At 71.3% G+C, this 57,671-nt stretch carries 43 protein-coding genes (2 of these 43 only partly in view); 27 read left to right on the top strand and 16 right to left on the bottom strand.

The annotated features are described in order from the left end of the window. The 4 genes from NQO67_RS24680 to NQO67_RS24665 form a co-directional block, all read left to right on the top strand. Positions 1-574: the 3' portion of a TioE family transcriptional regulator gene (locus NQO67_RS24680; RefSeq protein WP_255952401.1), read on the top strand. It extends 227 nt beyond the left edge of the window; 574 of the gene's 801 nt are visible here — the last part of the coding sequence; its start codon lies off the left edge, out of view; it ends in the stop codon at positions 572-574. A 318-nt stretch (positions 575-892) separates the two neighbouring features. Further along, positions 893-1,789 (top strand): carbohydrate ABC transporter permease, encoded by an 897-nt coding sequence (locus NQO67_RS24675; protein ID WP_255952400.1) that lies wholly within the window; start codon positions 893-895, stop codon positions 1,787-1,789. Continuing rightward, positions 1,789-2,733, top strand: a complete 945-nt coding sequence (locus NQO67_RS24670; RefSeq protein ID WP_255952399.1) for a carbohydrate ABC transporter permease — start codon at positions 1,789-1,791, stop codon at positions 2,731-2,733. The genes NQO67_RS24675 and NQO67_RS24670 overlap by 1 nt, the downstream gene beginning before the upstream one ends. 385 nt (positions 2,734-3,118) lie before the next feature. Further along, complete coding sequence (locus NQO67_RS24665; RefSeq protein WP_255952398.1) at positions 3,119-4,615, top strand: DUF4246 domain-containing protein; 1,497 nt, start codon at positions 3,119-3,121, stop codon at positions 4,613-4,615. Positions 4,616-4,645: 30 nt separating this feature from the next. Here NQO67_RS24665 and NQO67_RS24660 read toward each other — a convergent pair whose 3' ends face one another. From NQO67_RS24660 to NQO67_RS24650, 3 genes are all read right to left on the bottom strand, one after another. After that, on the bottom strand, positions 4,646-5,290 hold the full coding sequence (locus NQO67_RS24660) for a DNA alkylation repair protein (RefSeq protein ID WP_255952448.1): 645 nt from the start codon (positions 5,288-5,290) through the stop codon (positions 4,646-4,648). A 366-nt stretch (positions 5,291-5,656) separates the two neighbouring features. After that, positions 5,657-7,003, bottom strand: a complete 1,347-nt coding sequence (locus NQO67_RS24655) for an ABC transporter substrate-binding protein (protein ID WP_255952397.1) — start codon at positions 7,001-7,003, stop codon at positions 5,657-5,659. 231 nt (positions 7,004-7,234) lie between these two features. Next, positions 7,235-10,462, bottom strand: coding sequence for an alpha-mannosidase (locus NQO67_RS24650; RefSeq protein WP_255952396.1), 3,228 nt, complete (start codon positions 10,460-10,462; stop codon positions 7,235-7,237). Between the two features lie 395 nt (positions 10,463-10,857). Between NQO67_RS24650 and NQO67_RS24645 the strand changes: the two genes are divergently transcribed. The 5 genes from NQO67_RS24645 to NQO67_RS24625 all read left to right on the top strand — a co-directional run bounded on the left by NQO67_RS24645 (position 10,858) and on the right by NQO67_RS24625 (position 17,242). Then, positions 10,858-13,767, top strand: coding sequence for a polysaccharide deacetylase family protein (locus tag NQO67_RS24645; RefSeq protein WP_255952395.1), 2,910 nt, complete (start codon positions 10,858-10,860; stop codon positions 13,765-13,767). 267 nt (positions 13,768-14,034) lie between these two features. Next, on the top strand, positions 14,035-14,427 hold the full coding sequence (locus NQO67_RS24640; protein ID WP_255952394.1) for a GntR family transcriptional regulator: 393 nt from the start codon (positions 14,035-14,037) through the stop codon (positions 14,425-14,427). Then, positions 14,424-15,323: an ABC transporter ATP-binding protein gene (locus NQO67_RS24635; RefSeq protein ID WP_255952393.1), complete on the top strand. Its 900-nt coding sequence runs from the start codon at positions 14,424-14,426 to the stop codon at positions 15,321-15,323. The genes NQO67_RS24640 and NQO67_RS24635 overlap by 4 nt, the downstream gene beginning before the upstream one ends. Beyond that, the gene (locus NQO67_RS24630; RefSeq protein ID WP_255952392.1) at positions 15,323-16,021 is read left to right on the top strand and encodes a hypothetical protein; all 699 of its coding nucleotides are present in this window, start codon (positions 15,323-15,325) and stop codon (positions 16,019-16,021) included. The genes NQO67_RS24635 and NQO67_RS24630 overlap by 1 nt, the downstream gene beginning before the upstream one ends. 180 nt (positions 16,022-16,201) lie before the next feature. Further along, entirely contained in the window at positions 16,202-17,242 is a 1,041-nt protein-coding gene (locus tag NQO67_RS24625) for a LacI family DNA-binding transcriptional regulator (RefSeq protein WP_255952391.1), read from the top strand. Between the two features lie 774 nt (positions 17,243-18,016). Here NQO67_RS24625 and NQO67_RS24620 read toward each other — a convergent pair. Together NQO67_RS24620 and NQO67_RS24615 are read right to left on the bottom strand one after the other, a co-directional pair. After that, positions 18,017-19,333: a serine/threonine protein kinase gene (locus NQO67_RS24620; protein ID WP_255952390.1), complete on the bottom strand. Its 1,317-nt coding sequence runs from the start codon at positions 19,331-19,333 to the stop codon at positions 18,017-18,019. A 26-nt stretch (positions 19,334-19,359) separates the two neighbouring features. Then, complete coding sequence (locus NQO67_RS24615) at positions 19,360-20,091, bottom strand: hypothetical protein (protein WP_255952389.1); 732 nt, start codon at positions 20,089-20,091, stop codon at positions 19,360-19,362. Between the two features lie 127 nt (positions 20,092-20,218). Here NQO67_RS24615 and NQO67_RS24610 point away from each other — a divergent pair, with 127 nt between their 5' ends. The 4 genes from NQO67_RS24610 (at position 20,219) to NQO67_RS24595 (ending at position 24,928) form a co-directional block, all read left to right on the top strand. Continuing rightward, entirely contained in the window at positions 20,219-20,476 is a 258-nt protein-coding gene (locus NQO67_RS24610; protein WP_255952388.1) for a hypothetical protein, read from the top strand. A gap of 147 nt (positions 20,477-20,623) precedes the next feature. Then, positions 20,624-21,244 carry a hypothetical protein gene (locus NQO67_RS24605; RefSeq protein ID WP_255952387.1) on the top strand — a complete coding sequence of 207 codons (621 nt, stop codon included), beginning with the start codon at positions 20,624-20,626 and terminating at the stop codon, positions 21,242-21,244. 266 nt (positions 21,245-21,510) lie between these two features. Further along, positions 21,511-22,569 (top strand): PP2C family protein-serine/threonine phosphatase, encoded by a 1,059-nt coding sequence (locus NQO67_RS24600; protein WP_255952447.1) that lies wholly within the window; start codon positions 21,511-21,513, stop codon positions 22,567-22,569. Between the two features lie 46 nt (positions 22,570-22,615). Next, complete coding sequence (locus tag NQO67_RS24595; protein ID WP_374119088.1) at positions 22,616-24,928, top strand: DEAD/DEAH box helicase; 2,313 nt, start codon at positions 22,616-22,618, stop codon at positions 24,926-24,928. A 24-nt stretch (positions 24,929-24,952) separates the two neighbouring features. Here the strand turns inward: NQO67_RS24595 and NQO67_RS24590 are convergent, their stop codons facing one another. Beyond that, on the bottom strand, positions 24,953-26,080 hold the full coding sequence (locus NQO67_RS24590) for a threonine synthase (protein WP_255952386.1): 1,128 nt from the start codon (positions 26,078-26,080) through the stop codon (positions 24,953-24,955). Between the two features lie 337 nt (positions 26,081-26,417). Here NQO67_RS24590 and NQO67_RS24585 point away from each other — a divergent pair, with 337 nt between their 5' ends. The 7 genes from NQO67_RS24585 to NQO67_RS24555 all read left to right on the top strand — a co-directional run bounded on the left by NQO67_RS24585 (position 26,418) and on the right by NQO67_RS24555 (position 34,494). Beyond that, positions 26,418-27,170 (top strand): GntR family transcriptional regulator, encoded by a 753-nt coding sequence (locus NQO67_RS24585; protein ID WP_255952385.1) that lies wholly within the window; start codon positions 26,418-26,420, stop codon positions 27,168-27,170. Positions 27,171-27,286: 116 nt separating this feature from the next. Beyond that, on the top strand, positions 27,287-28,261 hold the full coding sequence (locus NQO67_RS24580; RefSeq protein ID WP_255952384.1) for a SigB/SigF/SigG family RNA polymerase sigma factor: 975 nt from the start codon (positions 27,287-27,289) through the stop codon (positions 28,259-28,261). A gap of 550 nt (positions 28,262-28,811) precedes the next feature. Further along, positions 28,812-29,006 carry an SPOR domain-containing protein gene (locus NQO67_RS24575; protein WP_255952383.1) on the top strand — a complete coding sequence of 65 codons (195 nt, stop codon included), beginning with the start codon at positions 28,812-28,814 and terminating at the stop codon, positions 29,004-29,006. A 112-nt stretch (positions 29,007-29,118) separates the two neighbouring features. Continuing rightward, positions 29,119-29,520 (top strand): NUDIX hydrolase, encoded by a 402-nt coding sequence (locus tag NQO67_RS24570; protein WP_255952382.1) that lies wholly within the window; start codon positions 29,119-29,121, stop codon positions 29,518-29,520. Positions 29,521-29,831: 311 nt separating this feature from the next. Then, positions 29,832-30,230 carry an ATP-binding protein gene (locus NQO67_RS24565; protein ID WP_255952381.1) on the top strand — a complete coding sequence of 133 codons (399 nt, stop codon included), beginning with the start codon at positions 29,832-29,834 and terminating at the stop codon, positions 30,228-30,230. A 153-nt stretch (positions 30,231-30,383) separates the two neighbouring features. Then, the gene (locus NQO67_RS24560; protein WP_374119087.1) at positions 30,384-33,248 is read left to right on the top strand and encodes a SpoIIE family protein phosphatase; all 2,865 of its coding nucleotides are present in this window, start codon (positions 30,384-30,386) and stop codon (positions 33,246-33,248) included. 124 nt (positions 33,249-33,372) lie between these two features. Then, complete coding sequence (locus tag NQO67_RS24555) at positions 33,373-34,494, top strand: glycoside hydrolase family 18 protein (RefSeq protein WP_255952379.1); 1,122 nt, start codon at positions 33,373-33,375, stop codon at positions 34,492-34,494. Positions 34,495-34,566: 72 nt separating this feature from the next. On the opposite strand, the gene NQO67_RS24550 is transcribed toward NQO67_RS24555, so the two are convergent. The 6 genes from NQO67_RS24550 to NQO67_RS24525 form a co-directional block, all read right to left on the bottom strand. After that, complete coding sequence (locus tag NQO67_RS24550) at positions 34,567-35,874, bottom strand: glucoamylase family protein (protein ID WP_255952378.1); 1,308 nt, start codon at positions 35,872-35,874, stop codon at positions 34,567-34,569. Positions 35,875-35,949: 75 nt separating this feature from the next. Beyond that, complete coding sequence (locus NQO67_RS24545) at positions 35,950-37,002, bottom strand: hypothetical protein (RefSeq protein ID WP_255952377.1); 1,053 nt, start codon at positions 37,000-37,002, stop codon at positions 35,950-35,952. A 387-nt stretch (positions 37,003-37,389) separates the two neighbouring features. Beyond that, positions 37,390-38,169: a succinate dehydrogenase/fumarate reductase iron-sulfur subunit gene (locus NQO67_RS24540; RefSeq protein ID WP_255952445.1), complete on the bottom strand. Its 780-nt coding sequence runs from the start codon at positions 38,167-38,169 to the stop codon at positions 37,390-37,392. Positions 38,170-38,252: 83 nt separating this feature from the next. Continuing rightward, positions 38,253-40,238, bottom strand: coding sequence for a fumarate reductase/succinate dehydrogenase flavoprotein subunit (locus NQO67_RS24535; RefSeq protein WP_255952376.1), 1,986 nt, complete (start codon positions 40,236-40,238; stop codon positions 38,253-38,255). 108 nt (positions 40,239-40,346) lie between these two features. Further along, a complete protein-coding gene (gene sdhC, locus NQO67_RS24530) occupies positions 40,347-41,168 on the bottom strand; it encodes a succinate dehydrogenase subunit SdhC (protein ID WP_255952375.1) in 822 nt (273 codons plus the stop codon). A gap of 15 nt (positions 41,169-41,183) precedes the next feature. Then, positions 41,184-41,498, bottom strand: a complete 315-nt coding sequence (locus NQO67_RS24525) for an Rv0250c family protein (protein ID WP_255952374.1) — start codon at positions 41,496-41,498, stop codon at positions 41,184-41,186. 981 nt (positions 41,499-42,479) lie between these two features. On the opposite strand from NQO67_RS24525, the gene NQO67_RS24520 reads away from it, so the two are divergent. The 4 genes from NQO67_RS24520 (at position 42,480) to typA (ending at position 50,295) form a co-directional block, all read left to right on the top strand. Continuing rightward, a complete protein-coding gene (locus NQO67_RS24520; RefSeq protein ID WP_255952373.1) occupies positions 42,480-44,867 on the top strand; it encodes an ABC transporter family substrate-binding protein in 2,388 nt (795 codons plus the stop codon). A 154-nt stretch (positions 44,868-45,021) separates the two neighbouring features. Continuing rightward, complete coding sequence (locus NQO67_RS24515) at positions 45,022-45,924, top strand: hypothetical protein (protein WP_255952372.1); 903 nt, start codon at positions 45,022-45,024, stop codon at positions 45,922-45,924. After that, complete coding sequence (locus tag NQO67_RS24510) at positions 45,921-47,966, top strand: hypothetical protein (protein ID WP_255952371.1); 2,046 nt, start codon at positions 45,921-45,923, stop codon at positions 47,964-47,966. The genes NQO67_RS24515 and NQO67_RS24510 overlap by 4 nt, the downstream gene beginning before the upstream one ends. Before the next feature lie 412 nt (positions 47,967-48,378). Beyond that, positions 48,379-50,295: a translational GTPase TypA gene (gene typA / locus NQO67_RS24505; RefSeq protein WP_255952370.1), complete on the top strand. Its 1,917-nt coding sequence runs from the start codon at positions 48,379-48,381 to the stop codon at positions 50,293-50,295. 126 nt (positions 50,296-50,421) lie between these two features. Here typA and NQO67_RS24500 read toward each other — a convergent pair whose 3' ends face one another. After that, positions 50,422-51,486 (bottom strand): aldo/keto reductase, encoded by a 1,065-nt coding sequence (locus tag NQO67_RS24500; RefSeq protein WP_255952369.1) that lies wholly within the window; start codon positions 51,484-51,486, stop codon positions 50,422-50,424. Between the two features lie 116 nt (positions 51,487-51,602). On the opposite strand from NQO67_RS24500, the gene NQO67_RS24495 reads away from it, so the two are divergent. Then, entirely contained in the window at positions 51,603-52,436 is an 834-nt protein-coding gene (locus tag NQO67_RS24495) for a helix-turn-helix transcriptional regulator (protein WP_255952368.1), read from the top strand. 16 nt (positions 52,437-52,452) lie between these two features. Here NQO67_RS24495 and NQO67_RS24490 read toward each other — a convergent pair whose 3' ends face one another. Continuing rightward, on the bottom strand, positions 52,453-53,196 hold the full coding sequence (locus NQO67_RS24490; RefSeq protein WP_255952367.1) for a hypothetical protein: 744 nt from the start codon (positions 53,194-53,196) through the stop codon (positions 52,453-52,455). A 286-nt stretch (positions 53,197-53,482) separates the two neighbouring features. On the opposite strand from NQO67_RS24490, the gene NQO67_RS24485 reads away from it, so the two are divergent. Continuing rightward, positions 53,483-54,760: a cytochrome P450 family protein gene (locus NQO67_RS24485; protein ID WP_255952366.1), complete on the top strand. Its 1,278-nt coding sequence runs from the start codon at positions 53,483-53,485 to the stop codon at positions 54,758-54,760. Positions 54,761-54,859: 99 nt separating this feature from the next. On the opposite strand, the gene NQO67_RS24480 is transcribed toward NQO67_RS24485, so the two are convergent. Continuing rightward, positions 54,860-56,281, bottom strand: a complete 1,422-nt coding sequence (locus tag NQO67_RS24480) for an ATP-binding protein (protein ID WP_255952365.1) — start codon at positions 56,279-56,281, stop codon at positions 54,860-54,862. A gap of 167 nt (positions 56,282-56,448) precedes the next feature. Here NQO67_RS24480 and NQO67_RS24475 point away from each other — a divergent pair, with 167 nt between their 5' ends. Next, positions 56,449-57,192 carry a class I SAM-dependent methyltransferase gene (locus NQO67_RS24475; RefSeq protein WP_255952364.1) on the top strand — a complete coding sequence of 248 codons (744 nt, stop codon included), beginning with the start codon at positions 56,449-56,451 and terminating at the stop codon, positions 57,190-57,192. Between the two features lie 61 nt (positions 57,193-57,253). Here NQO67_RS24475 and NQO67_RS24470 read toward each other — a convergent pair whose 3' ends face one another. Next, on the bottom strand, positions 57,254-57,671 hold the 3' portion of the coding sequence (locus NQO67_RS24470; protein WP_255952363.1) for a GNAT family N-acetyltransferase. 122 nt of this gene lie beyond the right edge of the window; 418 of the gene's 540 nt are visible here — the last part of the coding sequence; the start codon falls outside the window, past its right edge; its stop codon occupies positions 57,254-57,256.

Genomic DNA, 57,671 nt, shown 5'->3' with positions numbered 1-57,671 from the left:
GCGGGCCGTGCACCGGGGCGCCGTCGACGAGGCGTTCCGGCTCATCGACGAGAGCCACGCCCAACTCCTCGACGACCGGCGGACCCTCCAGGCCGTGGAGCGGGCCCTGCGCGACCTGGAGCCCACGACGGCGCCCGAGACCGGGACGGAGACCGAGACCGGGACGGAGACCGAGACCGGGACGGGGGCCGAGCCGGGTGCGGGGTCCGGGCCGGCCGCGGTGTCCGCGCCCGGCGGCACGTTCATCGGGCCGTTGGCGGCACGGCTCGGCATCCGGCCCGCGACGCTGCGCACCTGGGAGCGCGCCGGCCTGGTGCGCCCGCGCCGCGACCCGCGGACCGGATACCGCGTCTACGACGAGTCCGACGTACGGGACGCCCGGCTGACCCACCAACTCAGGCGGGGCGGCTACCTGCTGGAGCACATCGCACCGGTCATCGCCCAGGTGCGGTCCGCCGGCGGTCTCGAACCACTGGAAGCCACCCTGCGGGACTGGCGCGACCGGCTGTCCGCACGCGGGCGGGCGATGCTGGGCGGGGCCGCCGAGCTGGCGGCGTACCTCGGCGAACGCTGATGAGACGTACCCGCCGGCTGCCGGTGGCGGTGCCGTGGTCGCCACGGCGGTGCCCGAACCCACCGGCGGGACCCAACCCCCCCTCGCCGACGGTGCGTTGAGCGACACCTCCGCCGGCCCCGCCTCCGGCTCCTCGCCGCATCCCTTGTGGCCTCCACCACCGTGTCCTATAGTCCCGGCCACCACGACTGTGGCATCGATCCCACATTCTTGCCTGCGGGCGTGGTTCAACGAGTTGGGAGCCGTGACGTGACAGCACCTTCGACCCTGCGTCCCGGTCGGTCAGGAGGCCGACCGAGGCGTGGCCGGTGGTCCACTGTGAACAGCCGCCGGGAAGCCCGCGCGGGGCTCCTGTTCATATCGCCGTGGATCATCGGATTCCTGCTCTTCACCGTGGGATCGATGCTCTACAGCCTCTATGTGTCGACGACCGATTACGACGTCGCCACCGGCGCAGGCGAATCCGTCGGACTGCAGAACTACCGGCGTCTGCTGGAGGACCCGAAGATCGCCACTTCCCTCGGGAACACGCTCTTTTACGCCATCATGGCCGTTCCGCTGGAAATCTGCCTGGCGCTGTTCCTCGCCGGACTCCTGCATCGCGTGAAAAGGGGCTCCGGCGTCTTCCGCACATTGTTCTACCTGCCGAAGATGACACCGACCGTGGCCACCGCTTCGGTCTTCCTCATCCTCCTGAACGGTAATACGGGCGCCATCAACAAGGCACTGTCGTTCGTGGGCATCGACGGCCCGCAGTGGCTGGTGGACCCCGCCTGGATCAAGCCTTCCGTCGTCGTGATGACGCTCTGGGGCGTGAGCGGGACCGTGGTGATCCTGCTGGCCGCGTTGAAACAGGTGCCCACCGACCTCTACGAGGCGGCGGCCATCGACGGTGCGGGACCGGTGCGGCGGTTCTTCCAGGTGACGGTGCCGATGATCTCGGGGCCGCTGTTCTTCTGCGTGGTGGTGCTCACCATCGCCGCGCTCCAGATCTTCGACCAGGCATATCTGCTCTTCTTCCGGGACGCCACGAATCTCGCACCGGAGTCCGCGCTGTTCTACGGCGTGTACCTCTTCCAGCAGGCCTTCCAGGAATTCAGCATGGGGTTCGCCGCCGCGATGGCCTGGCTGCTGTTCCTGATCATCCTGGTCATCACCTCGCTCCAGTTCACGCTGGGCAACAGGTTCGTCTACTACGAGGGCGGGAACGACTGATGGGCAGCGCCGACGTGATGGTCACCGAGCCCGCGCCCGTCGACCGCCCGCGATCCGCGGAGCGCCCGGCGGAGCCCCGGCAGCACCGGCCGCGGCGGCTGCGCTGGCCCGGTGCCGGCCAGGTGCTGTGCTGGCTCCTGCTGATCGGCTTCGCGATCCTCTTCCTCTACCCGTTCGCCTGGCTGCTGGCGGCCTCCCTCAAGCCACGCGGCGAGGTGTTCGACAACAAGCTCATACCGGACCACCTCACCTTCGCGAACTTCGTCGACGTCTGGGACAAGCTGCCGGTGCAGCACTGGCTGTTCAACAGCCTCTACATCGCGGTACTTGCGGCCGGATTCGTGACGATATCGAGTTCGCTGGTCGCCTTCGGTTTCGCGTATTTCCGCTTTCCCTTCAAACGCACCCTGTTCGCCCTGCTGCTGGGCACGATGATGCTGCCGGGCGCGGTCACCCTCGTCCCGAACTTCCTGGTCTGGCAGTCGCTCGGCGCCATCGGCACGACCGTGCCGCTGTGGGGCCAGAACCTCTTCGGCTCGGCCTTCTACATCTTCCTGCTCAGGCAGTTCTTCATGGGCCTGCCCCGGGACACCTTCGAAGCGGCCCGGCTGGACGGCTGCGGCTATTTCGGCCTCTACCGCAGAATCTGCCTACCCCTGTCGGTGCCGTCCCTGATCATCGTCTTCCTCTTCGAGTTCCAGGCGAGCTGGAGCAATCTCCAGGCCCCGCTGATCTACCTGAACTTCGCCAACCCGGACGACTTCACGGTGCCGCTCGGCATCTCGTACGCCATGACGCAGTTCAGCCCGACGGCGGGCGGCCAGGGCGACTACCAGTGGGTGATGATGGCGGCCCTGCTGGTCACCCTTCCCATGGTGGTGCTGTTCGCGATGGGCCAGCGGTACATCATCGACGGCATCGCCACGCAGGGTCGCAAGGGGTAGCTCCTCGGGCGTCCCGGCGCCCCCGCGCCAGATCAGCGCATCACCCCGGCCGCCTACGCGGCGGGCCGCTGCCCCCTGCGCCGGTGCACGCCCCTTCCCCTCCCGGGGTGAGCCGGAAGGCGCTGGGGACGCCTTTCCATGCGCTGGGGCACGCCTTTCCACAGCCCTACGACGCGCGGTTGCCGGCGTACGACGCGCGGTTGCCGGCGGACGGCGTGACCGGCGGGTGGCGTGGCCGGCCGCGGCGGGCGCGCCGTGCGCACTCAGGCCCGGGCCGGCCATGAGGTGCAGGTCGGCGCCGGTGGCGTCCGGAGCCACGGCTGCGTTGTCAGTCCGCTGAAGTATCCTTCCCGCCGCCACACACCGACTGGGAGGACCGAGAGAATTGACCGAGCTGGCTGCATTCCCGCTGCCTTTTCTTGCTTCCCGCACCGGATCGTCCAAGGAGCCCCGAACACTGCGGGAACTTCAGATGATGCGGTGCAGCGCCCACATCCGGGCGAAGCCGGAATGGTTCGTCAAGATGAACGACGCCGGAATCGTCGCCAGGTGGACACGGGAGGCGGTCGCCCAGGGCCTGACCGAAGCGCAGATCCGTTATGTGCTCGAAGAACTCGCGTATTACGCCGGACTGCGCGACGGGCGAACCGGCGTGGAGGTGTCCGCCGTCGACGGGGTGTGGCAGTCGGACACCCTGGTCGACGACGAGCTCAGGTCCCGGCTGCGTGCGGCGGTTCGGGTGCTGGAAGAGGTCCCCGAGGCGGAACGGGACTGGCATCCGGGCTCCGACGGCCAGGTACTGGATCTCGTTCACCCCTCGCTGTTCTGCCTCGTGCGTGAGGTCAGCGGTATATCCGAGGGGGCCTGGCGGAATCCGGCGGCCGGCAGGTCACGGTACGAATTCTCGGAGAAGTTCCAGTGGCTGCCCACGGATGTCGAGGTCGGTGACGACGGCGATGTCGTCTTCCGCTCGTACGTCAACAACGTCCACCCCGTGGCACATGGCGAACTCGCCGCCGTCCTGCCGGACCTGTTCGCGCGCCTGCGCCCGCTGCTGGAGAACGTGCTCACCGATCTGCGCCATCCGCGGCCCCTGCGGATCGTGGCCGACCCCTACGCGTGGTACGACGAGGCCCCGGACAAGCCGGTCGAGCCCTCCGGCGACGACGATGAGGCCTACGAGGCATGGGAGGAGGCCGACGAGAGGTGGTGGGAGAACCGCCGCCCGGTCGTCCCGGACGCCCCGGTCTTCACCCCGCCCACGCTGCCCGACGACTCCGCCCGCGTCGACCTGCGCGGCCGTCGTCTCCAGGTCATCGTCAAGCTCGCCACCATCCATCTCACCCCGGATAAGCCCGAGTACCAAGGCGGTTCCTGGCATGTCGAGGGGATGATGAACGAGCGGATCGTCTCGACCGGCATCTACTACTGGGACAGCGAGAACATCACCGAGAGCGGGCTGAGTTTCCGGACGGCGGTCAACGACCCGAACTACGAGCAGAATGACGACAACGGCGTGAGTGAGGTCTACGGCCTGGAAAACGAAGACCCGCTGAACCAGGTGCTGGGATCGGCGTCGACCCCGGCGGGCCGCTGCCTGGCCTTTCCGAACGTTCTGCAACACCGCGTAGGCGCGTTTCGCCTCTCGGACCCCACGCGGCCTGGATATCGCAAAATCCTTGCGTTCTTCCTGGTGGACCCGTCGGCGACGATCGTCTCGACGTCCGATGTGCCGCCGCAGCAGCCCTGGTCCGCCACCTCGACCATGACGCTGGAAGAGGCCAAGGGCTACCGCGAACAACTCATGCGGGAACGCAAGTTCTTCGTCGACGAGCACAACGAGCAACTCTTCGAGCGAGAGTTCTCCCTGTGCGAGCACTGAACCGTCGCCGGAACCCGGCGGGCGTGCGGGTCAGCCCACGCCCTGTCGGCGCACCATCTCGGTGATCCAGACGGGGGCGAACGGAGACGTGCAGCCCGGGGAAGTCGGATAGTCCTTGAGTACCTCCAGGCGCTCACCGATGTCGATGGCACGGGCGCGGTGTTCGGCGTGGTCGATGCCGATCTGGGCCAGGCAGTGGTTCATGGCCCACTGGAGGTGCTCGGGGGCGTCTTTCATCTGCGTCTCGACGATGTCGAGCAGTCCGGAAAGGTCGAGGCCCTCCGGCCGTTTCGCCACGCGTTCGGTGGTCAGCGCCCAGCCGGCGCTCGCGACCACGGGATCCGGGTCGGCGAACCAGGCCAAGCGCAGCTCTTCGGCGTGCGGGCTCTTCTTCACCACGTAGTTCACGAGCCAGTCGTGCACCTTGGGCGTGCGCGCCTCGCGCAGCATGGTGTCCAGCTCAGCACGCTCGAACGCCTTCGGACGGCAGACCAGGAGCGCCAGCAGCCGCGCCGCGTCGTCATCCGTCGCCCAGAGCCGGCACGCGAGATCCTGCTGCGTCTTCAACCGCTTCGCGAGCGCGCGCAACTTGCTGAGGTTCACACCGTGGTGGTCGCCGTGCCTCTCGTTCACCGCGCGAATCTTCGGATCCTCAAGCGCAGCGAGCTCCGCCATCACCTCGGTCAGCGTTGTTCCGGCCACCTCAGCCTCCTGTCCCACAGCCGTGAAATGCAGCCTACGACAGACTCGTCCTCCCTCTTATCGAGGTACATAACCGCCGGCCCCGCCCAGCCCGATCACCGGCCCGCAAAAATACACCGCCGAGACCGGACACCCGTGCTCCGATTCAGTACCCACTGCTAAGGGGCGCGGGGAACTGCGCAACAAGTCCCACCGCCCGCAGCCGGAAATGCGCCTCAGCCTCCCACGGCCAATCGGCAAAGGCCGGAGCCCCGCTCCAGAAGCCCCCGCACGCGGCGAACCACCCCCTGAGGGGGCTCCGGGAGGCGGGGAAGGGGGCACCCGCCCCCACCCCCGCCGTCACACCTTGTCGTACCCGTACAACGCCGCCGTCTGCGCATCATGCAACGCATCGGCGACCGGCTTGCTCCCGGTGAACGCCTGCACCACCGCATTGGCCAGCTCCCGCCGGATGGCAAGGCCGGCTGCCGACGCGCCGATCGACCGGCCGTGCCGGACCACCTGGTAGTACGCCTGGATGACCTGGTCGAAGTCGGCGTTGCCGCTGGGCTTGACGTACTTGCGCCGTACCAGGTCGTCCGCGGAGCGTGCGCCGGTGAACAGGCCGGTGTTGATGCCGCCCGGCGTGTCGTGCACCGTCTTGGCGCGGGCCACGCCGGCCGCGAGCCAGGCGCTGTCGGAGGTCACCGCGCGCGCCCAGGCGACGGCCGCGGAGGGATTGGGCGCGGTCTTGGGGACCACGAACGCGGTGCCCTGCGAGCAGGCGAACGGGTTGCCGGAACGGTCCCGCAGCGGCGTGGCCATGATGCTGACCTTCTTCGCGGTCGCGGAGAGCACGTTCGGATACCACTGGGCGTACAACTGGGCGCCCACCTGGTCACGCACGTACTGGTTGCCGTTGCCGAACTGGTCGAACGACTGGAAGTAGCTCTCCACCACCGCGTATCCGCCCTGAACGTCGTAGACCGACTTCAGGAAGCGCACCGCCGCCACGACACCGGGATCGTCGAGGGTGGGCCGCCCCGACTCGTCCATCAGACGGCCGTCGAACGCGGTGATCCAGTCGGGCATGCTGTCCGTGATGGACGGATACAGGCCGAGCGTCTGAGGCTTGCCGTGCCGGCCGCGGTACATCTTCCTGACCGCGTCGAGGAACCGCTCGGTGTCGGAGAGGTCCATGTCCTCGTCGGTGACCCCGGACCGTTCCATCACCCGCTTGTTCAGCAGCAACGCGAACGGCTGCCAGAACTGCGGGATCCCGTAGATCTTGCCGTCCATGGTGACGTCGTCCAACGTGGCGGGGTAGTAGTGCGCGCGCGGATCGAACCCGGCCATGTCGAACGCCTCGTCGAGCGGCCTGATCAGGCCCTTCGCGGCGTAGGTGCCGATGAACGTGCGCATCATGACGACGATGTCGGGGACCCTGCCGCTGGCCAGCAGCGCGGTGAACTTCTGCGGGTCGAAGTTGGCCCTGTCGTAGGTGATCGGGATGTGGGACAGCTGGTGGGCGGCGTAGCCCTCGCGGGCCTGCCCCACCTCGTCGGTGGCCTGCCAGCCGTACAGGCTCAGCTTGCCGCGCAGGTCGGTGGTGTAGGCGCGTTGCCGCGCAGCGCCGACGCCGCAGCCGGTGGCCGCGAGGAGCGGGGGAACCAGCGCGAGGGAGAGGGCGTTGCGTCGGGTGATCATGGCGGGTCCCTTCGGCTTGGACAACGTCGTCCGCCTCTGTCGACGGGCAGGGAGGGAGTGGATGGGAGTGGACCGGGCTGGACTGCGATGGAGTGGATTGCGATGGACTGAGATGGACTGGATTGGGAGGGACTGGGGCGGGTGTGCGGGCGGTGCCACGACGACGGTGTGGGAACCTTCTCATGCGGGCGGTGCCCCATCGCCGCCGCCGCCGCCGCGGCCGGGTACGGGTCAGTCGTGGTGCGGCGCCGGGCCGGCCGGTCGGCACCGCGGGCGCAGGCGCAGGGTGAGGATCTGGAACGGGCGCAGGGCGAGAGGCGTTCCGGCCGTTCCGGTGGCTCCGTCGATGCCATCGGCCCCGTAGGCGCCGTCGGTGGCGTCGATTCCGTCGAAGGCGCGCCGGTCCGCCGGTGGTCGTTGCTGCAACGGGTCCTCCAGCAGGTCCACCACCTCGGCTCCGGCCAGCGGGAAGGACGTGTGGAGCCGGCCGGTGGCCCGCCCGCCCAGCGCCTCGTAGAGACGCACGATCACATCGCCGGAGCGGTCACCGGCCAGCTTCACCGCGCCGATCACGATCCCGTCGCCGTCGACCCTGACCAGCGGCGCCACCTCGGCGGTGCCGTCCACCACCCGCTCCGGCAGGTTCATCCGGTAACCGTCGCGCACCGCGTCCGCGGTCTCGGGGGCGAGCGCCAGGGCGTAACGGAAGGTGTGCCGGCCCAGGTCGGACTCGGGATCGGGGAAGCGGGTGCCGCGCAGCAGCGTCGGGCGGACCGTCGTGGTGACGCCCCCGTCGGCGCGCACGTCCCGGGCCAGGTCGTAGCCGTAGACACCGGCATTGAGCAGGGCGACGCCGTGGCCGGGCTCGGCGATCCTGACGAAGCGGTGGCAGTACGCCTCGAAGTGCGCGCGCTGCCAGCTGGTGTTGGTGTGGGTGGGTCGCTCGACGAATCCGTACGCGACCTCCGCCTGCACGGCACGCGCGGTCACGTCCAGGTCGAAGCGGGACTTCATCAGCAGCTCGCGCTCGTGCCAGTCGACCTCGGTGGTGAAGTCCACCTGCCGCGCCCCGGCGTGCAACGTGATGGTTTGGGCGGCTTCCGAGGCTCGGTCGGGCGCTGCGGGTCCGGCTGGCGCTGCGGGTCCCGTGAGCTCCGTGGGTCGCGTGAGCGCCGTGCGCGCCGGGGATCCCACGGGCGCCGTGGACGCCGCCGCCCCGAACCTGCGGCGGACCGTGACCCGGGGCGCCGCCGGATTCGAGGCGTCGACCTCCAGCAGCGCGCCGGGCCCGGCCAGGTCGCTCGGCGGTATGTCGTACGTGAACGAGTCGATGTCCCAGGCGTCGGAGTCGTTGGGCTGGTCGGAGTGGAGCTGGAGCAGTCCCGCGGCGCCGCCCGGCGCGAGCAGTTCCCGGCCCGCCGCCAGGTCACGCACCGAGCGCACCACCCCGTCGGCGGCCACCTCGACCCGCAGGATCCCGTTGTCCAGCAGCACCCCGCCGGTGCCCGTGCGGGCCACGTCGACCGTGCCCGGAACCGCCTCGGGCGCCGCCGCACCCAGCGCCGCCACCCCGCGGCGGGCGTGCGGCGCCGCGTTGAAGAGGGTGCGCCCGGCCGGGTCGGTGACCAGCGTGCGCAGTGCGCCGTCGACGAGCGCCTCGAGCCGGGCGGTCAGCCGCGCATGGCCCTCGACCGCCTCCCGGTGCACCCAGGTGATCGACGAACCGGGCAGGATGTCGTGGAACTGGTAGAGCAGCAGCAGCCGCCAGATCTCGTCCAGTTCCTCGTACGGGTACGGGGCGCCGCGGGTGACCGCGGCCGTCGCCGCCCACAGCTCGGCCTCCCGCAGCAGGTGCTCGTTGCGGCGGTTGCCCTGCTTCAGCTCGGCCATCGTGGTGAAGGTGCCGCGGTGCCGCTCCAGATACATCTCGCCCACCCACACCGGCGGGCACTCGTCCTCGGCCCGGGCACGCGAGACGAAGTCCTCGGGCGTGGTGATCCTGACCCGCGGCGCCCCGTCCAGGTCCGCGAACCGGTGGGCGCGCCCGATCATCTCCCGGGTCGGCCCGCCGCCCCCGTCGCCGTAGCCGAAGGTCGTCAGGGAACGCCTCGCCCGCCCCTTGTCCAGGAAGTTCGCCGCGCCGTGCAGCAGCTCGCGTGCGGACAGCACGCTGTTGCAGGTGTCGACGGGGTGGAAGTGGGTGAACAACCGGCTGCCGTCGATGCCCTCCCAGCGGAAGGTGTGGTGCGGCATGGTGTTCGTCTCGTTCCACGACATCTTCTGCGTCATGAACGAGTCGATGCCGGCCAGCCGGTGCAGCTGCGGGAGCGCGGCGCTGAAGCCGAACGAGTCCGGGAGCCAGCCCACCGTCACCTCACGGCCGAACTCCGCACGGCAGAACGTCCTGCCGTAGTAGAACTGCCGCGCCCAGCTCTCCCCGCCGGGCAGATTGCCGTCCGCCTCCACCCACATGCCGCCCACCGGCACCACGACGCCGTCGGCGACCAGCTGGCGCAGGCGGGCGAACACCTCGGGGCGGTGCCGCTTGAGCCAGTCCATCTGCTGCATCTGCGGCATCGCGAAGACCAGATCGGGATGGTGTTCGGCCAGGTCGGCGAGGTTGGCGACGGTGCGCGCCGCCTTGCGGACGGTCTCCCGGATCGGCCACAGCCAGGCGGTGTCGATATGGGCGGAGCCCACCGCGTCGGCGCGGTGCGCGCTCGCCCGGGCCGGGACCCGCAGGGCCGGGGCGAGCCGGGCCCGTGCCTCGGCGGCGCGTGCCCTGACCGAGTGCCGGTCCAGCAGGTCGAGGGCGCCGCTGACGGCGGCGGCGATCTCGAAGCGACGCGCGTCGGTGCCGGGCAGCTCCACCATCAACTCGTCGAGCACGTCGAGATCGAGCGTGAGCGCGTACCCCTCGGGGTCGAAGACGGCCAGCTCGGCGCGGGCGAGGGTGTACAGCGGACGGTCCAACGGGCCGAGGCCCCCGCCGGTACCCGGGTGCCGGTCGATGTTCGGATTGCCCGCGGCCTCCACGTAGAACTCGACGGGCTCGTCGGCGCCGGAGGCCGAAGGGGAGACCGGGACGTACGCGGTGCGCGGCTGCACCGCCTTGATCACGGAACCGTCCGGACGGTACGCCAGCCCCTCGGCCTGGAAGCCGGGACCGCCCCCGGTGAAGCCGAGGTCGACCCGGGCCTCCACACGCTGCCCGGCGAACGCGGCCGGCACCGTGCCGGTGAAACGGAACCAGGAGGTGCGCCATGCCGGCCCCCAGGTGTCCCCGACCGCCGCCGGCTCGTACCGCGCGGCCAACGCCTCGCCGACCGGCACCGGTTCGCCCGGCACATCCCACCGGGCCACCGCCAGCGGCACCGCCAGCGGATACATCGCCTCGGCGAGATACCCGCGCCGGGCGCGCGCCAGCCGCCGGTGTACCTGATCAACGTCGATGAGCATGGCGTCGTCCCCGTGCTGTCCCCGGGTGAGTGGGGTGGGTGGGTGGGCGTGGCGGTGGTGGGAGCTGGGAGCGGAGGCGTGGGGCCGGTCGGCTCTGGCGGCTGCCTGTGAGATCGTTCCCAGGCCCGGCTCATGGTGGTCGGGCGATGTGCCGGTGTCAACCGTGTGCGCGCGGTTTCGATGTGGTCCGGGGGCAGTGCCGCGCTGACCCTTGACCCCGTCGGTACGGATTCGTAGGGTCCCGATCTGGGATCGATACCACAGCGGGTCGCGTCAGCCTTCAAGTCTTCGCCCTGTCACCGCCCAGCCCAGTCAAGCCCAGTCCAGGCACGGCACCTCACTCCCGGAAACCCCAGGCCGCCGCCCCCGGCGGTTCCCGACACCGGAGCGCACGCGTGAGCAGCATCCGCGAAATCCTCGTCCTGTCCCACACCCACCACGACGTCGGCTACACCAACAGCCCCCGCATCGTCGGCCCCATGCACCGGCGGATCGTCGGCCGCGTGCTCGACCTGTGCGAGGAGTCCGCCTCCGGCCCCGGGCCCGAGGAGACGCGCTTCCGCTGGACGTTCGAAGTGGCCCGGCCCGTGCTCGACTTCGTCGCCACCGCCACGCCGCGCGACCTGGCCCGGCTGCGTGACCTGGCCGCCGCCGACCTCGTGAGCGTCACCGGTGGCTACCTCAACATGACCCAGCTGCCCGGCAGCCAGGAGCTGGACACCGGGTACGAGCTGGTCGACCGGCTGCGCGCGCTCGGCCTCACGGTCCGCACCGAGCAGCACGGCGACGTCAACGGCATCGCCTGGGGCGCCGTCGAGGCCATGCGCCGGCGCGGCATCGACCGGCTGGTGATGGCGCTCAACCCCGACCACGGCCGGCCCCCACTGGCCCAGCCGAGCGCCTTCCGCTGGCTGCCACCGGGCGACGATGCCGGCGGCGCCGGAGACACCGGCGGCACCGATGGCTCCGATGGATCCGATGGCTCCGCGGGCGGCGCCGACGGGGACAGGGGAGTCTTCGTCTGGCTGAGCACGCACTACGGCTTCGGTGAGTCCTGGGGCTTCATCGACGGCGACATGGGGTTGTTCGAACCCGAGGTGGCACGCTTCGTCGCCGGCCTCGAAGCCCGCGACGACTACCCCTTCGACGTCTCCGTCGTGCACGCCGCCAACGACAACCGCTGGCCGACGGCCACCTTCCTGCACGCCGTGCGGGCCTGGAACGACAGGCACCCCGAGCTGCCGATGCGCACCGTCACCGTCGACTCCGCCCTGGACCTCCTCCAGGCCCGGGCCCGGGCGGCGGGACCGGGCGCGCTGCCGGAGCTGTCGGGGGAGTGGGCCGACTGGTGGTCGCACGGCCACGGCTCCACCGCGCAGGAACTCGCCGTCCACCGGGCCGCCCGCACCCATGCGCTCACCGCGGGCACCACGCTGAGCCTGGCCGCCCTGCGCGGCGCGGGCGACGTCGACCACGCGGAGGTCATCGGCTACCGCCGCGGCCCGGTGCGCTCCCGCACCGCGCAGGAGATCCGCGCCGACCTGGCGGCCGTGGACGAGCAGTTGCTGCTGTTCGGCGAGCACACCTGGGGTGCGTGGGAGTCCTTCTCCAAGCCGCACTCCCAGCTCACCCGTTCCTCGTGGAACGCGAAGTCGGCGATGGCGTACACGGCTCTGGACCTGGGCCGCGACCTCGCCATAGAGGGCCTGTTCCGGCTGATGGCGTCGGGACCGGGCGCGACCGCGGTGCCGGTGCCGGTGCCGGTGCCGGCACCGGAGTCGGAATCGGGGTCGGCGCCGGAATCGGGGTCGGCGCCGGAGCGCGGGCCGGTGCGGGATGCGCTCGGTCGTCCGCTCCCCGGGGGTAGCGCCGTGCCGGTGCGCGCCGGTGACCCCGTCGTCGTCCACAACCCCACGGCACGCACCCGCACCGCGCCCGTCACGGTCGAGGTCGACCAGCTGCACCAGCGCACCGTGGTGGCCCGTGACGTGCCGCCGTTCGGCTTCGTCCGCATCGACGCGCCACAGGCGCCGCGGCCGGCCGGCACCGGCGAACGGATCGCCACCGAACGGTACGAGGCCGTGGTGGACCCGGCGCGCGGCGGCGTCGTCTCGCTCGTCGACCGCCGCACCGGTCGCCAGCTGGTGGACCGGCAAGCCGGGCACGGGCTCGCAGCGGTGGTCCACGAGGACGTGGCCCCCGGTTCGACGCACCCGTTCGTCCACGGTGAGCCGGTCCGGTTCCGGCCCGAGGACCCGGGCCCGGAGTTCGTCCGCTCGGCCGCGACCGGCCGGGAGCGGCCCGCCATCACCGAGGCCCGCGACCACGTGGCCCTCACCTGGACCAGCCACGCCCCCACCCTCGCCGTCGAGTCCACCCTGCGCCTCTACCACGATCTCGACTGCATCGACATCAGCGTGACCGTCGGCAAGGACGAGGCCCTGACCCCCGAATCGGTGTTCATCGCCTTCCCGTTCGCGCTGGCCGACCCGCGTTTCCTGCTGGAGACCGCGGGCGCGGTCTTCACGGCCGAGCACGAGCAACTGCCCGACACCAGCAAGGACTGGTACTCCATCCAGCACGCCGCTGCCGTGCACGGCAGCGCGCCCGACGGCGCGCCCGCCGGTGTCCTCTGGGCGACCTGGGACGCGCCGCTGGTGCAGCTCGGCGGCTTCCAGACCGGCCGCTGGGCGCGCACCCTCGACGCCCCCGCAGGGCACCTCAACTCCTGGATCGCCAACAACCTGCACTTCACCAACTTCCGCCGCCAGCAACACGGCGTCGACACCTACCGCTACCGGCTGATCCCGACCGGCGCCCCCGTCGACCCCGCGGCCGTCCGCCTGCTCGGCGACGACGTCCTCTTCGACCTGACCGCCCGCCAGTACGCCGGTCCCCTGCCGGACGACGGCGCCGCGTCGCTCGTGGTGTCGCACCCCGACGACGTCCTGGTGGACCTGCGCCCCGTCGCCACCGGCACGGACACGAACACGAACACGAACACGGACACGGGCACGGACGGGGCAGACGGTGCGGTCCGGGTACGGCTGCGGTCCGTCCGCCCCCGCCCCCTGGCAGTGGACCTCACCTGGTCCGGCCCGTCCGCGGTCGAGGTCGCCGGCGTCGGCTCGGGCCTCGGCCTCGAAGCGATGGGTGCGTTGCCCCGGAACGCGGCACGACCGACGGACGCGATCCTCGCCCGCGACCGTGCCCCGCTCGCGGTCCGCATCGACCCCTACGGGGTGACGGACGTGCTGCTCAGACGGGTCGAGGACGCGGGCGGATGCAACGGCAAGACCACCTGACCGAGACGGCCTGACTGAGACGGCCTGACTGAGACCGCGCAACCGTGACCGCGCAACCGTGACCGCACACCCTGACCGCACACCCTGACCGCGCACCGAGACCGCGCACCGAGACCACGTAACCGAGGCCACCTGACAAAGCACCATCACCATCACCATCACCGCCACCGCCACCGCCACCGCCACCGTCACCGCCAAGACCGGTCTCCTTGCTTGCTCTACTGGTTCCCTAGTACGGTGGGGAACCAGTTGAGCAATGGAGGCATGATGTCACTCCTCGATGACGGCGGGCCGATCTTCGCCCAGATCGCCGCCGAGTTGGCGAACCAGATCGCCGACGGCACGGTGGGCGAGGGAGAACGAGTCGCGTCCAGCAATGAACTCGCCGCGTTCTACCGGGTCAATCCGGCCACGGCGGCCCGCAGTCTCACCGTGCTCTCGGAGGAGGGACTGGTGGAGAAGCGGCGCGGCGTCGGCATGTTCGTCGCGAAGGGGGCGCGGGAGCAACTGGTGGGCGCCCGGCGGCGGCGCTTCGCCGACCGCTATGTACGACCCCTGGTGATCGAGGCGGCACGGCTCGGGATCGAGCAGGACGAACTGCTCGACCTCGTGCGTGCGGAGCTGACCTCGGCCGAGGTCACGACGGGAGGCAAGGGATGACCCCCGCGATCTCGGTGTCCGGACTGGGCCGCAGCTACCGCGACCACCAGGCGCTCACCGACGTCACCTTCGACGTCGGCACGCCGTCCATCACCGGACTGCTCGGCCGTAACGGCGCGGGGAAGACCACACTGCTGCGCATCCTGGCCGGCCAGGAGTTCGCCACCGCCGGGCGGGTGCACGTGTTCGGGACCGGGCCGTTGGAGAACGATGCGGTGCTGCGTCGGATGATCCTGGTGCGGGAGGACCAGACCTATCCTGACCTGCGAGTTCGGCATGCGATCGCGGCGGCGTCGCTGATGTACCCGAACTGGGACGCCGACCTGGCCGGCACGCTGCTGGACGCGTACGAACTGCCGCCCGCCCGGCCGGTCAAGAAGCTGTCGCGCGGCATGCGGACCGCGCTCGGCATCATCATCGGACTGGCCGCACGGGCCGAGCTCACCCTCTTCGACGAGCCGTACGCGGGCCTGGACGCGGTCGCCCGCACGCTCTTCTACGACCAGTTGCTGGCCGACTACACCGCTCACCCGCGGTGCATCGTGCTCTCGACCCACCTCATCGACGAGGCCGCCGAACTCCTCGACCGCGTCCTGGTCCTCGACCACGGCCGGCTGGTCCTGGACGAGCAGACCGACGACCTGCGCGGCACCGCCACGACCGTCACCGGTCCTGCCGAGGGCGTGGACCGGTTCGCCGCCGAGCGCACGATCCTGAGCCGGCGCACGCTGGGCACGCAGACCAGGGCGGTGATGGTCGGCCGGCTCGACGAACGCGACCGGGAACTCGCCCGCCACCTGCACCTGCACCTGGAAGGCGTCACCCTCCAGCAACTCGCGGTCTACGCGACCGAACACCACGACCAGCCCGGCCTCATGACAGCGAAGGCATCCTGATGCGCCCAGCCCCGATCGTCACCGTCGCCCGCTACCTGCTCCTCGACCGCGTCACCTACCTGGTGCTGCCCTGGGCGTGGGCGGCCTTCGGCTTCGTCCTCGACGTGGTGGTCCTGCAACTCACCCCAGCCGGCGACACCGACAAGCGCTGGGTCGGCGGCCTGGCCGCGGTCTTCCTGGTCGTACTCGTCCTGGGCGTGCAGTCCGTCGCCCGCGCCCTGCCGTTCGCCCTCACCCTGGGGATCAGCCGGCGCACCTACTTCCTCGGCGCCAGCTCACTGGCCCTCGCCCTCGCCGCGTCCTTCGGCCTCGTCGTGGCGGTCGGCCAGAGCGTGGAACGCGCGACCGGCGGATGGGGCATGAACATGGCCTACTTCCGCCTCCCCTACCTCCTCGACGGGACCTGGTACCAGTCGTGGCTCACCGCCACGACCACGTTCCTCCTCCTGTTCGTCTACGGGATGTGGTACGGCCTGATCTACCGCCGTGCCGGGCTGCTCGGCACCGCGTTCTTCGGCGCGGCACAACTCGGCGCGCTCGCCCTCGCCGCCATCGTCGCGACCTGGCTGCACGGCTGGACGGACATCGGCCACTACTTCACCACCGTCACCGCCATCGGCATCACCGGCGTGCTCGCCGCCGTCGTCGCCGTCCTGCTCGCCGGCGGCCTGGTCACCATCCGCCGCCTGACCGTATGAGACCGCGCCACACGACGGCGTCGCACGCACACGGAAGACGCCTCCCACCCCGTACGGCGATAGGCGGGCCGGGAACCCGGACTTAGAATCGGCCACGGCGCCCGGCCGACCGCACACGACGGCCGGCCGCCCCGGATCGCCGGGGGCGGTTGCATCGGCGTGCCGGCGGGTGAAGGACGGATGGTGACGGGGCGGGTGGTCGATCAGGAGCCGCTGAGGCGGCCGACCCTGAAGGACGTTGCGCAGGCGGCGGGGGTGTCCCACTCGACGGCGGCACGCGCCCTCAGCGGTGAGGGCTATGTCGCCGCCGCGGTACGCGCACGCGTCACGGGCATAGCGGACGAGCTCGGCTACGTGCCGCACGTGCTGGCCCGCTCCCTGCGCAAGCAGGTCAGCCGCTCCGTCGGCGTGCTCGTCTCCGACCTGCGCAACGCCTTCTACGCCGACCTGGCCGCCGGCACCGGGCGGCAGGGCCGCGCCCACGGGTACACGATGATGCTCGGCGACGACAACGGCTCCGCCGCGGACGAGATGGAGGCGGCGCGGGCGTTCGTCGCGATGCGGGTGGCCGGCGTGATCGTCACCCCGCTGTCCGCGGAGGTCCCCTCGTACCTGCTCCAGCAGCGCATTCCCGTGGTCGAGGTCGACCGACAGTTCGCGCCCGACCGGTGCGACGGGGTGATCGTGGACAACATGGCCGCCTCGCAGCGGCTCAGCGAGCACCTCATCGCGCTGGGACACCGCAGGATCGCGCTGCTCATCGACGAGACCCACTGGACCACCGGCCGGGAACGCTTCCGCGGCTACCGCGAGTCCCTGGCCCGCTCGGGCCTGCCCGCCGACCCGGAACTTCTGGTCTCGGCCGGCTCCGACGTCGGCGCGGCGCGCAAGGCGGCCGTGGACCTGCTGGCCCGTCGTGATCCGCCGACGGCCGTCTTCGCGGCCAACAACGTACTGGCGGAGGGCGTCTGGCGGGCCGCCCACGACCTTGGGCTCCGGGTTCCGGCCGACCTGAGCGTGGTGTCGTTCGACGATGCGCCCTGGATGAGCATGGTCACGCCTGGTGTCACTGCGGTGGCGCAGGATGCGGTGGCTCTCGGCGAGGCGGCGATGGATCGGCTGCTGGCGCGGATTGCGGAGCCGGCGGCGCCGGTTGAGACGGTTGTCATCGACGCCGATATTCAGGCCCGAGGTTCCACCTCGGCACCGCGCGGCGCCTGACGCTACCCCCCCGTCGGGTGGTTGCCCCGCTGGGGGCTTTGCCCCCAGGCCCCCCTTGTCGGCCTTGACGGCCTCGTCCTCAATCGCCGGACGGGCTTTGATGTGCGCGGCGTGTGCCGGTGTGCTGGTGCGCGTTGGCGAGTGCGGGTGCGCCTGTGGCTGGTGTCGCCTTCTGTTTCGTTGTGGGTCGGGGGCGTGGGGGATGTACGTGCTCGGCCGGCGCGATGATCGTGGACCGTTAGTTCACCGGCACTCGGCGGCGGTCCTGCGCGCGCACATCCCCCACGCCCCCTCCCGTCTCGTACGCGACCCGCACCCCGGTGGGCCTTGCCCCATGCCCGTGTGGGGCGACACCCCGAAAGGGGTGGAGGAAGGAAAAGAAGGGCCACCGGGGGAGAGCCGCGTCTGAGACGGGAGGTGTCGTGGGGGTATGTGCGCGCGCAGGACCGCCGCTGGGTGCCGGTGAACTGACGGTCCAGGGCAATCGCGCCGGCCGAGCACGTACATACCCCCACGACACCGACCCACCCACCCCACCGAACGCGGCCCTTCGGCACCCCAGGGACAAGGGGGACACCGCACCGCCCCTACCCTCTGCGGACGGGGGCACCCCAACCCAACCCCTCTGTGGGCAGTCGTTCCGCAGGGCGGAACGGGTGGGCACAGACCACGACGCACGGTCACGTGCAACGGCACCGGGCCCCCGGACGAACGGCGTAGCCACACCGCACGGTCACGTGCGACCCGCGCACCCCGGACAACGGCCCCGCCGCGTCAGCAGTCTCGTCCCAGCCACTGCGCGAGCACCCAACCCCGGCTCTGCGCAGCCCGTACGTACACCCACACCTGGCGCTCGTCGGTGCGGAGCACCGTAACGGGCTGGCCATGCCGAAGGACGCCGACCACGTGGCCACCGTGCCCGGGCGCAGCCCGCAGGTCGAGGTCGCGCGCGCAGACCGTGCGCCGCCGGTCGACGGCGGGCGATTGCCCCGTGGCCGCGCCGGCCGACCGCGGCGCGGAGGCCGGCACGTGCCCAGGACCGAGCAGCAGATACGTGCCGACGCAGCCGGCCGCGACCGCGAAGAGCAGCGCCGCCGTCCAGGCGAGCCGCCGCGGCGGGCGCAGCACCTGCGTCGGCAGGCCACGCAGCCGGAACCGGCGGGCCGCCGCGCCCCGAGCGGTCGGGGCGCAGTCGGCGCCATCCGCCAGGCAGGAGAGCACGGCGGCCAGTTCGGCGGCGTCGGCGTACCGCCGCTCGGGCTCCTTCGCCATCGCGGTGGCGACCACCCGATCCAGCTCCACCGGCAGCCTCGGCAGCACCGCCGAGGGCCGCGGCGGCTCGGCGAACAGCACCGCGTGCATCAACTGCGGCAGCAGAACGCGGTCGTGGTAGGGCCGGTGGCCGGTGAGCGCGGCGTGCAGCAGCCCGCCGAGCGCGTAGACGTCGCAGCGCCCGTCCGTGGGGTCGCTGCGCCACTGCTCGGGGGCCATGTAGGTGTAGGTGCCGCCGGAGAACAGCTCGCCACCCGGGCGTCCGGAGCCGGTCGTGCTGTCGGCCGAGCGCAGCCACTGCGGGTCGCTGCTCAGCCGGGAGAAGGTGTCCGCGGCCACCGGGGTGCCGGCGAGACCGAAGTCGGAGAGCAGCGGGGAGCGTTCGCCGGAGTCGGAGCGCAACAGGACGTTGGCCGGTTTGATGTCGCCGTGCACCACCCCGGCCCGGTGCAGCGCATGGGCGGCGGCGGCCACCTGGGCGACCAGGGTGGCCGCCTCCCGGGGCGGCAACGGACCGCCGCGGTCGAGCACTTCTTGCAGGTTGTCGCCCTCGACGAGGTCCATGACCAGGTACAGCCAACCCTCGTGCTCACCGGCCGCGTGCAGCGACAGCAGACCGGGATGGCGGGCGGCGCGCGCGGCGCGCGCTTCGCGGAGAAAAGTACGCCGGGCGGTGGGCTGTTCCCCAGCGGCGCGGGTCAGCTTGATGGCGACACGGTGACCGGTGGCGTCCTCCACGGCTTCGTGGACGACACCCATGCCGCCGCGTCCCAGCTCCGGTCCGAGCGTGTATCCGGGCACGCGGACTCTGTCGGGCACGGGGGTGAGTATAAGGACGGACAGGGTCAGCCGGTGCGGGTTCCGGACGATCGCAGCGTGGTGCGGCGGGACCGGGCACGGGTGCCGCTCTCCGTGGTGCCGGACTCGTCCGCGGGGGCGTCGGCGAGGGCGCCGGCCATGCCGGGGGCGGCGGCCAGGCAGGCGGCCAGCAGGCGGCGGTGGGTGTGGGCCGCGCGGTCGGGCCACGGGGGGCGGGCGGCGGCGAGCACCGGTTCCAGGGTCTCCAGCAGGCGTTGACGCAGCTCGCCCTGGTCGGCCTCACGGACGCCGGTGGTGATCTGCTCGAGGTCGGCGTAGGCCTTGATGACGAGGTCGGCGCGCGGCTCCTCGGCCAGGAGCAGTGCGGTGAGCCGGAACAGCCGGCGGCCGGCCCGCCGCAGGTCGTGGGTGCTGATGGCGTCCGCGCCCGGCTCGCCGCCGGCAAGGCGTGCGCGGGTGGTGTCGATCCAGGGCTCGATGGTGCTGCCCAGCCACAGGGGCCCGGAGGCCAGCTCGTCGTCGGGCTCGGGCATGCCCCAGCTCCGGCGCCGCCGCCACACCGTGACGAGCTGGCGGTTGAGGCCGAGCGCGTCGGCGATCTCGGCGATGCCGTAGTGCCGGCGGCGCGGTGCCGGCGCCGGCGCGTCGGCTGCCGCCAGCACCGCTGCCGTGGCGGCCGTGCGGCCGGGCCCGGCCGTGTTGGCCGACGCGTGCGGTGCGCGCCGAGGTGTCTCCCGCGGTGCCGCTTCCCTTGCCATGAACTCAGCCTACTGATCGGGCTTGCCGATGCCTTGTTATCTCAAAGGTCGTATCTGTAATCTCACAAAACATTCAGATCTACCCCCGTAGATGACGGGGGAGGTGCGGAAGCGGAAGGGGAGCGACGTGAGCAAGGCGAGGGCCGCTTGCGCGGCAGGCGCCGCCACGCTGGCGTTACTGGGCGTCGGGGCCGCCACCGGGGGTGCCGCGGAGGCGGGTGCGGGCTACTGCGCCGTGCAGGCTGCGCCGGTACGTGCCGGCTCGATCGACACCTTGCCTCCGGTCGACCGGACCGAGGTCTGGCACCAGGAAGAAGCCCGGTCCGGCTGGTCCTTCGGCCATGTGCTCCCCCCTGCCTCCCGCGGCTCGGGTACGTCCCGCTGACCGCCATCGACCCGGGAGGGGGAGTGGAGGTGGGGTTGTTATCTTAAATATCGTTACCGTACTTTAAGAGTACGTCGCCGACACAGGAGAACACGCGCAGTGCCCTCGTTCGTGATGCGACGGGGGATCCAACGGGAGGAGAGCATCATGCGCAAGGCAAGGGCCGGCACGGCGGTGCGGGCAGCTCTGGCGACCTTCGGTGCGGCCGCGCTGACCTTCACCACCCTCGCCGTGGGCAGCCCGGCCAGCGCCACGGGCACCGCCGGCGTGGTCACCGCGAACGACGCCTACCTGCGGACCTACGCGCAGAGCTGGATGATCGGCACCCTGCTCAAGGGCGACCACTTCGACGTCCAGGGCGAGCAGAGCGGCTATTACTGGGGCTACGCCCAGGGTGACTTCAACGGGTGCGCCTGGATCGTGGCCAGCTCCGTGGACAAGGGGACGAGCGCCTCCAGCGCCCCCGACTGCGGCGCGCCGCAGCGGATCGCCCTGCCGGACTCCGCGCACGCCCCGGCCGACGGATACGACACCAATGGTGACGGCACGCCGGACCGGCTCACCCTCGAATACAAGGTCACCTGCCAGAGCGCCGGCATGTACGGCAACTACCGGGGCGGGCACCACCTCACCCACCGCGTCGACCTGCCCGTCAACACGCCGGTCGGCTGGCGCTGGACCACCTCCGACGGGCAGTCGGCCGTGGTGCGCTGGGACGCCGGTGACCTGTGGGCGTACATCCCGCGCGACTGCGTCGGCCCGCGCTGACCCCCACCACGCGGACCCGGCGAGTCCGGGCCCGGCCGCACTCGAGCCCGGCGGCCGGTCCCGGGGCGCGGATGTGCGAGGGCGGGCGGTGTCGATGCGGCACCGCCCGCTCGTGCGCGCCGTGGGTGTCCCGTTCCGCCAGACTGTGAGTGATTCATTATGCTTCGTCTGGTTTGTTGGTCCATGTCGAACGGTGCAGGGTAGAAGGCGTGAACGTCCGGCAGTGCGTCGGCCGTCTGCGGCGGCAGCGGCCCACGGGGTGGGGGATGCTGCTGTTCCCGATCCTGCTGATCGTCGCGATCACCGTGGTGGACGTCCTGGCGCCTGACGACATCCACCTGGGCCCGGCTCTGGCCATCGCGCCCGCGATCACCCTCTCCTTCGCCGGTCCCTGGCGTACGGCGCTGGTGGGCGCTCTCGCGGTGGTGTCCCAAGTGATCATCGCCGCCGCGCACGGTGGGATCGCCACGACCAACCATCTCGTGCAGATCCCCACCATCGCGATGCTGTCGATCCTGGTCGTGTTCTTCTCCGTGGTGCGGGAGCGACGCAACCGGCAACTCGCGCAGGTGCGGTCGGTGGCCGAGACGGCGCAGGAAGTGGTGCTGTGGCCGCTGCCGACACGGCTCGGGCCGCTGAGAGTCGCCAGCATGTACCTGGCCGCCGAGGACGAGGCGCTGATGGGCGGCGACCTGTACGCGGCGACCCGCACCGAGCACGGGTGCACCCGGGTGATCATCGGTGACGTACGGGGCAAGGGCATGCACGCGATCGGCGAGGCCGCGCTGCTGCTCGGCGCCTTCCGTGAGGCCGCCCACCAGCACGCCACCCTGGCGCGCCTGGCCGGCGCCCTCGAATGCAGCGTGCAACGCTACCTGGCCGACTTCCGGTCGCGCGACGACGCCGAGGAACGCTTCACCACCGTCCTGCTGCTGGAGATCCCCGACGACGAACCGATCATCCGGATCACCAGCTGCGGCCACCCGCCGCCCCTGCTGCTCAGCCCCGGCAAGTCGGTCGGCCACCTCGACGTGAACCCGGCACCACCGTTGGGCATCGGCCTCGGGGGGATCGGCGGCCCGCCTGACGTGCGCGCCTTCGAAGCCGGTGACACGGTGCTGCTCTACACCGACGGGGTGATCGAGGCACGCGACCACGACGGCGTGTTCTACCCGTTCGCCGAGCGGGCCGCGCAGTGGACGAACCGTTCACCCGAGGCGCTCCTGCGGCAGCTGCGGCGCGACCTGCTCCACCACGCCGGCGGTCGGCTCGGCGACGACGCCGCCGTCGTCGCCATCTGCCGTCCCCCGTCCGACGCCCCGTGACGTCCCGGGGCGCAGGGCGTCCCCGCGACGGTGGCCGTGTGGAAGGATGGTCCACCCGCCGCATGGGGGCGGACACGGAAGCGAGCAGGGCGTGGTGGCGGACGAACGGGACCGGTCGGCGGGCCGGCCGGCAGCGGGCCGGGTCAAGGAGCTGGTCGGCACCGCCCGCGACCTGCACACCACCGCCCGCACCCTGCTCACCGACCACACCCGCGCCTGCGATGCCGTCCGCGCCGCCGTTGCACCGCTGCGCGAGGAACTCGTCGTACGGGAACTGGAGTCCATACCCGTCTCCCGCCTGAAGGACGTCACCGAAGGCCGGCTGCGGCTCGCCGCACTCGAGGAAGCCGGCCTGGACTCGGTACGCCGCGTCTACGAGTCGACCCGCTACGAGCTGCGCCAGATCCCCGGCGTCGGGGTGCAGACCGCCGACCAGGCGCTCGCCGCGGCCCGGCAGATCGCCCACGCGGTCGGCGAGACGGTGGCCGTACGGGTCGACGTCGACCATCCCGAGCCGCGCACCACCGCCCTCGTCGCGGCCCTGCACCGGCTCATCGCCGCCGGCCCCGAACTGCGCCGGGCCGTGGACCAGGCCACCCGTATCGACCGTGAACTCGACACCCTGCTGCCGGCCGTCCGGCCCGCCACCGGCCGCCTGCGGATGCTGCTCACCGGCCGTACGAAGCGGACCCGGGCGCTCGCCGCCGTCGACCGGCTGCGGGAGCTGACCGAAGAGGCCACCGAGCGGGAACTGCCGCTGCTGCTCGGGCAGGCCTTGGTGGACCTGCTGCGCGAGCCCGGGTCCGAGATCGAGTCCTGGGTCGACTTCGAGCTGCGCTCCGCCGAGTACTACAGCCTGCTCGCCGAGGTCGGCGAGGCCCCCGGCAGCGCCGACATCGCCGCCGCCGAAGGCTTCGTGCCGTCCGAGGTGGCCGAGCGGGTCCGCGCCCAGCACCTCGACGACACGCACTGCCGGGTCTCGCTCCGCGGCTACCAGGCCTTCGGCGCCCGCTTCGCCCTGGCGCAACGCCGCGTCATCCTCGGTGACGAGATGGGCCTGGGCAAGACGGTGCAGGCCATCGCCGCACTCGCGCACCTCGCCGCCCAGGGTCACACCCATTTCCTGGTGGTGTGCCCGGCCAGCGTGCTGATCAACTGGACCCGGGAGATCAGGGCCCGCAGCGCGCTGAAGGCGGTGCCGCTGCACGGCCCCGAGCGCCATGACGCGCATGCCGAGTGGCGCTCCGGTGGTGGCGTCGCGATCACCACCTTCGACGTGCTGTCCGCGCTGCCGGCACCGCACGGGCCTGCCGCTGCCGGCCGCGGGAGCGGCGCCGACGGGGACCGCCCGGTGCTGCCCGGGCTGCTCGTAGTCGACGAGGCGCACTACGTGAAGAACCCCGCCACCCGCAGGGCCCGCGCCGTCGCCGCCTGGAGCCGGCACTGCGAGCGGGTGCTGTTCCTGACGGGCACCCCGATGGAGAACCGCGTGGAGGAGTTCCGCAGCCTCGTCCGCCACCTCAAGCCCGAGCTGCTGACCACCCTCCAGGGCAGCGACGCGGCCGCCGGCTCCCAGGCCTTCCGCAGGGCCGTGGCCCCGGCCTACCTGCGCCGCAACCAGCGGGACGTGCTCACGGAACTGCCGGCGCTGGTGCACGTCGACGAGTGGGAGGAGTTCTCCGCCGAGGACCAGACCGCCTACGGCCAGGCCGTCGCCGAAGGGAACTTCATGGCGATGCGCCGGGCCGCGTACGCGCGCCCCGCCACCTCGGCGAAGCTCCAGCGGCTGCGCGAGTTGGTGGCCGACGCCGCCGAGAACGGCCTGAAGGTCGTGGTGTTCTCGTACTTCCGCGACGTGCTGGCCACGGTCACCGGCGCCCTGGGGGACGCAGCGAACGGGGCGAGTGCGGAGAACGCGGCCGGGGGCGCCGTCTTCGGCCCGCTGTCCGGGGAGGTGCCCGCCGCGCGCCGGCAGCGCCTCGTCGACGAGTTCGCCGCCGCCGACGGCCACGCGGTGCTGCTCTGCCAGATCGAGGCCGGCGGTGTCGGGCTCAACCTCCAGGCCGCGTCCGTGGTGATCCTCTGCGAGCCGCAGGTCAAGCCCACCCTCGAACACCAGGCGGTGGCCCGTGCGCACCGCATGGGCCAGGTCCGCACCGTGCAGGTGCACCGGCTGCTCGCGACGCACAGCGTCGACGAGCGGATGCTGGACATCCTGGAGAACAAGTCCCGGCTCTTCGACGCCTACGCCCGCCGCAGCGACATCGCCGACGCCACCCCGGACGCCGTCGACGTCTCCGACCGGACGCTGGCCCGGCAGATCGTCGAGGAGGAGCAGCGCCGGCTGGCCGCCCGGTAGCGCAGGTCCCCGGCCACCCCGAGGTCAGGGTGACGTGGCGAGGCCCGTCTTCAACCCGGCCCCGCACAGCGGCACCACCGCCGTGCGGCCCCCGGCACCGTCCTTGAACGCCTCGTGGTCCCGTATCGCCGCCCAGCAGGCCACCCCGGTCGACTCCACGAACAGGCCGCGGGAGGCCAGGTCGCGCTGGGCGTGGCGGATCTGGTCCTCCGTCACGGTCAGGAACGCACCGCCGGAGGTGCGCACCGCGCGCAGGATCTGCCGGGCGCGGGGCGGGCGGGGGATGGCGATGCCCTCCGCGAGGGTCGGCGCCGGTGTCCCCGAGCCGTCCAGCAGGTCCTCGGCGTCCTGCTGCCAGGCCTCGGCGAGCGGGGCGACGGCCGCCGACTGCACCGCGTACAGCGCAGGGCGTCGATCGAGCAGGCCCGCCGCATGCAGTTCCTCGACGGCGAGCGCGGCACCGAGCAGCAGGGTGCCGTTGCCCACCGGGACCACCAGCACCTCCGGAAGCCGGCCGCCGAGGTCCTCCCAGATCTCGTGCACGTAGGTCTTGGTGCCGTGCAGGAAGTACGGGTTGTAGACATGGCTGGCGTAGAAGGTGCCGGGCTCGTCGGCGGCTCGGCGGGCGGCGTCCGCCGTCGCCTCCCGGTCGCCCGGCACCACCTCGACGCGTGCCCCGTGCGCCGTGATCTGCTCCAGCTTCTTCGGCGAGGTGCCCGAGGGCACGTACACCGTGCAGGGCAGCCCGGCACGGGCGCAGTACGCGGCGACGGCGGTGCCCGCGTTGCCACTGCTGTCGGCGATCACCCGGCGCGGGCCGAGCCGCAGGGCCAGCTCGGCGAGCAGCACGGCGCCTCGGTCCTTGAAGGACAGCGTCGGCATCAGGTAGTCCAGCTTGGCCGAGACGCCGTCCCGCAGCTCCACCAGGGGCGTTCGCCCCTCACCCAGGGAGACGGACGGTGTGGCCAGCGGCAGCGACTCGGCGTACCGCCACAGCGACCCGACCCGCCCCGCCAGGGACTTCAGGGGCGCGGGAGTGGGCGTGAAGTCCAGGTCCAGCGGGCCCCCGCAGACCGGGCAGCACCAGGCGGGCGCGTCGGTCGGCACCCGGGTGCCGTCGGTGGGGCAGTAGCGATCCGGCAAGGCTGTCATGGCCGCAGCGTAATCACGATTCACGGGGCACGGTGACGGGGCGCGGGGCCGGAGGCGGAGGCGGGGGCGGGACGCGGTGACGGGGCGCAGGGACGGAACCGGCGGTGGGGGAGGGCGGATCGCCGGGAGCGGCGCCGTGGTCCGTACCGGAGTCCGGTCCCGCGGCAGCCGTCGGTCCGAACGGGTGGATGCGTCTCGGGGGCGAACGATCCCGCCCATGGCAAAGTCCCTGGTGCGCGGGGCTGTCATCACATCGAGTGATTCTCAGGCCTTTACTTGCCGTAACAACCCACGGTTGCCACGCTGTTGCTGTCTGTCCATCCGATGGGAGTGGCTCGTGACATTCGGTGAGCAGCCGGCATACCTGCGTGTCGCGGGTGATCTCCGCAGGAAGATCGTCGACGGTTCGCTGCCTCCTCACACCCGGCTCCCCTCGCAAGCCAGAATCCGCGAGCAGTACGGCGTTTCGGACACCGTCGCGCTGGAAGCACGCAAGGTGCTCATGGCCGAGGGGCTTGTCGAGGGGCGTTCGGGCTCCGGCACCTATGTGCGCGAGCGGCCCGAGCCGCGCCGGATCGCCCGCTCGGGCTTCCGGCCGGCCGGCGGCGCCACCCCCTTCCGCCAGGAGCAGGCCGACCCCGCCGTGCGCGGCACCTGGGAGTCGCGCAGCGAGCAGATCGAGGCCTCCGCCTGTATCGCCGCGCGCCTCGACATCCCCGTCGGCGACCCCGTCATGCGCACCCGCTACGTCTTCCGTGACGCCTCCGACGTTCTCATGATCTCCACCTCCTGGGAGCCCCTCGCGCTCACCGGCCGCAGCCCGGTCATGCTCCCCGAGGAGGGCCCGCTCGGCGGCATGGGCGTCGTCGAGCGCATGGCCGCCCTCGACCTCGTGGTGGACAACGTCACGGAGGAAGTCGGCGCCCGCCCCGGCCTCGCGGACGAGTTGCTGATGCTCGGCGGCGTCCCCGGGCATGTCGTGATGGACATCCGGCGCACCTACTTCGCCTCGGGACGTGCAGTGGAGACGGCCGACGTCATCGTCCCGGCCGACCGCTACCGCATCGCGTACCACCTCCCCGTCAAGTGACCGGGCCCGGCCGGCGAATCCACGGCACTCCGGGACGCCGGCAGAACGGGTGGCATGTCAACGCACCCGTTGGGTAGGCGCACTGGCACCACGGAGAAGGGGAGGACACAGTGTCCATGGCAGCTGGGGTCCCGACTGGACTCGCGCAGGGTGACGTCGACCGGCATGGGGGTACCTCCCACGCCGTTCAGGCAGTGGGGGAGCACCACACCGCGCTCGACGAGGCTGCGCCCGCAGCCGTACGGCCGAAGCAACCACCGGAGCACGGGCTTTCCCCCGTGGAGGGCGAGCTCCCGCACATCGCGAATCCGTCCGAGGTCGCCCCGAAGGACGCCCGCGAGCTGTCGAAGTTGTTCTTCGCCCGGCTCGACGAACTGGAAGAGGGCACCCAGGAGTACCAGGACGTACGCAACACCCTCATCGAACTCAACCTCGCCCTGGTGAAGTTCGCCGCCACCCGGTTCCGTGCCCGGTCCGACCAGATGGAGGACATCGTCCAGGTCGGCACCATCGGGCTGATCAAGGCGATCGACCGCTTCGAGCTCAGCCGGGAGGTCGAGTTCGCGTCGTTCGCGATGCCGTGCATCATCGGGGAGATCAAGCGGTTCTTCCGTGACACCAGCTGGGACGTGCACGTCCCGCGCCGTCTCCAGGAGCTGCGGATCGAGCTGGCCAAGGCCACGGAAGTACTCTTCCAGCGGCTGGACCGCTCGCCCAACATCGCCGAACTCGCGGAGTACCTCGGCCGCGACGAGGAAGAGATCACCGAGGGCGTCGTGGCGGCCAACGCCTACACCGCGTCCTCCCTGGACGCACCCCTGGACAGCGGTAGCGAACCGGGCGCCGAGAGCCTCGGCGACGTGCTCGGCGTCCCGGACGACGACATGGAGATCGTGGAGAACGTCCAGGCCCTGAAGCCGCTGGTGGAGCAACTCGGGGAGCGGGACCGCCGCATCCTGCAACTCCGCTTCGGTGCGGAGATGACCCAGGCGGAAATCGGCGCCGAACTGGGCGTCTCACAAATGCACGTCTCCCGCCTACTGACCCGCATCACGACCCGCCTACGCGCCGGAGTCCTCTCCGACGACTGACCCACCACCGCCCCGGCCCGTCGGGCCGAGTCTCGACGGGCCCGTCAGGTCGTCACCGCCCCAGAGGGGCAGTCCCTGTCGTGTCCGGCCCATCGGCCGTCGGGTGGGGTTGCTCGCCCCATTCCCCGTGCCCCTGCTTGTTGGGCGCCTTCGGCGCCGCTGCTGATAAGGGGCGCGGGGAACTGCGCGACAAGCCCCGGCGGGCCCGTCAGGTCGTCACCGCCCCAAAGGGGCAGCCCCTGTCGTGTCCGGCCCACCGGCCGTCGGGTGGGGTTGCTCCCGCCATTCCCCGTGCCCTTGGTTAGGCCCCGGGCGCCCCCGGCGCCCCCGTCGCTGCCGGCACCGAGAACACCTGACGACGTGATGCACGGATGTGCGTCACGTCATGGCTGGTTGCGTACCTCTTCGTGCAATTTCGTATCCGCTGTGTAAAGGTCGGGCGTAGGCTCGGGCATATGCGCAGTGCGGTTTCCGTGGATGCCGAGATCGCTTGCGGGCCAGAGGCACAGCCAGGGGCGAGGCACAGAGAGACAGGGGGTGGAGAGACGCCATGAGCGAGAGCGCGACCCAGCTCGTCTGGCTCGTTATACGCAAGGATGACAACGGCAATCGCTACCGGATCGGCAGCTACGCGACCAAGGCGGAAGCAGAGCGGGAAGCCGAGAAGATGGCGAACAGACTCGACGGTCACGGCGCCCGGAAGCTGTACCTGGTCGAGCGCCTCGAGTCGAGCAGCACCCCGTAGGCGTGGAGGCCCGCGGGCGGAGCCTGCACCGCAGTGGAGCGCAGGGTGCGAGGCCGTCACCGTGCCCCGGTAGGGTCCTGCCCGACCGGCGGCGAATGACGGGAATCGGACATTGTCTGGGCTGATCGACACGGTGGCATGGGTGCGTATCGAGGACGGACGCATCCTCTGCGCGCGCCCGCGCGGCAAGGATGTCTTCTACATCCCCGGCGGTAAGCGTGAGGGCGCGGAGAGCGACCTGGACACCCTGCTGCGCGAGATCGAGGAGGAGCTGACCGTGCACCTCGACCCGGGCACGGTCACGCACGTGGGCACGTACGAGGCTGCCGCCCCCGGGCACCCGGGCGGCTCCGTGGTGCGCATGAGCTGCTACACCGCGGAGTACCGCGGCACCCTGGCGGTCAGCAGCGAGATCGAGGAGATCGCCTGGTTCTCGTACGCGCACCGCGACCTGGTGCCCCCCGTGGACCAGCTGCTGTTCGACGACCTCAAGGCCGCGAGCCAGCTGACCTGAGCGCCCCGGCCGCCCCGGCCTCACTTCCACGGCACCGGAGTGCCGAGGCACCGGGGCGTCACGGCACCGGGGCCAGACCCGTTTCCCACAGCCCGCCAAGCGGCGAATAGGGAGGGGGAATACGGAGGGTGATGAAGGGTATATGAGTAATAGGGCATATGGGTACTAGCAAGTGCTAAATCATGCTAAATCGCCGCACCCCTCTGACACTCCGGATATCCCTCTGATCTCGACCACGAGTTGACCTTGGCTTGACGTCGTCGCCATGTTCCTACCCGCTCGGGGGTGAGCCGGCTAGCGAGGTGATCGGCATGACCGATGTTGCCGGGGACTGTGTCCAGTGGACCTTTCCCGCGGACCCCTGCGCCGTGCACACCGCCCGTACGCAGGTCCGCGGGCAGCTCCACAGCTGGCGGCTCACCCCCCTCGTCGACATCACCATCCTGCTGGTCAGCGAGCTGATGACGAACGCGCTGCGGTACGCGGGCGGCCCCATAGGCATCCGTCTGGTGTACCCCGCGGTGATCCCCGGCGCCCTGCTGGTGGAGGTCTCGGACGCCCGCCCTGACCTGCCCTGTGCCCATGCCGCCGGGGTCGACGACGAGGGCGGCCGCGGGCTCCAGCTGCTTGCCTGCTCGGCGCTCCGCTGGGGGACCGAACGGATCGACACGGGGAAGATGGTGTGGTTCGAGCTGTCCCTGCCTGGTTAGAAGACTGGGTGTGCAGGTCCCGGCGGCCGAAACGAGTCGGGACCGTGCTGTGATCGTGAACACCGTGTCGTGTGGGCCGGAAGTGCTGGATACTGCCTACGGCTGAACTCGGTGGCCGGTACCGGACGCGGTGAGCTGGAGGGGACGGTTCGCGTGAGCGAGATACCAGCGAAGTCCACGGCGCCCGGATCGCCGTCGGACGGATCCCGGGGCGGTGCGCCCGGCGCGCCACCCGGCGCCGCGGGCGGCTCGGGCGATGCGGAGGACCGCCCGGCGCACCACGGCGCGCGTAGCACGCGCGGCGACACCGGCCACGGAGCCCTGGGCCAAGGACCGTACGAATCCGCTGATGCGGCCGTGAGTACCGGTCCGGCCGACGCCACCTGGCAGAGCACCCCGCCCGGTTCGCTCTACGACTATCTGAAGGTCGCCTCGTTCTCGATCGGCCCGGACGGGCTGGTCGACCACTGGAGCAAGCGGGCCGAGCGGCTCTTCGGCATCCCCGCGGCCCGGGCGCTCGGCAAGGACCCCATCGAGGCCTTCGTGCCGGCCGACCTGCGCGAGCGCGGCCAGCGCAAGATGACGGAGATCCTCGACGGCCGCGAGTGGACCGGGTCCGTCCCGTTCCGGCTACCCGCGCCCCGCGACGGCGAGCAGGCCGGGTACGTACAGCACACCCTGGACGGTGACGAGGCAGCAGCCGGCGAGGACGGCACGCAGGAAGGCCGCCCTGACGCCGTCCGCGAGGGAGTCGCCGAGATCTATGTGATGCCGACCGAGAACGCGGACGGTGAGCACTCCGCCGTCTGTATCGTCATCGACGTCCGCATCCTGCGGGGGATCGAGACCGAGCTCGCCGCCTCGCAGGCGATTTTCGGCCAATCTCCTTTTGGCTTTCTTCTGTTCGGCACGGACCTACGCGTCTGGCGCACCAACCACCGGTTCGCCACCGTCTTCGGCGGCACCGCCGACGACCACCGCGGCGGCAGCGTCCACGACTACCTCCCGCGCGGCGAGGCCGACCGGCTGACCGCCGCCATCCGCCGCGTCCTGGAGACCGGCGACCCGGTCAACGAGATGCAACTGGTCGGCCCGGTCCCCGGCTCCAGCGAGCGCCGGCACTGGGCGATCAACCTCTACCGGGTGCACGGCGGCTCCGGCGCCCCGATCGGCGTCGCCGGCATCGGCACCGACGTCACCCGCAGACACGCCGCCGCCCGCGAGGCCGCCCACGCCCGCCGCAATCTCGCCCTCCTGAACGAGGCCGGCGCCCGCATCGGCAACTCCCTCGACCTGGAGACCACCGCGCGCGAACTGCTGGACGTCACCGTCCCCGGCTTCTGCGACCTGGCCTCCGTCGACCTCTACCAGGGCCTGCTCCAGGGCGACGAGTCGCCGTCAGGGCGCTGGGCGGCGACCGGCCCGCAGTCCGGCTCGGGCAGCGCCGAACTTCGCCGGGTCGCCTACGCCAGCGCCGTCTCCGACGCCCCGTTCGCCAACAGCTCCGGCGGCTCGCCCCCGGTCAGCGTCGGCGCCGTGCACCACTACCCGTTCGCCTCGCCGTGCGCCGAGGCGCTGCGCATCGGCCGCCCCCGGCACATCCCCGCCGACGGCGGCCTCATCCAGTCCACCCTCGCCGTGCCGATGGTCGCCCACGACACCGTCGTCGGACTCGCCCAGTTCTCCCGTACGAAGGGCAGCGAGCCGTTCGGCGACCGGGACCGCGCGCTCGCCGTCGAACTCGCCGCACGCGCCGCCGTGTGCATCGACAACGCGCGCCTGTACCGCCGTGAGCACGAGCGCGCCCTGATCCTCCAGCGCTCCCTGCTGCCGCCCGGCGACCCGGAGGCCTCCGGACTCGACATCGCCTGCCGCTATCTGCCCGGCAACGCGGCGACCGAGGTCGGCGGCGACTGGTTCGACGTCATCGAACTGCCCGGACACCGCACCGCCCTGGTCGTCGGCGACGTCATGGGGCGCGGCCTGCGCGCCGCCGTCGCCATGGGCGAGCTGCGCACCGCCGTGCGCACCCTCGCCCTGCTCGACCTGGAGCCCGCCGAGGTGCTCTCCGCGCTCGACGAGATCGCCAGCGGCCTGGGCACCCCCGGAGGCGTCCAGCGATCCCATGCCGCACGGTCCCGGTCGCGCGCCGGCGACACCCGGGAGTCCGACGAGCGGCAGGACGCCGACCTGTTGGAGGTCTACCTCGCCACCTGTATCTACGCGGTCTACGACCCGGTGACCCGGCGGTGCACCTTCGCCAACGCCGGCCATCTGCCGCCGGTCGTCGTGGAGCCCGGCGAGGACGCTCTGATGCTCGACGTGCCGCCCGGCATGCCGCTCGGCGTGGGCGGCGAACCGTTCGAGGAGGTCGAGGTCGAGCTCGCCGAGGGCGCGCTGCTCGCGCTCTACACCGACGGGCTCGTGGAGTCCCGCGACAATCCGCTCGACGAGGGCCTCCAGGCGTTCCTCGGCACCCTCACCGAGCCGTCCCGCCCCCTGGAGGACGTCTGCGACCACGTCCTCACCACCCTCAACACCGCGCACGGCGAGGACGACGTCGCGCTCCTCATGGCACGCATCCAGGGGCTGCCGTCCGGCGCCGTGGGCGACTGGATCCTGCCGCGCGAGGCACTCAGCGTCGGCCGGGCCCGCGAGTACGCCCGCGCCCAACTGCTCACCTGGGACCTCGAACCCCTGGTGGACACCGCGGAGCTGCTGGTCAGCGAGTTGGTGACCAACGCCCTGCGGTACGGCGAGGGCGAGATCAGGCTACGGCTGCTGCTCGACCACACGGTGGTGTGCGAGGTCTGGGACGCCAACCTGGTCCAGCCGCGCCGGCGCCGCGCCCGTGACACCGACGAAGGCGGTCGCGGGCTCCAACTCGTCCAGCTGCTCAGCTCCGCCTGGGGCTCACGCCGGACGCACCGCGGCAAGACGGTCTGGTTCGAGATGCCGCTGCCGGACGGCAACGCCAAGATGAAGGACCCGTCCGAGGCGTTGCTGAGCCTGTTCTGACCCCGCCCGGCCGGCCGCGCCCCTCCGACCCTGCCCGGCCGTGACCTCGCCGCGACCCTTTACCCTTCTCGTTCAGGACATCGGGGGACGGGCCGGGAAGAACGGTCAAGGGCGAAGGCGGGGGATGGCGATGGACGATGTGCGGGAAGAGGCACCGGCCGAGACGGGGAGTGCGCAGGCGGGCAGCGAAGTGGGCCGGCTGCGGCGCGGCTGGCGAGGGATGCGAAGCGGCTGGCGCAGCCCACGCCTGAAGTGGCCGAAGCGCCTGGTGCTCGCCCTGGTCCTGCTGATCGTGCTGCCGCTCGCCGCGGCGGGCATCGCGCTGCGGATCAACTACGGCGGTGACCCGGCCGCCGGTACGACCACCCGTGACCGCGACGCGCTGTGGCTCGGCCACGCCTGGGTCGACGGCCGCAAGGACGACGCCGACCTCGAGGCGCTCGCCGAACGGCTGCACGGCACCGGCATCCGCGATCTGTACGTGCACACGGGCCCCTGGGAACACGACGGAACGCTGCCGGGGAACCGGTATCCCAAGGCCCGGTGGCTGATCCGGCAGGTGCACCGGACCCTGCCCGGCGTGCGCGTCCAGGCCTGGCTCGGCGACGAACTGGCCACCGAGGGCCCGGTGGGGCTGCACCTGGAGGACGCCGCGACCCGGGACCGCATGGTCGGCTCCACCCGTCAGGTGCTGGACGCCGGCTTCGACGGCGTCCACCTCGACCTGGAGCCGCTGCACTCGGACGACGCCGACTACCTGGCCCTGCTGGATCGGCTGCACCCGCTGACGGGCTCCCGAAGCGCGGTGCTGTCCGTCGCCGCCCACCAGATCGACCCGCTGCCGCACCTGCACTCCGTGGCCGGCGCCGTGAAGGGGCACCCGAAGTGGTGGTCGCAGGCGTTCTTCGGGCGGGTCGCACGCCGCGTCGACCAGATCGCCGTCATGTCGTACGACACCGCGATGCCCCTGGAGAGCCTCTACGGCGGCTACGTGGCCGAACAGACCACGCTCGCCCTGGAGGTCACGCCGCGCACCACGGACCTGCTGATGGGGCTGCCCTTCTACCAGGAGAACAACCCCAGCCACTGGGGCTTCGCCGAGACCGTGCCCGCCGCGGTACGGGGCGCCCGGCTCGGCCTCGGCCGCACCGACCCGGACCGGGCCAGGTTCGGTCTCGCCCTGTACGTGGACTTCACGGCACGCGACGAGGACTGGGCGGCGTACCGGGCCGGGTGGGTGCGCTGAGCGGGCCGGTCGGCGACGCTGGGCCGGCCGTCAGAAGCCGAGCCGGCCGGCCGCCGGGCACCGGGTCCCCCGCTAGATGCTGAACCGTTCCTGCGCCAGCAGCGGACGCACCCGCGAGGCGAAACCGCCGGTGCTGAACGTGCGTTGCAGCAGCCCCGGGTGCAGCTGCTCGGCCAGCGCGGCGGCGATCATGCCCTGGTCCAGGGCGAGCACGAAGTCGCTGACCCGGCCGGTGGTCACGTCGACGGAGTCACGGAAGCCGTAGCCGTCGTCGTAGGCGCCGAAGTCGCGGGCGAGCGCGGTGAGGTTGTCCAGGGCGGCCCGGGGCTCGTACGGCAGGGCGAGGAAGGAGGCGTGCGGGGTGACGACGCCCTTGGAGTCGTAGCCGTCCGTCTGCATGCCGAGGGCGGCGACGCCGTACACGTCGTAGCCGCCGTCGGGGACGTTCGCCGGCGAGAAGCCCCAGTAGCCGTACTCCGCCTCGTAGAGGCCGTGCTCGAGCTGGCCGAGCACGTACCGTCCGTGGGTGGCGCCCCACGCCTGCGGCGACCACGTGCGCTCCGGCACGAACAGGGGCACCATCAGCGCCTCGAACATGGAACCGCCCCAGGTCGGGACGAGGGCGCGGCCCCGGTACGTGTAGTGGCCGTTGAACATCCGCACCCGTCCGACGGTGCGGTGTTCGCCGTCGGGTTCCTGCTCCTGCACCTGGCCGGGCGGATCGGTGCGCAGCAGGCACCAGTAGTGCTCGGCGGGCAGGCTGCCGTCGGCGATGCCGAGGTAACTGGCCATGCGCGGCTCGGTGTTCAACGAGCCGTAGTGGTGCGGGGTGGGCTCGCCGGTGTCGGTCCAGAATCCGCCGCGCAGCTGGCCGGGGTGGTTCACCGGGTCGGCAGGGTCGTACGGCGTGTGGAAGTACGACCAGTCGGCGCCGGCCAGCAGCCGTGCGATGCGGGGCCGCAGCGCGGGGTCGGCGTCGGCCGCGATGCGCAGCCCGGCGATCAGCCAGGCGTTGTCGACGGTCGACAGGAACGGCCGCACCTCCTCGCCGCTGTCCGGGGAGCTGGTGAGCGTCGAACCGTCGTAGGGGTCGTACCAGTTGAGCCAGAAGCCGTGCTGCCGCTCCAGGCGCTCCACGGCGGCCAGCGTGCCGGACAGCCTGCGGTGCAGCGTGGCGCGGTCGATGACGCCGAGCCCGGCCGCGGCCACCGTGGACCACAGGCCGCAGCCGATGTTGGTGGGCGACGTCTGCCGGACGGGGGTGGGCCGGCCCGAGCCGGAGAGGTCCATGGCGTCGGCGGTGAGGCTGTGCTCCGTGGTGAGCGTCTCGATCGAGCGGTAGGTGTCGCGGAACCAGGTCCGCATCAGGTCGGTGTCCATGCGGGCAGTCCTCGACGGTCGGGCGGTGGCAGATGCGGCGGGCGCGGCCGGGCGGGTTGCGGATCCCGGGGGCGGTCAGCCCGACGTGCCGAAGAGCTTCAGCAGCAGCGACGGCAGCTCAAGCGTCCGGTCGCTGTCTCCCGGGCGTGATCCCGAGGCGTTCTTGTTCTTCCAGGTCATCGACACGACGGGAGTGTCGCCGTCGCCGACGGTGACCTCGGAACCCGCGTACCGCTTGCCCGCCGCGGTCTCCTTCTCACGAAGGGCCTTCGCGGTCGCGTCGGCGGCGTCCTTCGACGCGGTCACCGCGCACAGGGTCTCGGTCGAGGCCTTGCCTCCGCTGAGCCGGCCGCCGATGGCGAGCAGCACCACGTCCTTGTTCTTCCCGGCGCCCTTCCCGTACAGCGTCGCCTCGTAGGTGTCACCGAGGCAGTCGGCCGCCGCCCGGTATGCCGCGTCGTCGAGCACGGACTTCTTCGGCGGGGTGAGCGGCAGCTTGGGCGAGTCGTCCGAGGTGCGTTCGCTGCGCACGGTGCCGGTCACGTCGACGGTGGGGGAGCCGGACTTCGTCAGGTGCGTGCCGGTGTCGTCCTTGCTCGCGTGGTAGCCGTGCTTCGCCAGGGCGCTGCTGACGGCGTCCGGGTCGAAGGTGCCGGTCAGGAAGGACGTGGGGGTCTGGCTCACCGTCAAGGACGTCTTGACCTGCTTCAGGTCGAAGCCCATGTCCTTCTTCGGGTCCAGCGCGGCGTACTGGCCCAGCTCCGGGATCCCGTAGGTGTCCAGCGCCGCGTACATCCGGTTCCCGGACTCCACGAGCGGCCGCGCCCTGCCGACGTCCCGGAACATGATCGATTCACCGGCGAGCGAGGCGGGTACGGCGGCGAGGGCCCGGGTGAAGGTGGTGCCGTCCTTGCCGCCGGTACCGCCGGTGTCGTCGGAGCCGGCGGACTCCGAGCCGCAGGCGGCGCTTGCCGCCAGGGCCGCGGTGAGCAACACCGCGGCCACCGGACGGTTGGCCGGGCGCCGTCCGGCCCGGACGGCGGGTCGTCCGGCCCGGGCGCGGGGTTGTCCGACCGTGCGACGGCCGACGCGCAGACGGGGCGACAGGGTTATCCGGGTTTTCCGCATGCGCGGAGTCTGGCACAGGCGTGCCCTGGAAGGGGGCGCGGGTCGGTGACGGCCTGCGGGTCGCGTCGTGGCTGGTGGCGCAGTTCCCCGCGCCCCTTATAGGGACACTACGTGTCCCCTCCCGTGGGGCGCCGAAGGCGCTGGGAATAGGGGCGCTGCTCGCTCTTCGAGGGGCACGCAGTGCCCAAAAAAGGGGCGCGGGGAACTGCGCGAGCAACCACCCACCGGCCCGGTGGTCCGGACACGACAGAAAGAACCCCACCGGGCCGGTGACGACCCGACCGTCTCGTCGTGGCTGGTCGCGCAGGTCCCCGCGCCCCTTCCAGGGCGTGGTCCGCCTGGCAGGGGCACCCCCCGAAGGGGGCACCCCAGGGCCGCGGGGCGGCCCTACTCCCCCCGGCGGCGGATCTTGTTCCCCAGCCAGACCAGTGGATCGTACTTACGATCCACTGCCCGTTCCTTCAGCGGAATGAGGGCGTTGTCGGTGATGTGGATGCCCTCGGGGCAGACCTCGGTGCAGCACTTGGTGATGTTGCAGTAGCCGAGGCCGTGGTCCTCCTGGGCGGTGCGCTTGCGGTCGAGGCCGTTCTCCTCGGCCGCGTCGAGCGGGTGCATGTCCAGCTCGGCGATCCGCATGAGGAAACGGGGCCCGGCGAACGCGGTCTTGTTCTCCTCGTGGTCACGCACCACGTGGCAGGTGTTCTGGCACAGGTAGCACTCGATGCACTTGCGGAACTCCTGCGAGCGGTCCACGTCCTCCTGCTGCATCCGGTACTCGCCGGGACCGAGGTCCTTGGGCGGCACGAACGAGGGCACCTCGCGGGCCTTGGTGTAGTTGAAGCCCACGTCGGTGACCAGGTCGCGGACCACGGGGAAGGTACGCATCGGCGTCACCGTGATCGTCTCGGCGCGGTCGAAGACCGACATGCGGGTCATGCACATCAGCCGCGGCCGGCCGTTGACCTCCGCGCTGCACGAGCCGCACTTGCCGGCCTTGCAGTTCCACCGCACCGCCAGGTCCGGCGCCTGGGTGGCCTGGAGCCGGTGGATGATGTCGAGGACGACCTCGCCCTCGTTGACCTCGACCTTGAAGTCCTCCAGGTCGCCGCCGTCGGTGTCGCCGCGCCAGACCCGGAAGTGCGCCTCGTAGGACTGGGCGGTCGCCACGCCGGGCGTGGTGTCCGGGGAGGCGGTGCCGCTCGCGGGCCCCTCGGACGGGGAACCCTGTGAGCTCGGGGATGTTGCGGTGGTCACTCGTACAGCTCCTCTTCGGCGAGGTACTTGACCAGCTCCTCCTTCTCGAAGAGGGCCAGCAGGTCTTCTCGGATGGGTTGGGTCTCCTCGCGGGTCAGCTCGATCTGCCCGCTCTGGGGGTCGGTGGCGGCGAGGCCACCGGTCGGGTCGGCGAGCCGGCACAGCAGGTTCGCCCGGCGCCAGTTGCGGTCCATCGTCGCGAAGTCCTCGCGGGTGTGGCCGCCGCGGCTCTCGGTGCGCTCCAGTGCGGCGCGCGCGACGCACTCGCTGACCAGCAGCATGTTCCGCAGGTCGAGCGCGAGGTGCCAGCCGGGGTTGAACTGCCGGTGCCCCTCGACGCCGGCACGCCGGGCGCGTACCCGCAGGTCGGCCAGCTTCTCCAGGGCCTGCTGCATCTCGCCTTCCCGGCGGATGATGCCGACCAGGTCGTTCATGGTCTGCTGGAGTTCCTGGTGGAGGGTGTACGGGTTCTCCGGCGGCAGGGCGGCTCCCTTGCCGTCCTTACCGTCCTTGCCGGCCTTGGCGCCCTCCTCGCCTTCGCCGGCCTCGGCGGAGAACGGGCGCAGCGCCTCGGCCGCCGCCGTGTCCACCTGGGCCTCGCCGACCGCGGGGCGGCCGTCGCCGGTGAGGCCGGCCGCGTACTCGGCGGCGTGCAGCCCCGCGCGGCGGCCGAATACCAGCAGGTCGGACAGGGAGTTGCCGCCGAGCCGGTTGGAGCCGTGCATACCGCCGGCGACCTCACCGGCCGCGAACAGTCCGGGCACGCCGCGCGCCGCCGCGGTGTCCGAGTCGACCGCGACACCACCCATCACGTAGTGGCAGGTCGGCCCGACCTCCATGGGCCCGGCCGTGATGTCGACGTCGGCCAGCTCCTTGAACTGGTGGTACATGGACGGCAGCCGGCGCCGGATGACCTCCGCCGGCATACGCGACGACACGTCCAGGAAGACGCCGCCGTGCGGGGAGCCGCGGCCGGCCTTCACCTCGGAGTTGATGGCGCGGGCCACCTCGTCACGGGGCAGCAGCTCGGGCGGGCGGCGGTTGTTGTCCGGGTCCTCGTACCAGCGGTCGCCCTCATCCTCGGACTGGGCGTACTTCTCCTTGAAGACGTCCGGGATGTAGTCGAACATGAACCGCTTGCCCTCGGAGTTGCGCAGCACACCGCCGTCACCGCGCACCGACTCGGTGACCAGGATGCCCTTCACCGACGGGGGCCAGACCATGCCCGTCGGGTGGAACTGCACGAACTCCATGTTCAGCAGCGGCGCACCGGCCAGCAGCGCCAGCGCGTGGCCGTCGCCGGTGTACTCCCAGGAGTTCGAGGTCACCTTGAACGACTTGCCGATGCCGCCGGTGGCGAGCACCACCGCGGGGGCCTCGATCACGAAGAAGCGGCCGGATTCGCGCTCGTAGCAGAAGATTCCGGAGACCCGGCCGTCTTCGTCCTGGAGGATGCGGGTGACCGTGCACTCCTGGAAGACCTTGATCCCGGACTCGTAGTCGCCGGACTCCTTGAAGTCCTCCTGCTGGAGCGAGACGACCTTCTGCTGGAGCGTGCGGATCAGTTCGAGTCCCGTGCGGTCGCCGACGTGGGCGAGGCGGGGGTACTCGTGCCCGCCGAAGTTCCGCTGGGAGATCTTGCCTTCCTCGGTGCGGTCGAAGAGCGCGCCCCAGGTCTCCAGTTCCCACACCCGGTCGGGCGCTTCCTTGGCGTGCAGCTCCGCCATGCGCCACTGGTTGAGGAACTTGCCGCCGCGCATCGTGTCGCGGAAGTGCACCTGCCAGTTGTCGCCCGAGTTCACATTGCCCATGGACGCGGCGATGCCGCCCTCGGCCATCACCGTGTGGGCCTTGCCGAACAGGGACTTGCAGATCACCGCCGTCCGCGCGCCCTGCTCGCGTGCCTCGATCGCGGCCCGCAGTCCGGCGCCGCCGGCGCCGACCACGACCACGTCCCACTGCTGACGTTCCACTTGAGCCATTGCTTGTGTCGCATCCCATCCAGAACAGTCACGAATGCCGCCGCCGGCCGGTCCCTCGTCATCGTGGACCCCACAGGGCCCATCGTGGACCCGCGGGCGGCCGCGGGGCTAGAAAAGCCGCGGGTCGCTGAAGGCGCCGCTGGCGACCAGGTACACGTAGAAGTCGGCGACGGCCACGCTGATCAGCGACGACCAGGCCAACTGCATGTGCCGGGCGTTGAGCTTCCCGACCCAGCCCCACAGGCGGTAGCGCACGGGATGCTTCGAGAAGTGCTTGAGCCGCCCGCCGACGATGTGCCGGCAGGAGTGGCAGGAGAACGTGTACGCCCAGATCAGCACGATGTTGATCAGGAAGATGATCGTGCCGAGGCCCATGTGGCCCCAGTGCTCGTGCTCGTCGCGGAACGACATCACCGTGTCGTACGTCAGCACCCCGGCCACCAGCACCGCCAGGTAGAACGTGTAGCGGTGGATGTTCTGGAGGATGAGCGGGAAGCGGGTCTCACCCGAGTACGACTTGTGCGGCTCGGCGACCGCGCAGGCCGGCGGGGACGCCCAGAAGCCCCGGTAGTAGGCCTTGCGGTAGTAGTAGCAGGTCAGTCGGAAGCTCAACGGGAAGATCAGGATGAGGAGCGCGGGGGACAGGCCCCACCAGCTGCCGAACAGGTCCCAGTTCGGCCCGCCGGGCATGTTCTTGCAGTTCTCCGCCAGGCACGGGGAGTAGAACGGGGAGACGTACGGGGCGGAGTAGTAGTCCGCGTTGGAGAAGGCCCGCCAGGTCGAATAGACGATGAAGGCCAGCAGCCCGGCCGCGGTCACGGCGGGCGCCAGCCACCAGCGGTCGGTGCGCAGATGCGGGGCGTCGATGGCGGCGCGCGTTCCTTCGCGTACACCGCCGGAGGTCGGTCGGGATTCGGTACCAGTGGCCAACAGGGGTTCCTCGGGTCAGGGTGCGTGGCGGCCTTGGGCGCCGAGTCCCTCGTCGTCCAGACCGTCCAAGTTGTCGCGTTTTGTCCACTGCGAGCTGTCGTACGGGCCGTCAGGGATCACGACCGGCTCGGGCCTGCGGGTGGTGGCCATGGGGGTGGCCGCCGCAGTCGACTCACGCAACAGGGTGATGCTCTCGCGTAGCCGCCCGGTGCCGGTGCCAACGCGCCGTACGTCCGGGCCGTCACCGATCTCCTGCGCGCCGCGCCCTACGGTCCGGCACGGGTCGTCGACGTAGCGCTGGGCCAGGGTCAAGTCCTCACGTGCAGACACGACGTACCCTCTTCCGGCCTCTCTCGCTGTGCCCCGCGTCCGGTCCGCCTCGGTGCTCGTCCTCGGTGCCCGTCCTCGATGCTCGCTTCGTGCTCTCTTGTCGTCGTCTGGCGTCGCCTTCTTGAGTTGCTCGAGCTGCTTCGGGTGTTTCTCTTGTCCCCGGCCGCGACGTTGCCGCGTCGCCGAGTTGCTTGATTTTCTCGGATCTCGCGCGTCGAGGTGGCCAGTTCGCAAGACAAACCCGCGAGTCAAGCATGCGCCTGCGAGTGTTGCGCGTCACTTCCTGTATTGGGAAGGGATCTGCGCGGATTCCAAGCGAATGGGCGTGTCTCACGCGTCACATAGCGTGCGCCACGCGGGGGGTACGCCCGCGTTTGCACCGCTCGGTGGGCCGGGGTGGTCCCGGCCACCTCACTCCGGTCCACCGGTAGGGGCGCGGGGAACTGCGCGACCGGCCCCGACGAGACCCTGCGGGTCGTCACCGGCCGGGTGGGGCTGTTTCGGTCGTAGGCGGGCCGTCGGCCGGTGGGGGTTGTTCGCGCAGTTCCCCGCGCCCCTATGGCGCAGGACGACGAGAGGGCGCCGCACCCGGTTCGGGGGCGCCCCCAGTCCACCTGAAGGGGCGCGGGGAACTGCGCGACCGGCCCCGACGAGACCGTCAGGTCGTCACCGGCTGGGAGGGGGTGTTTCGGTCGTGGCCGGGCCGCCGGGCCGCCGGGCCGCCGGGCCGGTGGTGGGTGGCGCGCGCAGTTCCCCGCGCCCCCTTGGGGCACCCCGTCAGGGGCGACCCGGGCGAACCGGATTGGTCCGGGCGAGTGGGGTTCACCGGCCCGTGGCGCGTGTCGGCCCGGGGCGGGGCGTCGGATCGCCTTCAGTGGGCGCATAGATGTGATCAGCTCCATATACCGCCAAACGTGATCGACCCGGCCAGGACCTGGCACCCCAGGCGGCCGGGACCGCCCGGCCCCGGAGGTAGTACAGATGTCCCACGACGGCGCTCGACCGCGGCTGCCGCGGTCCGTCGCGATTCTGACGACCGGCGTGCTCGCCGTACCGACGCTGGCCGGCTGCGGTTCGGGCCACGACGGCTCCGGCGCCCCGGCTGCCGCCCAGGACGTCGCGCCGGCGGCCCGTGGCGAGGTGCGCGGCGGCGGGACGGTCCGCTGGGCCGTCGACGGTACGCCGCAGACCCTCAACACCTTCCAGGCCGACGCGGACACCGCCACCGGGCGCGTCGCCGGCGCCGTACTGCCGGCCCTGTTCCGGATCGACGAGCGGGGCCGCGCGCAGCGCAACGCCGATTACCTCAAGTCCGCCGAGGTCGTCGACACCAAGCCCAAGCAGGTGGTGCGCTACAAGCTCAGCCCGAAGGCGGTGTGGAGCGACGGCCGGCGCATCTCGGCGCTGGACTTCACCGCCCAGTGGCACGCCCTGTCCGGCAAGAACACCGCGTTCTGGACGGCCCGCAACGCCGGCTACGACCGTATCGAGAGGATCACGCCCGGCAAGGACGACAGCGAGGTCCGGGTCACCTTCAACCAGCCGTATGCGGACTGGCGTTCCCTGTTCACGCCGCTGTACCCCAAACAGGTGATGGGCAGCCCCGACACGTTCAACGACGGTGCGCGCCGGAAGCTCAAGGCGACCGCGGGGCCCTTCACGCTCGCCAAGTTCGACGCAGCGCACGGCGAGGTCACGCTGCACCGCAACCCGCGGTGGTGGGGCAAGCGGGCCAAGCTCGCCACGATCGTGTTCAAGGAGGTACCGCGGAACAAGCGGGTCGCGGCGCTCTCGGCGGGCACCGTCGACATCGCCGACGTCGACACCGACGACGCCAGGCGCATCGCACGGGCCGCGGACGGCAAGGGTACGGGCGGCGGCCTCCGCGGCAGCGTCTCGCCGTCCGCTGCCGCCTCGACCGCCGCCTCGACCGCCGCGTCGGCAACCGCGTCGGCCGAGGCCACCGCGTCGTCGGGCACCGAGGCCGGCTCCGACGACGGCAAGGGGCGCCGCACCGGCCGGGTGGCGGCCGTGCAGGACGCCCTGCGGCACTTCGCCGTCCGCAAATCCTTCGAGCCCGCCTACACGCAGCTCGCCCTCAACGGTTCCAGCGGCCCGCTCGCCGACGAGCGGGTGCGCCGCGCCGTGGCTCGCGCCATCGACCGCAAGGCGCTGGCCCGCCTCGTCCTCAAGCCCCTCGGGCTGCCCGTGAAGACGGTCGGCAGCCACCTCGCACTGGCCGGCCAGGACGCGTACGCGGACGGCAGCGGGGCGCTCGGCAAGCAGGACACGGCCAAGGCCCAGGCGCTGCTCGCCGACGCGGGCTGGGAGCGCGGCGGCACGGTCAAGGGCGAGACCGAGAAGAACGCCCGGAACGACAAGAAGAAGGAGGCCGCCGAGCCGGGCAAGAAGGCCGCCGGCGGCGAGCACGGGTCCACGCAGGACGGCAAGCACCCGGCCCAGGACGGCAAGCACGCCACCCAGGGCCACCCGGCGTCGCCCGCACCGGAGCGCGCCAGGGCCCAGTCGGCGGCCCTCTCTGCGGCCTGGACCGAGGCCCTCACCGCCCGCCCTGCCCGAGCCGACGCCGGGCAGATCGACCACACCGAGGCGGCGGCACGGCAGGACGGCCGGCAGCACCCCGACCGGGAGGGCGCGGCCGGCGCCTACGCCCCGAAGGGCACGGCGGCCCCCGCGGGAGCGGGCGCGGCCCAGCTCGTCAAGAACGGCAAGCCGCTCTCGTTGCGCCTGGTGCTGCCCTCCGGCCCCGGATCCGAGGCGCTGCGGGCGGTCGGCAACCGCATCGCCCGGATGCTCGCCGGCATCGGCATCCGCACGGTGACGACCCGGGTCGCCGACGACAGCTACTTCAACGACCACATCGCGGCCGGCCAGTACGACCTGGCCCTGTACTCCTGGCCCGGCTCCGCCTTCCCGGCCACCGACGCCCGGCCGATCTTCGCCAAGCCGGTGCCGGGTGCCGACGGCTCGCTGAACGTCGAGCAGAACTACACCCGGGTCGGCACCGACCACATCGACCAGCTCTTCGACCAGGCGCTCACCGAGCTCGACGGCGGCAAGGCACGCGACCTGATCAAGAAGGCGGACGCCCGGATCTGGGCGGAGGCCGGATCGATCCCGCTGTACCAGCGGCCCCAGCTGGTGGCGGTGCGCACCGATCTCGCGAACGTGGGCGCGTTCGGCTTCGAGGACCCGCGGTACGAGGACATCGGCTTCCGCAAGGGCGGCGCCGCCGGGTCCCGGGCGCACTCCTCGCACGGCGCCGCAGGACCGAACGCCGAGCACCGGTCGGCGACGCCGAGCGCGTCCGTGACGCCCGGCAAGGCCCCGTCCAGCGGCGGAGAGTGACCGGCCCACCCCGCGGCGGGTACCGGCGGCCGACGGCTCAGACCTCCGGCCGCCGGTGCCCGCCGCGGGGGCGTCGCGTACTGCCGGGTTTGTGACGTCGCCTACTGCCAGGCCTGTAGGGCACCTGACAGTGCCTCCTTCTAGTCTCTGGCGCATGGAAGTTGCGGTTCTCGAACAACTGCTGCGGGACGACCCCGATGACGTCGCCGCATGGCACTCGTACGCCGACGCCCTCGTCGAACAGGGCGACCCGCGCGGCACCCTGATCCTGCTTGAGCACCGCCTGAGACATGTCGGCCCGGCCGACGCCGAGGCGCTGTCGGCCGAGATGGCCGCGCTGACGGAGCGGCACCAGCCGGAGTGGAACGCCGAGCTGCCGCCGGGCGTGTCCGTCCTGGCGCGCCGGAACGGGTTCGCCACGAAGGTCGGCGTGACGTGGTCGGACGAGGCCCCGAAGCTGATCGAGCAGGCCCTGGAGGGGCGCTTCGTCACCGGGCTGCGGATCCGCCCGGCGGACGACGCCGCCCCCGCCGCGGACGACGCAGACGACGGCGATGCGGACGAGGATGACGAGGGCGACGGGCGCACGCGCCCCGTCGACATCGGCGCCCTCGTGGGCCTCAGCCTCGATCGGCTCACGGAGCTCGACCTGTCCTATCTCCCTGTCGGAGAGTCCGGCACGAGCCTGCTCGCCGAGCTCCTCACCGACCGGCTCACCGCGCTCGACCTGCGGTACTGCGGCATCGGCGACGCCGGCCTCGCCGCGTTCGCCGCGACGGCGCGGTTCAACCGCCTGCGGCGGTTGCGGTTGCAGTACAACGGCGTCACCGCTGACGGTGTGCGTCTGCTGTGGCTGTTCGACCAGCTCACCGACCTGGACCTGCGGTACAACGCGATCGGCGAGGAAGGCGCGAAGGCACTGGCCGAGGCGCCGTTCGCCGGCTCGCTACAGCGGCTGTTCCTCGACCCCGACGACATCGGAGAAGAGGGCGTGGCCGCGCTGGCGTCGTCCCGCCGGCTCTCGCCCGTGCTGCGCAGTTACTGGAGGAGCGTATGAGCACGCAGCTTCGTGACCGTTTCTTCGCCCTGTCCGCCGGGGCGGCGTCCGAGGAGGAGGTCGCCCGGTACCGTGCCGAGGTGGCGGCGACGGACGCCGAGCCCGCCGCGACCCTGGACGGACTCGGGGTGTGCTGGCACCCGACGGCGCGGCACAAGCAGGTGCGCTTCGTGACCGCGGAGCGCATACCCGCAGAGGTCCGCGATCTCTTCGCCCGGCCGAGCGCCGCGGCACCGTATCTGGCGGCGGTCTTCGTCGACCCGTGTGAGCTGTCGTTCCGCACGTTCGAGAACATCGTGCCGCTGGACCGGCTGTTCGAGGCCGTCCCGCTGGACGTGGTGCCGAGCGAGCCCACGGAGCTGGCCGAGGGCGTGTACACGTTCCGGCTCCGGCTCGGGGACGACATCCGTGCCCGCCTCACCCGGCTGGACGCCCTGGGGCTCTACGTCCCGCCGCTGAACGCGAACTCCCGCGGCGGCGAACGCTTCATCTTCCACTCCGCGCTGCTCGCCGACGCGCTCACCGGCGCGGTGGCCAAGGTGCTGCCCGAGCGGCTGGAAGAGGGCTTCTCGCATGTGAACCCGGTGTTCCGCTGCAATCGTTTCGAGCCGGGCGACAGCAACTTCCACCGCCACCTCGACACGCCCTACTACGACGCCGGACGCGGGCACGTCTCGCGCTACACGCTGCTGGTGTACCTGACCGGTGGGTCCGGGGACCCCGTGCTCGACCTGGGCGAGGGCGGCACGCTGACCGACATCGACGCGTTCACCTGCGTGCTCTTCGACCAGCGTCACGAGCACGAGGGCGCCCCTTACCTCGCCGGCCGCAAGGTCTTCCTGCGCACCGAACTGATCTACACCGGTACCGAAACCAGCCATGATCCGGGCATCGGCGCCCTGTTCAGCAAGGCCTGCTACCTGACCGGTGAGAGCGTCTTCGCCCCGGAGCTGGCCCGGCACGCGGACGCGTACTACAACCGGGTGGCCGAGGCCCACTGGCATGGCCTGGCCCCGGCCGCCGGTCCCGAGCCGTTCCTCCACAAGGAGTTCCGCGGCGTGCACTTCGTCGCCAACGGCTACGACTTCTGGTTTCCCAAGAGCGACACCCTCTCGCTCACCGAGTGCGCCGCGCTCGCGCTGCTCGACCACTTCAACTGCAAGCTCGGTGACAAGGCCTTCCGCTCGATGTGTGCGACCGAGGTCGTCGAGGCCGAAGACGCCGACTGGATCCCCGGGTTCCTGGCGGCCAGGCAGCACGAAGCGGGGAAGCAGAGCGGGCCGGCCGTGCTGCCGTTCGACAAGGCGTTGCTCTTTCCCGAACCGGAGGAGCAGGAGGACTACACCGGCGGCGCGTGCTGCCCGTTCCACGCCGGGGCCGGGGAGGACTACGTCCACGAGACCCGGGAGTGGGAGGTGATCGAACTGTACGAGGACGCCCAGTCGTTCGCGAAGGCGCACATCATGCCGGCGCCGGTGCTGATGCTCGGTGAGGACGTGCTGATCGATCCGGACAGGTTCCTGGTCCAGGGCGACACCATCCATGTGCTCGGAAAGAAGTCGCTGACCCCGGTGAACTTCGCCGCCTGCCAGTCCGGTGTCGAGGACGCCCCCTCCTACATCAACGTCGGGCCCAGGGTCGGCGTCGCCCACTTCCTCGTTCCCCCGATCACCTTCACCGACTCCGGCGACTGCTACCACCTGCGGTTCGACTTCTTCCGCAACAGCTGGATGATCAAGCACGAACAGGCGACCGTGCCCGTCCCCGTGATCAGTTACGAGAGCGACGACGAAGGGTGGGGCCGCTGGGTGAGCGCCGTCGACTCCCAATTGACGTCCGGCCTCACCGACGGCGGCAGCCGGTCGGCCCCGTGGTGGATGGAGGACTTCGCCTTCGACGAGGAGAGCACGCTGGCGGAGCACCTCATGGAGTGGGCCGACGAGCTGGAGTACCGGGACGGCGAGCTGGAGGAGGAAGAGGAGACGGACGACGAGGACGGGGACGACGAGGAGGAAGAAGAGGAAGACGAGGAGGAAGCGTAAGACGGGGAGGGAGCGGAGGACGAGACGGAGGACGGGGGAGGGAGCGGGGGACGAGACGGAGGACGGGGGAGGGAGCGGGGGACGAGACGGAGGACGGGGACGACGGCTGAAGGGGCGGCGCACGCCCCGGACTGGTCACCGTCCGTAACCGGTGGTCTCCGCCGCGTCCGGCCCGCCGGGCCGCGGCAGCCGGCACCCGGCACCCGCGGCGGAGCCCCACATGAGCAGGGGGCGGGGGCACCGGCGGGGCAGCGCACCGGTGCCCCGGCACCGCCATGCCGCTCCACCGATCGGAGCGTCCCGGTACGCCCCGTACCATGGAGAGGACAGCCGAGGCGTGCGCGCCCGGCACTGGCGCCGACGAGAAGCACAAGGCGCAGCCGATCACTCACTCCGGGAGAAGCGCCGCACCATGGCTCGTACCGTCGACCGTCACGACATCCGCAATGTCGCCATCGTCGCCCATGTCGACCATGGCAAGACCACCCTGGTCGACGCCATGCTCAAGCAGGCCGGCGCCTTCGCCGCGCACCAGCTGGACCAGGTCGACGACCGGGTCATGGACTCCAACGACCTGGAACGTGAGAAGGGCATCACGATCCTGGCGAAGAACACCGCCGTGAAGTACCACCCCAAGCAGGGCGGCGACCCGGTCACGATCAACATCATCGACACCCCCGGCCACGCCGACTTCGGTGGCGAGGTGGAGCGCGGCCTGTCGATGGTCGACGCGGTGGTACTGCTGGTGGACGCCTCGGAAGGCCCCCTCCCGCAGACCCGTTTCGTGCTGCGCAAGGCGCTCCAGGCGCGGATGCCGGTCATCCTGTGCATCAACAAGACGGACCGCTCCGACTCCCGTATCGACGAGGTCGTGAACGAGACGTACGAGCTGTTCCTGGACCTGGAGGCGGACGAGGAGCAGATCGAGTTCCCGATCGTCTACGCGTGCGCCCGTGACGGCGTCGCCTCGCTGACCAAGCCCGAGGACGGCACCGTTCCCGCGGACAGCACCAACCTGGAGCCGTTCTTCACGACGATCCTGGAGACCGTGCCGGCCCCCTCCTACGAGCCGGACGCCCCCCTCCAGGCCCATGTCACCAACCTGGACGCCGACAACTTCCTGGGCCGTATCGCGCTGCTCCGGGTCGAGCAGGGCGAGCTGCGCAAGGGCCAGACGGTGGCCTGGATCCGGCGGGACGGCTCGGTGGCGAACGTCCGCATCAGCGAGCTGATGATGACCGAGGCGCTGACCCGCAAGGCGGCCGAGAAGGCCGGTCCCGGCGACATCTGCGCCGTCGCCGGTATCCCCGACATCATGATCGGCGAGACGCTGGCCGACCCGGAGAACCCCGTCGCGCTGCCGCTGATCACCGTCGACGAGCCGGCGATCTCCATGACCATCGGCACCAACACCTCCCCGCTGGTCGGCCGTGGCGGCACCGGCAAGGGCGCGGACGCCAAGGCAGCCGTCAAGGACCGCAAGGTCACCGCCCGCCAGGTCAAGGACCGTCTGGACCGCGAGCTGGTCGGCAACGTCAGCCTGCGCGTGCTGGACACCGAGCGCCCGGACACCTGGGAGGTGCAGGGCCGCGGCGAGCTGGCGCTGGCGATCCTCGTGGAGACCATGCGCCGCGAGGGCTACGAGCTGACCGTCGGCAAGCCGCAGGTCGTCACCAAGGAGGTCGACGGCAAGCTGCACGAGCCGGTCGAGCGCATGACCATCGACGTGCCCGAGGAGCACATGGGCGCCGTCACCCAGCTGATGGGCGTCCGCAAGGGCCGGATGGACAACATGTCCAACCACGGCTCCGGCTGGGTCCGCATGGAGTTCGTCGTGCCGTCCCGCGGCCTGATCGGCTTCCGCACCGAGTTCCTCACCAGCACCCGCGGCACCGGCATCGGGCACAGCATCCACGAGGGCCACGAGCCGTGGTTCGGCACGCTGACCACCCGCAGCAACGGTTCCCTGGTCGCCGACCGCACGGGCGCGGTCACCGCGTTCGCGATGACCAACCTCCAGGAGCGCGGCGTGCTCTTCGTGGAGCCCGGCACCGAGGTCTACGAAGGCATGATCGTCGGCGAGAACTCCCGCTCCGACGACATGGACGTGAACATCACCAAGGAGAAGAAGCTCACCAACATCCGCTCCTCCACGTCCGACATCGCCGAGTCGATCGTGCCGCCGCGCAAGCTCTCCCTCGAACAGTCGCTGGAGTTCTGCCGCGACGACGAGTGCGTGGAGGTGACGCCGGAGGCGGTGCGGATCCGCAAGGTGAACTTGGACGCGCGCGAGCGTGCGCGCGCAGCATCGCGCGCAAAGCACGGCTAGGGGGGTCGGCACCGTTCGCCACGGTTGCCCGTCCCGTCCTGACAGCGCCCGTCGTGTCCGTGTGGCACGGCGGGCGCCGGTGCGTGTGCGGCAGGGTTCGGCAGGGTTCGGCAGTGGCGGGGCCCGTCAGCGGCGGGTTTCGATCTTCAGGTCCCCCGCGGTCACCCTGCGGATGTGGTCGCTGGCGAGCATGGCGTGCGGGAAGCCCGGCCCCGTCGCGCTGGCCTCGTCGAGGCGGGCCAGCTGGGCGGCGGTGAGGTCGACCTCCAGGGCGCCCAGATTGTCCTCCAGTTGCGCGGGGGTACGGGCGCCGATGATCGGTGCCGTCACGCCCGGATTTTGCAGGGTCCAGGCCAGCCCGACCTGGGCGGGTGTGTGGCCCAGCTCGGTGGCGACCTCCTTGACGACATCGGCGATGGCGATGTCGCGTTCGGTGAGCGTGCCCAGGGCGAGGTTGAAGCTCCTGCGGGTGCCGTCGTCGGATGCGACGTGCGGCGCGGTCAGGTCGGCGCGGCTGTACTTGCCGGTGAGCACCCCGCCGGCCAGGGGCGAGTACGGGATCACGCCCAGCCCCATCTCCCGCGCCATCGGGAACAGGTCACGTTCCCCGGTGCGCTCGATCAGGTTGTACTCGATCTGTAGCGCGACCAGCGGCGACCAGCCCCGCAGATCGGCGATCGCCTGCATGCGCGACACCTGCCAGGCCGGGGCGTTGCAGATCGCCACGTACAGGACCTTGCCCTGCCGGACCAGGTCGTCCATGCCGCGCAGGATCTCCTCGACCGATGTCGTGAAGTCCCACACGTGCAGGTAGAGCAGATCGATGTAGTCCGTACGGAGCCGTCGCAGGCTCGCCTCCACCGAGGCGAACAGGTTCTTGCGGTGGCTGCCTCCGGAGTTCGGGTCGCCGGGCCGGCGCAGCGTGGTGTACTTCGTGGCCAGCACCAGGCTTTCGCGCCTGTCGCGGGTGAATTCGCCCAGCAGACGCTCGGAGCTGCCCTCGGTGTAGGTGTCGGCGGTGTCGATGAAGTTGCCGCCGCCCTCGACGTAGCGGTCGAACAGCTTGCGTGCCTCGTCCTGCTCGGCGCCCCAGCCCCACTCGGTGCCGAAGGTCGCCGTGCCCAGCGCCAGCGGTGACACCCGCAGCCCGGCACGGCCCAGTAGCCGGTAGGTGTCGAGGGTGAGCGACATCGTGTCCTCCTGTGCCCGTGATCCGTTGTCGAGAACAGGCTGCGACGGCTGTGATCCCTGGGTAAGGGAAAGGGGTTCCTGGGAACGCCGGTCCCACCCTCGCTGTTGGAACGACCATGATGACCGACACGGTGGACACGACACAGGAGCTGGCCGCGTTCCTGCGGAGCCGGCGCGAGCGGCTGGACCCGCGCGACCTCGGCCTGCCGTCGCGCCGGCAGGCCCGGCGGACCCCGGGGCTGCGCCGCGAAGAGGTCGCCGAACTGGCCGGGGTCAGCGTCGACTATGTCGTGCGGTTGGAACAGGGACGCGGGCTGCACCCTTCAGCGGACGTGGTGGAGGCGCTGGCCCGGGCACTGCGCCTGACCCCCGTCGAACGCGCCTACCTCTTCGACCTGGCCCGGCAGCGCCCCCGCGGCGCCGACCAGCCCGCCACCACCGCGGCGCCGCCGCTGGCCAGGCTGGTTGCCGGCCTGTCGCCGTTGCCGGCCATGCTGATGAACCACCGCTTCGACATCCTGGCCTGGAACCGCGAAATGGCGAGGCTGCTGCTGGATTTCGACACCCTGCCCCCGGTACGGCGCAACTCGATGTGGCTGTGCCTGATGCATCCGGAGACACGCGCGTTGTACGTCGACCGGGAGCGCGTCATGCGGGAGGGGATCGCCCACCTGCGCGCCGCGTGGGCCGCGCATCCGGAGGATCGGGCACTGACCGACCTCATCACCGAATGCATCGCTCGCGACGAGGAATTCGCGCGGTTGTGGGTCGAACGGGACATCGAGGTCAACGGCCGCGGGCACAAGATGATGCGACATCCTGACGTCGGCGTGCTCGCCGTGCACTTCGAAGTGCTCGCGCCGTTGCAGGATCCGGATCAGCGATTGGTGATCTTCCGCGCCGCGGACGACGAGAGCCAGTCGGCACTGGACCGGTTGTGCACACCGTGATGCCACGGCCCCGGAGTCAGATGGGTTTACCGCTCCACCACGACCGCAGCCGGCCCTTGTCGGGGTCGTCGGCCAGAATGGCGAAGTACTGGCCGTACCGGGCGACGAACTCGTCCTCTTCGTAGGCGGCCACGACGATGTGCTCCCAGGAGTCCTGCCCCACGTTGCCGTAGAAGTAGACCTCCTCGCCGACCCGATTGCCCGTCTGCCACGTGTAGGAGTCCAGGTACGAGCCCGGCGTCCCCGCGGAGTCCCTCGCGCGCTGTCTCTCCAGGTCCATGAACTCCTTGAGGTCCGCCAGCGATCCGAAACTGAGGGCGTCCACGTTGTCACCCGGGTCGGCCCTGCCGTCGGTGCAGACCAGAGAGGCGAGCGCCTTCCGCGCCCGACCCGCACGATCGCTGATCGTCCTGCACTCGAATCCGGACTCTTTCAGGCGCCCCGCCAGCCTGGTCTCGCTCACGGCAAGCGGCACGTCGGACGCTGACGGGGACGGCGGTGACGGCGAGGACGGCGGCGAGTTCGACGGCGACGGGGACTCCGAAGGCGGTGGCTCCGGTGACTTCGGCGGGGGCGAGGTGGCCGTGCCGATCGGCGTGACCGCGGCGTCGGCACCTCGGTCGTGATCACCGGCCGCCGTGCTCAGGTACACGGCGACGACCGCGCTGCCGATCGTGGCCACGGCACCGATGGCGGTCCAGAAGACCATCCATTGGTTGTGCCGCCGCCGATACCCCTGCTCGTCTCTGTCCTCCGTCACGCGCTGCCCCCCGACGGTTCCAGAAAGATGACGCCCCATCAATTCCAGGTTGTGGTCCGCTGGACACCCGCACGCCCCACCCGATGACCCAGCCGATCTGTCCATACCCCTTCCCAGGGGTCGGGGCCGTCGGGATCCGGCCATTCGCGCGGCATATCCGCGTCACCAGAGGCAGCATGAGGCCGATGACGTCGTCTGCCGGCCGACGCCCGCTGTCCCCGTCCGGCCGCGACCGCCATCCTGGGAAGTGCCCCACCCCGTACGAAGCCATGAGGACGGAGCCGTCATGGACCGGACCGACGCCGCGGAGACCCGCGGCAGCGAAGAGAACACGCCCCCCGCCCTCGTCCTGGATCCCGCCGGAGCCGACCGGGCCGGCGAGGACGCCGCGTTGCGCGCCCGCGGCCCGCTGGCCAAGGTCGACGTGCTGGGGGTCGAGGCGTGGGCGGTCACCGACCCCGACCTGCTCAGACGCCTGCTCACCGACCCCCGGGTCTCCAAGGACGCCCGCCGGCACTGGCCGCTGTTCCCCGACGACGTCGGCTCCTGGCCGCTCGCCTTCTGGGTCGCCACGGACAACATGTTCACCGCCTACGGAGACGACCACCGGCGGCTGCGCCGCCTGATCAGCCCCGCCTTCACCGCGCGCCGCATGGCCGACCTCACCCCACGCGTCGAGCGGATCACCGACGCCCTCCTCGACGAACTCGCCGCCCGGCCCGCCGGCGAACCGGTCGACCTGCGCGAGCACTTCGCGTTCCCGCTGCCCATCCAGGTCATCAGCGAACTGATGGGGCTCCCGGAGCGGTACCGTGCCGAATTCCGCCGCACCGTCGACACCGTCTTCAACACCACGCTCGCCCCCGCGGTCACCGAGGCAGCCAGGGCGGAGGCGCAGCACCTGCTGGCCGACCTGGTCGCCGAGAAGCGGGCGGAGCCCGGCGACGACCTCACCTCCGTTCTCATCGCCACCCGTGACGAGGACGGCTCGTCGCTCACCGAGGCCGAACTCATCGGCACCCTGCTGCTCGTCGTCAGCGCGGGCTACGAGACCACCGCCAACCTCCTCGACCAGAGCATCACCGCCCTCCTCACCCACCCCGACCAGCGCACCCTGCTGCGCACCGGAGGCGCCACCTGGGAGGACGCCGTCGAGGAGACCCTGCGCTACGCCACCCCCGTCGTCTACGTGCCCATGCGCTACGCCGTCGAGGACATCCCGCTCCCCGGCCGCTCCGGCGTCCCGGTGATCCGCAAGGGCGACGCCATCCTCGCCTCCTACGCGGCGGCCAGCAGCCACCCGAACCTGCACGGCCCGACCGCCGACGCCTTCGACCTCACCCGCCGCCTCAAGACCCATCTCGCCTTCGGCCACGGCGTCCACACCTGCCTCGGCGCCCCTCTCGCCCGCCTGGAAGCCGTCACCGCGCTACGGGGCCTGTTCGCCCGCTTCCCCCGAATGACCCTCGCGGTACCGCCGTCCGAGCTGCGCCCCGCGGAGTCGTTCATCACCAGCGGACACCGGGCGGTACCGGTACTCCTGCACGGCGGCGCCATTACGTGAGCCCCGCCGCCGAGCCTCCAGGGTCGCCTTGGGCGACCGCCCCGGGCGCCGTCCCCGCGCTCCCCCGCCGGCCTGCGCTCCGTCCTGCCGCAACGGCCGTCACGCCCAGGCCGACAGCAACTCCTCCGGAGCGACCGCCCGGACTCCCTCGGCGGTGCAGCCGCTGCGGGTGACGGCGAACAGCGGGGTGTCGTCGTCGGCGCCGGGCAACTGGCCGCGGTGGGTGATGAGCCGTGCAAGGTCGCGGTGGTCGAAGGGCTTGCGCTCCAGCCACTTGATGGAGCCGACGAACGTGATCTTCTTCGCGATCGGGGCACGGTCCGCGCCCACCAGGTCGATCTCGGGATCGTTGGTCCGCGTCCAGAAGCCGCCGACGGCGGAGGTGCCGTGGGGGAGGAGGTCGTCGGCGAGGCGCCACAGGGCCTCCCGGACGACGGGTTCGACGGCCCGCCCGCGCCACGACGTCCAGCCGGTGCGAATCGTGTCGAGTACCCGATCGCCGCGGCCCCGTTCGACGGCGGGGATGCCCGGCCCCACGAAGGAGAGCCAGAACCGCAGGTACGGGTCCTCCACGCGGTACCGCGTCTCACGGCTCGGCTGGGTGGACAGCGGCACATCGGCGGCCACCACCCGCCGTCCGACGAGGAGCTCCAGAGACCGTTTGAGCGACGTCGGGTGGAGCCCGCCCGCGGCGCGGCCGATGAGGGTGAAGGTACGCTCGCCGTGCCCGATGGCACCGAGGACCGTACGGGCCTGGGCCTCCGTGGGGAACTCGGCGGCCAGCGCGCGCTCGCCGCTGACCAGCAGGGCGGAGGTGGGCCGCCGCAGCGCGAGTTCCAGGTAGTCCCACAATCCGGCGCCACGGGGCCACTCCTCCAGGATGAGCGGGAGCCCACCGGACACGAGGTAGGCATCGAAGGCGTCGGCCGGCGCCAGGTCCAGCATGTCGGCGACGTCGCGCGGGGTGAGCGGCGGCACGATCATCTCGGTGCCGCGCTGGTAGAAGGGCCGCCCGTAGGTGTTCAGCTGCTCCATCATCGCGACGTCCGAGCCGATGAGGACGAGCAGCACGGGAAGCCGCGAGAGCTCCCGGTCGAACACCTTCTGCAAGGCGCCTTCGAAGCTCGGGTCCTCGCGTACGAGGTAGGGCATCTCGTCGAGCACCACGATGCTGGGCGTGTCGGTCGGCAGCGCGGAGGCGAGCAGCCTCAGCGCCGCGTCCCACGTCTGCGGGGCGGCGAAGTCCTCGAAACGGTGCGCGTCGGGCAGGTCGGACGCGGCCACCTCCGAGGCAAAGCCCGCGAGGTCCTCTTCCCGGGACCCGCCGACCGCGGTGAAGAAGACATGAGGCACCCGCGCCCTGTCCAGGAACTCCTCCACCAGCCGTGACTTCCCGACCCGCCGCCTGCCCCGAACCAGTACCGCGCGGCCCGGCCGCCCGTTGCGCCCACCCGCCGCGACATCGCTGAGCAGGTCGTCCAGCATGCGGAGCTCGGTCCGCCGCCCGATGAATCCGTCCACGCGCCTCACCCTGGATAGTATCCTCAATGTAACTATCATCGATGATACTATCCTCGATGCGAGTTTCCGCCTTGCGCGGGCGGTCTTTGGCTCGCGGGCTCCACACAACCACCGGCTGCCGCGCAAGAGCGGCTCCGGCGCGGAGCCATCTCCGCATACTGAGCCTCATGGCCACCTATGACACGCTCGGCGCGACATACAGCCGGACCCGACAGACGGATCCGCGGATCGCGGCTCAGATCCACGCCGCGCTCGGGAACGTCACGGACGTGATCAATGTAGGAGCGGGCGCCGGCTCCTACGAGCCACCGCAGACGGTTCTCGCCGTCGAGCCCAGCCACGTCATGATCGCCCAGCGCCCACCCGGCTCCGCGCCCGCCGTGCGCGCATGCGCCGAACGTCTTCCGCTGCGCGACAACGCCGCCGATGCCGTCATGGCATTGCTGACCGTCCACCACTGGAGTGACCTCGCAGCCGGCATCGCCGAACTCCGCCGGGTCGCCCGCCACCGCATCGTCATCCTGACCTGGGACCAGCAGATCTTCCGCGAGCGGTTCTGGCTCGTGCGCGAGTACCTGCCCCAGGTCGCCGCCTTCGACGACACCCGCGCCACCCCGATCGATCGGCTGGCCACCCTGCTCGGCGGAGCGCACGAAGAGCCCCTCCACGTCCCCCACGACTGCCGGGACGGATTCGGTGCGGCCTACTGGCGCCGACCCCACGCCTACCTCGATCCTCAGGTACGCGCCGGAAGCTCCATGCTCGCCCAGACCCCGGAAGACGCCCTCGCCCCCGGCCTGGCAAGGCTCAACGACGACCTCGCAACCGGCCGGTGGCATCGCCGTCACGCAGACCTGCTGGGGCTCGACAGCGTTGATGTCGGGTATCGGCTTCTGGTGGCGGACGCCTGACCTGCGTCAGTCACGCCGGAGGCTGAACCGCCAAGCGGGCACCTCGTGGTGTGAGCGGTGCTCAGGTCGGTAGCGGAAGTTCGGCCAGCATTACTGAGTACACGGGGGAGTCAGGGAAAGGCTGCTGTTCGCCGACTTTGCGGTATCCCCAGGATTCGTAGAGTTTCTGGACCTTGGGATGGGTGGCGTCCACCAGAAGTACTGCCAGGTCGTCCTCCCGACTGTTCAGCAATGCGTGATGCAGCAGCTTGGCCGTTCCTGTCTTGCGCCACCTTGGTCGGACCATGAGTTCGGATACGGAGAAGGTGCAACTTTTCTCCGGTGCAGGATTTATGTGCTCGCGCCACCACTCTCGATCCGGAGTAGCTGGGGCCCCGTAGGCAAATCCTACGGGCTCGTTCCCTTCGTAACCGAGCGTGCACGAAAAACCTGGGTTGCTGCCCCAATGGTCGACGAACCATGGGAAGCGGTCGTGGAAC

This window comes from Streptomyces odontomachi, from assembly GCF_024435355.1.
Lineage (GTDB): Bacteria > Actinomycetota > Actinomycetes > Streptomycetales > Streptomycetaceae > Streptomyces > Streptomyces odontomachi.
This window is presented reverse-complemented; position numbering and strand designations above follow the sequence as displayed.

Coding starts and splice junctions, on each gene's coding strand:
- NQO67_RS24670 (WP_255952399.1), top strand. CDS start 1,789: ATGGGCAGCGCCGACGTGATGGTCACCGAGCCCGCGCCCGTCGACCGC.
- NQO67_RS24660 (WP_255952448.1), bottom strand. CDS start 5,290: ATGGCGGAGCTCGCTGCGCTTGAGGATCCGAAGATTCGCGCGGTGAAC.
- NQO67_RS24655 (WP_255952397.1), bottom strand. CDS start 7,003: ATGATCACCCGACGCAACGCCCTCTCCCTCGCGCTGGTTCCCCCGCTC.
- NQO67_RS24650 (WP_255952396.1), bottom strand. CDS start 10,462: ATGCTCATCGACGTTGATCAGGTACACCGGCGGCTGGCGCGCGCCCGG.
- NQO67_RS24640 (WP_255952394.1), top strand. CDS start 14,035: ATGTCACTCCTCGATGACGGCGGGCCGATCTTCGCCCAGATCGCCGCC.
- NQO67_RS24635 (WP_255952393.1), top strand. CDS start 14,424: ATGACCCCCGCGATCTCGGTGTCCGGACTGGGCCGCAGCTACCGCGAC.
- NQO67_RS24630 (WP_255952392.1), top strand. CDS start 15,323: ATGCGCCCAGCCCCGATCGTCACCGTCGCCCGCTACCTGCTCCTCGAC.
- NQO67_RS24625 (WP_255952391.1), top strand. CDS start 16,202: ATGGTGACGGGGCGGGTGGTCGATCAGGAGCCGCTGAGGCGGCCGACC.
- NQO67_RS24615 (WP_255952389.1), bottom strand. CDS start 20,091: ATGGCAAGGGAAGCGGCACCGCGGGAGACACCTCGGCGCGCACCGCAC.
- NQO67_RS24605 (WP_255952387.1), top strand. CDS start 20,624: ATGCGCAAGGCAAGGGCCGGCACGGCGGTGCGGGCAGCTCTGGCGACC.
- NQO67_RS24600 (WP_255952447.1), top strand. CDS start 21,511: ATGCTGCTGTTCCCGATCCTGCTGATCGTCGCGATCACCGTGGTGGAC.
- NQO67_RS24595 (WP_374119088.1), top strand. CDS start 22,616: ATGGTCCACCCGCCGCATGGGGGCGGACACGGAAGCGAGCAGGGCGTG.
- NQO67_RS24590 (WP_255952386.1), bottom strand. CDS start 26,080: ATGACAGCCTTGCCGGATCGCTACTGCCCCACCGACGGCACCCGGGTG.
- NQO67_RS24580 (WP_255952384.1), top strand. CDS start 27,287: ATGGCAGCTGGGGTCCCGACTGGACTCGCGCAGGGTGACGTCGACCGG.
- NQO67_RS24575 (WP_255952383.1), top strand. CDS start 28,812: ATGAGCGAGAGCGCGACCCAGCTCGTCTGGCTCGTTATACGCAAGGAT.
- NQO67_RS24565 (WP_255952381.1), top strand. CDS start 29,832: ATGACCGATGTTGCCGGGGACTGTGTCCAGTGGACCTTTCCCGCGGAC.
- NQO67_RS24555 (WP_255952379.1), top strand. CDS start 33,373: ATGGCGATGGACGATGTGCGGGAAGAGGCACCGGCCGAGACGGGGAGT.
- NQO67_RS24550 (WP_255952378.1), bottom strand. CDS start 35,874: ATGGACACCGACCTGATGCGGACCTGGTTCCGCGACACCTACCGCTCG.
- NQO67_RS24545 (WP_255952377.1), bottom strand. CDS start 37,002: ATGCGGAAAACCCGGATAACCCTGTCGCCCCGTCTGCGCGTCGGCCGT.
- NQO67_RS24535 (WP_255952376.1), bottom strand. CDS start 40,238: ATGGCTCAAGTGGAACGTCAGCAGTGGGACGTGGTCGTGGTCGGCGCC.
- NQO67_RS24520 (WP_255952373.1), top strand. CDS start 42,480: ATGTCCCACGACGGCGCTCGACCGCGGCTGCCGCGGTCCGTCGCGATT.
- NQO67_RS24515 (WP_255952372.1), top strand. CDS start 45,022: ATGGAAGTTGCGGTTCTCGAACAACTGCTGCGGGACGACCCCGATGAC.
- NQO67_RS24510 (WP_255952371.1), top strand. CDS start 45,921: ATGAGCACGCAGCTTCGTGACCGTTTCTTCGCCCTGTCCGCCGGGGCG.
- typA (WP_255952370.1), top strand. CDS start 48,379: ATGGCTCGTACCGTCGACCGTCACGACATCCGCAATGTCGCCATCGTC.
- NQO67_RS24500 (WP_255952369.1), bottom strand. CDS start 51,486: ATGTCGCTCACCCTCGACACCTACCGGCTACTGGGCCGTGCCGGGCTG.
- NQO67_RS24495 (WP_255952368.1), top strand. CDS start 51,603: ATGATGACCGACACGGTGGACACGACACAGGAGCTGGCCGCGTTCCTG.
- NQO67_RS24485 (WP_255952366.1), top strand. CDS start 53,483: ATGGACCGGACCGACGCCGCGGAGACCCGCGGCAGCGAAGAGAACACG.
- NQO67_RS24475 (WP_255952364.1), top strand. CDS start 56,449: ATGGCCACCTATGACACGCTCGGCGCGACATACAGCCGGACCCGACAG.